This window comes from Chryseobacterium sp. JK1 (assembly GCF_050632815.1).
Taxonomy (GTDB): Bacteria; Bacteroidota; Bacteroidia; order Flavobacteriales; family Weeksellaceae; genus Chryseobacterium.
The window spans coordinates 1-57671 of the sequence record NZ_JBODRU010000008.1; the positions used below are offsets into that span (position 1 = coordinate 1).

At 35.6% G+C, this 57671-nt stretch carries 50 protein-coding genes (1 of these 50 running past the window's edge); 22 read left to right on the forward strand and 28 right to left on the reverse strand.

Annotation, left to right across the window (positions count from 1 at the left end; genetic code table 11):
• Nucleotides 1-443: 443 nt before the first annotated feature.
• The 5 genes from ACQ76T_RS24315 to ACQ76T_RS24335 all read left to right on the forward strand — a co-directional run bounded on the left by ACQ76T_RS24315 (nucleotide 444) and on the right by ACQ76T_RS24335 (nucleotide 6841).
• Nucleotides 444-1610, forward strand: coding sequence for a T9SS type A sorting domain-containing protein (locus tag ACQ76T_RS24315; protein ID WP_431345778.1), 1167 nt, complete (start codon nucleotides 444-446; stop codon nucleotides 1608-1610).
• A gap of 152 nt (nucleotides 1611-1762) precedes the next feature.
• Complete coding sequence (locus ACQ76T_RS24320) at nucleotides 1763-4414, forward strand: 4-alpha-glucanotransferase (protein WP_431345779.1); 2652 nt, start codon at nucleotides 1763-1765, stop codon at nucleotides 4412-4414.
• 139 nt (nucleotides 4415-4553) lie between these two features.
• Nucleotides 4554-5579: a hypothetical protein gene (locus tag ACQ76T_RS24325; protein ID WP_431345780.1), complete on the forward strand. Its 1026-nt coding sequence runs from the start codon at nucleotides 4554-4556 to the stop codon at nucleotides 5577-5579.
• 178 nt (nucleotides 5580-5757) lie between these two features.
• The gene (locus ACQ76T_RS24330; RefSeq protein ID WP_431345781.1) at nucleotides 5758-6204 is read left to right on the forward strand and encodes a hypothetical protein; all 447 of its coding nucleotides are present in this window, start codon (nucleotides 5758-5760) and stop codon (nucleotides 6202-6204) included.
• A gap of 127 nt (nucleotides 6205-6331) precedes the next feature.
• Complete coding sequence (locus ACQ76T_RS24335; protein WP_047098215.1) at nucleotides 6332-6841, forward strand: ferritin; 510 nt, start codon at nucleotides 6332-6334, stop codon at nucleotides 6839-6841.
• Nucleotides 6842-6996: 155 nt separating this feature from the next.
• Here the strand turns inward: ACQ76T_RS24335 and ACQ76T_RS24340 are convergent, their stop codons facing one another.
• Both ACQ76T_RS24340 and ACQ76T_RS24345 read right to left on the reverse strand, forming a co-directional pair.
• Entirely contained in the window at nucleotides 6997-7227 is a 231-nt protein-coding gene (locus ACQ76T_RS24340) for a hypothetical protein (RefSeq protein ID WP_431345782.1), read from the reverse strand.
• A 110-nt stretch (nucleotides 7228-7337) separates the two neighbouring features.
• A complete protein-coding gene (locus ACQ76T_RS24345; RefSeq protein WP_431345783.1) occupies nucleotides 7338-10520 on the reverse strand; it encodes a UvrD-helicase domain-containing protein in 3183 nt (1060 codons plus the stop codon).
• 158 nt (nucleotides 10521-10678) lie between these two features.
• Here ACQ76T_RS24345 and ACQ76T_RS24350 point away from each other — a divergent pair, with 158 nt between their 5' ends.
• From ACQ76T_RS24350 to ACQ76T_RS24365, 4 genes are all read left to right on the forward strand, one after another.
• Complete coding sequence (locus tag ACQ76T_RS24350; protein ID WP_431345784.1) at nucleotides 10679-11425, forward strand: hypothetical protein; 747 nt, start codon at nucleotides 10679-10681, stop codon at nucleotides 11423-11425.
• A gap of 6 nt (nucleotides 11426-11431) precedes the next feature.
• Nucleotides 11432-12256: a hypothetical protein gene (locus tag ACQ76T_RS24355; protein ID WP_431345785.1), complete on the forward strand. Its 825-nt coding sequence runs from the start codon at nucleotides 11432-11434 to the stop codon at nucleotides 12254-12256.
• An 8-nt stretch (nucleotides 12257-12264) separates the two neighbouring features.
• The gene (locus ACQ76T_RS24360) at nucleotides 12265-13077 is read left to right on the forward strand and encodes a carboxypeptidase-like regulatory domain-containing protein (RefSeq protein ID WP_431345786.1); all 813 of its coding nucleotides are present in this window, start codon (nucleotides 12265-12267) and stop codon (nucleotides 13075-13077) included.
• A 94-nt stretch (nucleotides 13078-13171) separates the two neighbouring features.
• Nucleotides 13172-13906, forward strand: coding sequence for an SIMPL domain-containing protein (locus tag ACQ76T_RS24365; protein ID WP_431345787.1), 735 nt, complete (start codon nucleotides 13172-13174; stop codon nucleotides 13904-13906).
• A gap of 100 nt (nucleotides 13907-14006) precedes the next feature.
• Here ACQ76T_RS24365 and ACQ76T_RS24370 read toward each other — a convergent pair whose 3' ends face one another.
• Genes ACQ76T_RS24370 through ACQ76T_RS24390 form a run of 5 tightly spaced genes read right to left on the reverse strand, consistent with a single transcriptional unit; the run spans nucleotide 14007 to nucleotide 18913 of the window.
• Nucleotides 14007-14519 carry a GNAT family N-acetyltransferase gene (locus ACQ76T_RS24370; protein WP_431345788.1) on the reverse strand — a complete coding sequence of 171 codons (513 nt, stop codon included), beginning with the start codon at nucleotides 14517-14519 and terminating at the stop codon, nucleotides 14007-14009.
• A gap of 4 nt (nucleotides 14520-14523) precedes the next feature.
• The gene (locus tag ACQ76T_RS24375) at nucleotides 14524-14745 is read right to left on the reverse strand and encodes a PspC family transcriptional regulator (RefSeq protein ID WP_422695725.1); all 222 of its coding nucleotides are present in this window, start codon (nucleotides 14743-14745) and stop codon (nucleotides 14524-14526) included.
• Nucleotide 14746: 1 nt separating this feature from the next.
• Nucleotides 14747-16009, reverse strand: a complete 1263-nt coding sequence (locus tag ACQ76T_RS24380) for a DUF2851 family protein (protein ID WP_431345789.1) — start codon at nucleotides 16007-16009, stop codon at nucleotides 14747-14749.
• A 27-nt stretch (nucleotides 16010-16036) separates the two neighbouring features.
• Nucleotides 16037-17185: an N-acetyl-alpha-D-glucosaminyl L-malate synthase BshA gene (bshA, locus tag ACQ76T_RS24385; RefSeq protein ID WP_431345790.1), complete on the reverse strand. Its 1149-nt coding sequence runs from the start codon at nucleotides 17183-17185 to the stop codon at nucleotides 16037-16039.
• Nucleotides 17186-17209: 24 nt separating this feature from the next.
• Nucleotides 17210-18913, reverse strand: a complete 1704-nt coding sequence (locus tag ACQ76T_RS24390; RefSeq protein WP_431345791.1) for a glycoside hydrolase family 3 protein — start codon at nucleotides 18911-18913, stop codon at nucleotides 17210-17212.
• A 116-nt stretch (nucleotides 18914-19029) separates the two neighbouring features.
• Between ACQ76T_RS24390 and ACQ76T_RS24395 the strand changes: the two genes are divergently transcribed.
• The gene (locus ACQ76T_RS24395; RefSeq protein ID WP_431345792.1) at nucleotides 19030-19584 is read left to right on the forward strand and encodes a hypothetical protein; all 555 of its coding nucleotides are present in this window, start codon (nucleotides 19030-19032) and stop codon (nucleotides 19582-19584) included.
• Between the two features lie 193 nt (nucleotides 19585-19777).
• Here the strand turns inward: ACQ76T_RS24395 and ribA are convergent, their stop codons facing one another.
• From ribA to ACQ76T_RS24435, 8 genes are all read right to left on the reverse strand, one after another.
• Nucleotides 19778-20374: a GTP cyclohydrolase II gene (gene ribA / locus ACQ76T_RS24400; RefSeq protein ID WP_422695720.1), complete on the reverse strand. Its 597-nt coding sequence runs from the start codon at nucleotides 20372-20374 to the stop codon at nucleotides 19778-19780.
• Nucleotides 20375-20395: 21 nt separating this feature from the next.
• Complete coding sequence (locus tag ACQ76T_RS24405; RefSeq protein WP_431345793.1) at nucleotides 20396-20854, reverse strand: hypothetical protein; 459 nt, start codon at nucleotides 20852-20854, stop codon at nucleotides 20396-20398.
• Nucleotides 20851-21465 carry a DUF4254 domain-containing protein gene (locus ACQ76T_RS24410; RefSeq protein WP_431345794.1) on the reverse strand — a complete coding sequence of 205 codons (615 nt, stop codon included), beginning with the start codon at nucleotides 21463-21465 and terminating at the stop codon, nucleotides 20851-20853. The genes ACQ76T_RS24405 and ACQ76T_RS24410 overlap by 4 nt, the downstream gene beginning before the upstream one ends.
• Before the next feature lie 15 nt (nucleotides 21466-21480).
• Nucleotides 21481-21699 (reverse strand): twin-arginine translocase TatA/TatE family subunit, encoded by a 219-nt coding sequence (locus ACQ76T_RS24415; RefSeq protein WP_422695717.1) that lies wholly within the window; start codon nucleotides 21697-21699, stop codon nucleotides 21481-21483.
• A 31-nt stretch (nucleotides 21700-21730) separates the two neighbouring features.
• Nucleotides 21731-23293, reverse strand: a complete 1563-nt coding sequence (locus ACQ76T_RS24420) for a peptidoglycan DD-metalloendopeptidase family protein (RefSeq protein ID WP_431345795.1) — start codon at nucleotides 23291-23293, stop codon at nucleotides 21731-21733.
• On the reverse strand, nucleotides 23290-24135 hold the full coding sequence (locus ACQ76T_RS24425; RefSeq protein WP_431345796.1) for a DUF4292 domain-containing protein: 846 nt from the start codon (nucleotides 24133-24135) through the stop codon (nucleotides 23290-23292). Before ACQ76T_RS24425 ends, ACQ76T_RS24420 begins: the two co-directional genes overlap by 4 nt.
• Nucleotides 24136-24244: 109 nt before the next feature.
• Complete coding sequence (locus ACQ76T_RS24430) at nucleotides 24245-25261, reverse strand: sugar phosphate nucleotidyltransferase (protein ID WP_431345797.1); 1017 nt, start codon at nucleotides 25259-25261, stop codon at nucleotides 24245-24247.
• Nucleotides 25262-25397: 136 nt separating this feature from the next.
• Nucleotides 25398-26825: an oligosaccharide flippase family protein gene (locus ACQ76T_RS24435; protein ID WP_431345798.1), complete on the reverse strand. Its 1428-nt coding sequence runs from the start codon at nucleotides 26823-26825 to the stop codon at nucleotides 25398-25400.
• Nucleotides 26826-26925: 100 nt separating this feature from the next.
• Between ACQ76T_RS24435 and ACQ76T_RS24440 the strand changes: the two genes are divergently transcribed.
• Both ACQ76T_RS24440 and ACQ76T_RS24445 read left to right on the forward strand, forming a co-directional pair.
• Entirely contained in the window at nucleotides 26926-28263 is a 1338-nt protein-coding gene (locus ACQ76T_RS24440; protein ID WP_431345799.1) for a dihydroorotase, read from the forward strand.
• Nucleotides 28264-28527: 264 nt separating this feature from the next.
• Nucleotides 28528-29487 carry a tetratricopeptide repeat protein gene (locus ACQ76T_RS24445; protein WP_431345800.1) on the forward strand — a complete coding sequence of 320 codons (960 nt, stop codon included), beginning with the start codon at nucleotides 28528-28530 and terminating at the stop codon, nucleotides 29485-29487.
• 79 nt (nucleotides 29488-29566) lie between these two features.
• Here the strand turns inward: ACQ76T_RS24445 and ACQ76T_RS24450 are convergent, their stop codons facing one another.
• From ACQ76T_RS24450 to ACQ76T_RS24460, 3 genes are all read right to left on the reverse strand, one after another.
• Nucleotides 29567-31864: a GH92 family glycosyl hydrolase gene (locus ACQ76T_RS24450; RefSeq protein WP_431345801.1), complete on the reverse strand. Its 2298-nt coding sequence runs from the start codon at nucleotides 31862-31864 to the stop codon at nucleotides 29567-29569.
• A gap of 71 nt (nucleotides 31865-31935) precedes the next feature.
• Nucleotides 31936-32625, reverse strand: coding sequence for a response regulator transcription factor (locus tag ACQ76T_RS24455; RefSeq protein WP_431345802.1), 690 nt, complete (start codon nucleotides 32623-32625; stop codon nucleotides 31936-31938).
• Nucleotides 32626-32640: 15 nt separating this feature from the next.
• On the reverse strand, nucleotides 32641-33888 hold the full coding sequence (locus ACQ76T_RS24460) for a sensor histidine kinase (RefSeq protein ID WP_431345803.1): 1248 nt from the start codon (nucleotides 33886-33888) through the stop codon (nucleotides 32641-32643).
• A 173-nt stretch (nucleotides 33889-34061) separates the two neighbouring features.
• On the opposite strand from ACQ76T_RS24460, the gene ACQ76T_RS24465 reads away from it, so the two are divergent.
• From ACQ76T_RS24465 to ACQ76T_RS24480, 4 genes are all read left to right on the forward strand, one after another.
• A complete protein-coding gene (locus ACQ76T_RS24465) occupies nucleotides 34062-34472 on the forward strand; it encodes a DUF1573 domain-containing protein (protein WP_431345804.1) in 411 nt (136 codons plus the stop codon).
• Nucleotides 34473-34675: 203 nt separating this feature from the next.
• Entirely contained in the window at nucleotides 34676-35557 is an 882-nt protein-coding gene (locus ACQ76T_RS24470) for an SDR family oxidoreductase (RefSeq protein WP_431345805.1), read from the forward strand.
• A gap of 80 nt (nucleotides 35558-35637) precedes the next feature.
• Complete coding sequence (locus ACQ76T_RS24475; protein ID WP_431345806.1) at nucleotides 35638-37587, forward strand: M1 family metallopeptidase; 1950 nt, start codon at nucleotides 35638-35640, stop codon at nucleotides 37585-37587.
• A 146-nt stretch (nucleotides 37588-37733) separates the two neighbouring features.
• Entirely contained in the window at nucleotides 37734-38561 is an 828-nt protein-coding gene (locus tag ACQ76T_RS24480; protein ID WP_431345807.1) for an endonuclease/exonuclease/phosphatase family protein, read from the forward strand.
• Between the two features lie 5 nt (nucleotides 38562-38566).
• Here the strand turns inward: ACQ76T_RS24480 and ACQ76T_RS24485 are convergent, their stop codons facing one another.
• Together ACQ76T_RS24485 and ACQ76T_RS24490 are read right to left on the reverse strand one after the other, a co-directional pair.
• Nucleotides 38567-39253, reverse strand: coding sequence for a response regulator transcription factor (locus tag ACQ76T_RS24485; RefSeq protein ID WP_431345808.1), 687 nt, complete (start codon nucleotides 39251-39253; stop codon nucleotides 38567-38569).
• Complete coding sequence (locus ACQ76T_RS24490) at nucleotides 39243-40562, reverse strand: sensor histidine kinase (protein WP_431345809.1); 1320 nt, start codon at nucleotides 40560-40562, stop codon at nucleotides 39243-39245. The genes ACQ76T_RS24485 and ACQ76T_RS24490 overlap by 11 nt, the downstream gene beginning before the upstream one ends.
• A gap of 161 nt (nucleotides 40563-40723) precedes the next feature.
• On the opposite strand from ACQ76T_RS24490, the gene ACQ76T_RS24495 reads away from it, so the two are divergent.
• Together ACQ76T_RS24495 and ACQ76T_RS24500 are read left to right on the forward strand one after the other, a co-directional pair.
• Nucleotides 40724-43093 carry an outer membrane beta-barrel protein gene (locus ACQ76T_RS24495; RefSeq protein ID WP_431345810.1) on the forward strand — a complete coding sequence of 790 codons (2370 nt, stop codon included), beginning with the start codon at nucleotides 40724-40726 and terminating at the stop codon, nucleotides 43091-43093.
• Between the two features lie 199 nt (nucleotides 43094-43292).
• Nucleotides 43293-45158 carry a M1 family metallopeptidase gene (locus ACQ76T_RS24500; protein WP_431345811.1) on the forward strand — a complete coding sequence of 622 codons (1866 nt, stop codon included), beginning with the start codon at nucleotides 43293-43295 and terminating at the stop codon, nucleotides 45156-45158.
• Between the two features lie 79 nt (nucleotides 45159-45237).
• Here ACQ76T_RS24500 and ACQ76T_RS24505 read toward each other — a convergent pair whose 3' ends face one another.
• The 8 genes from ACQ76T_RS24505 to clpB all read right to left on the reverse strand — a co-directional run bounded on the left by ACQ76T_RS24505 (nucleotide 45238) and on the right by clpB (nucleotide 53661).
• Nucleotides 45238-46623, reverse strand: coding sequence for a phosphatase PAP2 family protein (locus ACQ76T_RS24505; RefSeq protein WP_431345812.1), 1386 nt, complete (start codon nucleotides 46621-46623; stop codon nucleotides 45238-45240).
• 92 nt (nucleotides 46624-46715) lie between these two features.
• Nucleotides 46716-47720 (reverse strand): zinc metalloprotease, encoded by a 1005-nt coding sequence (locus tag ACQ76T_RS24510; RefSeq protein WP_431345813.1) that lies wholly within the window; start codon nucleotides 47718-47720, stop codon nucleotides 46716-46718.
• A 248-nt stretch (nucleotides 47721-47968) separates the two neighbouring features.
• Nucleotides 47969-48610: a response regulator transcription factor gene (locus ACQ76T_RS24515; RefSeq protein WP_431345814.1), complete on the reverse strand. Its 642-nt coding sequence runs from the start codon at nucleotides 48608-48610 to the stop codon at nucleotides 47969-47971.
• The gene (locus ACQ76T_RS24520; protein ID WP_431345815.1) at nucleotides 48607-49278 is read right to left on the reverse strand and encodes a sensor histidine kinase; all 672 of its coding nucleotides are present in this window, start codon (nucleotides 49276-49278) and stop codon (nucleotides 48607-48609) included. The genes ACQ76T_RS24515 and ACQ76T_RS24520 overlap by 4 nt, the downstream gene beginning before the upstream one ends.
• 92 nt (nucleotides 49279-49370) lie before the next feature.
• Nucleotides 49371-50018 carry a hypothetical protein gene (locus tag ACQ76T_RS24525; RefSeq protein ID WP_431345816.1) on the reverse strand — a complete coding sequence of 216 codons (648 nt, stop codon included), beginning with the start codon at nucleotides 50016-50018 and terminating at the stop codon, nucleotides 49371-49373.
• Nucleotides 50019-50044: 26 nt separating this feature from the next.
• On the reverse strand, nucleotides 50045-50602 hold the full coding sequence (locus tag ACQ76T_RS24530; protein WP_431345817.1) for a hypothetical protein: 558 nt from the start codon (nucleotides 50600-50602) through the stop codon (nucleotides 50045-50047).
• A 161-nt stretch (nucleotides 50603-50763) separates the two neighbouring features.
• Nucleotides 50764-50916, reverse strand: a complete 153-nt coding sequence (locus ACQ76T_RS24535) for a hypothetical protein (RefSeq protein WP_422695694.1) — start codon at nucleotides 50914-50916, stop codon at nucleotides 50764-50766.
• 150 nt (nucleotides 50917-51066) lie between these two features.
• Nucleotides 51067-53661, reverse strand: a complete 2595-nt coding sequence (gene clpB / locus ACQ76T_RS24540) for an ATP-dependent chaperone ClpB (RefSeq protein WP_431345818.1) — start codon at nucleotides 53659-53661, stop codon at nucleotides 51067-51069.
• Nucleotides 53662-54033: 372 nt separating this feature from the next.
• Between clpB and ACQ76T_RS24545 the strand changes: the two genes are divergently transcribed.
• The 4 genes from ACQ76T_RS24545 to paaA form a co-directional block, all read left to right on the forward strand.
• On the forward strand, nucleotides 54034-54612 hold the full coding sequence (locus tag ACQ76T_RS24545) for a TetR/AcrR family transcriptional regulator (protein ID WP_431345819.1): 579 nt from the start codon (nucleotides 54034-54036) through the stop codon (nucleotides 54610-54612).
• 172 nt (nucleotides 54613-54784) lie between these two features.
• Entirely contained in the window at nucleotides 54785-56101 is a 1317-nt protein-coding gene (locus ACQ76T_RS24550; RefSeq protein ID WP_431345820.1) for a phenylacetate--CoA ligase family protein, read from the forward strand.
• Complete coding sequence (locus tag ACQ76T_RS24555; RefSeq protein ID WP_431345821.1) at nucleotides 56101-57186, forward strand: 2Fe-2S iron-sulfur cluster-binding protein; 1086 nt, start codon at nucleotides 56101-56103, stop codon at nucleotides 57184-57186. Before ACQ76T_RS24550 ends, ACQ76T_RS24555 begins: the two co-directional genes overlap by 1 nt.
• Nucleotides 57187-57292: 106 nt before the next feature.
• Nucleotides 57293-57671 carry the 5' end (the start) of a 1,2-phenylacetyl-CoA epoxidase subunit PaaA gene (gene paaA, locus ACQ76T_RS24560; protein ID WP_315032664.1) on the forward strand. It continues 560 nt past the right edge of the window, so the window shows 379 of its 939 coding nt (coding positions 1-379); the start codon lies at nucleotides 57293-57295; the stop codon falls past the right edge of the window.

The following is a 57671-nucleotide window of genomic DNA, read 5'->3' on the forward strand; positions in this document are numbered from 1 at the left end:
ATATACATACAATCCCTTACCTTCCTCTCTTTCTTATACCTAAACACTTCTATACCCATATACTCACGTACTCTTACACTCTTATATACTTATAGCTTATAAAGATCTCAATACTAAGGAATGTGTCGTTTATGATCTAATCTGTTCTTTTTCTTCCCGCTTCTTCCTTGTCTTTACCCTTATTACTGATCGATCTTCCACCAAACTCTCACTCCGTAGGAGGCAAAACCAATACATTACTGATGCATTAAGGTTTCATTGAAAATTCGTCTATCATTATTGTAACCTAACCAACATTATTTCATATTGATTATCATTATTATATCGTTTGTTTTAATTTGTTATAAAATTAACTTGAATTGTATAGATTTGTTATTTTTTTTACGCGAAAATTATGTAACTTAGTAATACTAAAATGCTTACGAATCTAAAATATTCATATTATGAAAAAACATTTATTCCCTCTGTTTTTATTACTCTTAGGTGTTAACGCGCAAGCCCAACAGGATTTTTTTGCCATTGCCGGGAAAGACACTCAAAATATAAACTTTAATGATTTTCGTGTAATCAATGCTGCTAATGGAATCTCAGGAGATAAACTCTTTACAGCAGAATCTTCTGCTAAAGTCTTTTCTCAGGAGCGAAGAACCGTTTTGTCAGAAGATAAAACCTCTTACAATCATTCTCAGGCAATGACAATAGCGGCACTCGCATATGATCCATCTAATAACAATCTTGTATATATGCCGATGTTTTCTTCTAACATTTATGTATTCAATCCACAGACAAAAGAAATTACTTTGGTAGAGAATAACGTTGCAAGAGTATCTTCCTGTGATATCAATTCCCATATAACAAGAATGGCTACGGGATATAATGGAAATATTTACGCAATAAATAATGCGGGAACACAATTGTTAGAAATCAGCAAAAAAGGAAGCCAATATGTGGTGAATGATTTGGGAATTATTAAGGATGATATTTCCAATGGTAAAAATTCATTTACAGCTATTGAGACAGGGTTTGGAGGAGATATGGTTGTTGATGCCAATAATAATTTATACATTTTTTCTGCTTCCGGAAATGTTTTTAAAGTTTCTACCAAAGATTTAAAAGCAAAATTTGTAGGCAAAATTTCTGGTATTCCGGATAACTATTCTGTGAACGGTTCCGCTGTAAATGCACAGGGAAAAGTGGTAATTGGAAGCGCAAAAGGTGCCGCTCTGTATGAGGTGGATTTTGATATTCTCGATGCAAAGGAATTACCTGGTGAAAAAGATTTGCATATCTATGATTTTGCGAGTAAATATTTCATTAATGATAAAGCTACTTCAGGGAATATATTGACTAATCTTGATATTTATCCAACCCGAATTGATGAACATTTTATCAATGTCCATGTGAATAATAAAAATGTAAAAGGAAATATTAAAATCAATGTTTTCGATATGTCCGGGAAAAATGTGTTGAGCCAGAATTTATCTGTAAAAGAGGGTTCTCTTGATCAAAAAGTGTACTTAAAAGAACTTATTGGTGGTGCATATATTATAAGCATTACCGATGATTCTGGTAAAGTTATATTGAATAAAAAAGTTTTGGTTACGAGATAATCTGATTCTTTCAATTTTCAATAAATACAATATTTAATGATTGAATTAAGTAAAACCTTTTCAAGTGTGTTGGAAGGGTTTTTTAATGATTATTTGATATTTAATAAGTTTTATTTTTCGATATTAAAATGTACTTTTATAAAAAAATATAGATGAAGCTATACTTTAATGTAGGATATATTGTAAAAGCCGGAGAGAGTCTTGAGCTGGTAATTGGTGAAGAAGGCGCTGCGGTTCATATCCACACAATGTTTTATGCTGAGAATGGTTCATGGAAGGCGGAGGTAGATTATTTTTCAAAATCAATCTCTTATTTATACCGTGTTGTTAATGAAAAAGGAAATGTTTTAAGAGAAGAATTTGTCTCGCATCATCTTAGCTTTCCCCATAATTATAAGGAGTTTGTTATTTTCGATGAATGGAATAACAAGAATTTTCCGGAAAATTATCTGAATAATAAAATTCTTTACAATAAACTACATGATTTCGTTTCTGAAAAAGCACCCATCTTAAAAAAGCATACCCATTTATTTAAAATTGAAGCACCCATCTACAACGCGGATTGGAAGATCGTATTATTCGGAAATACAGAATCCCTTGGACAATGGGACTACGAAAAAGTGATTCATTTATCCCAAACAGATTTCGGTCTTTGGGAAGTATCAGTTGAAATTCCGGAAAATGAAGCAGTTCAGTTCAAATACTGTATTTATGATCTTAAAGAAAGGAGGGTAATTGATGTTGAGACTGGAGAAAATAGATGTACAGCAGCCAATCCGCTACCGGATGTTCTGCAGATTGTTTCCAATCATTATTTCAGATTTAAGGCTTATCAGATGTATCATGATGCAGGAGTAGCCGTCCCTGTATTTTCTTTAAGAAGTGAGGAAGGATTCGGAGTTGGAGAATTTTCAGATATTAAAAAACTGGCAGACTGGTCTAAAGAAACTAACCTTGGAATTATTCAAATCCTTCCGATTAATGACACGACTGCAAATTATTCCTGGACGGATTCTTACCCTTATGCAGCAGTATCAGTATATGCTCTGCATCCTCAGTATATTTCATTGGAAAAGCTGGATTTCTCTTTACCGAAAGAATTAGTCAGTGAGTATCTTGCTGAAAAAGAAGCTTTAAATGCTCTTGATCTGATAGATTATGAAAAAATGATCGCAGGAAAGTGGAAGTATTTAAATGCTGTTTTCAATACCCAGAAAGATAAAATCTATAAAGACAAAAACTTCAAAAAGTTTATCAAAGACAATGAGCACTGGCTTGTACCTTATACAGCATTTTGTGTATTAAGAGATAAATATAATACACCTAACTTTAACGCTTGGAAGACTCATAAAAAATATATTGCCGGAAAAATAGCCCAGTTTTTTGCAGTTAAAAGTAAAGACTACGATCTTTCAATGCTTCATGCATGGGTACAATATCAGCTCCACGTACAATTGAAAGATGCTGTTGATTATACCCACAAACTAGGAATTTCTTTGAAAGGAGATCTTCCGATTGGTATTTACAGACATTCTGTTGAAGCCTGGACAGAACCTGAATTATTTGGCATGAATTTTCAGGCAGGAGCACCGCCGGATCAGTTTACAGAACTTGGCCAAAATTGGGAATTCCCAACCTATAACTGGGAAGCTATGAAGGAAGATGATTATCGCTGGTGGAAAAACAGATTCAAAGCATTAGAGCAATATTTTGATGCCATGAGAATTGATCATATTCTTGGCTTTTTCAGAATCTGGAGAATGCCGATTTCTGCGACTCAGGGTATTTTAGGATATTTCTATCCCGCGGTTCCTATCGTTGCAGATGAGTTTAAAGCACTGCAGATCCCTTTTAATTTTAACAGATACTGTAAACCGTTTATCAACAAACAGATCTTATGGGAAAGCTTTGGTGAACAAAGCGGAAAAGCCCTTGAATTTATCGATAATAATCAGGATGGTACTTATTCATTTAAAGCAGAATTTGATACCCAGAGAAAATTGGTAGATTTCTTTAAGAAAAATCCACGGGGTCCTCTTGAAGAGAAACTGATTTCCCTTTGCGCAAATGTTTTGTTTTTAACAGAAGAGAGAGGCGGTAAAACCGTTTATCACCCAAGATTTAATGTCTATAATACAGAATCATATAAATACCTTACAGAATGGGAGCAAAAGAGTATTTACGACCTGTATCACGACTACTTCTTTAGAAGGCAGGATCACTTATGGTATGAAAAAGCCATGGAAAAACTTCCTGTTATCTTAAATGCTACCAAAATGCTCATCTGTGGAGAAGATTTAGGAATGGTTCCGGCATGTGTGCCAGTTGTAATGGACGAATTGGCTATCATAGCCCTTAAAGTTCAGCGTATGCCTTCCGAAAACATTCCGTTCTATGATCCGAGAAATGCTAATTATATGAATGTAGTGACAGCTTCTTCCCATGACAGCTCAACGTTGAGACAATGGTGGAAAGAAGATCCTGCTTTAACACAGAAATACTTCAATCAACAGTTGGTTCAGTATGGAAAAGCTCCCGAAAGCCTAAGTCCTCATTTAGCCGAAATTATTATGAAACAGCATTTATATAATGATGCTATGTTGGCTATCTTCCCTATTCAGGAATTTTTGGCAACGGATCAAGAACTTTCAAATAAGAAAATAGATAATGAAAGAATTAATAACCCAGCCGTTTTCCCACATTACTGGCGTTACAGAATGCATATAAAGCTTGAAGATCTGAAAGAACAGCAGCCATTCAATGAAAAAATTGCTGCGTGGATAAAAGATAGCGGAAGAATGTAAATTTAACATTTGATTATCAATTACTTAAATATATTTTAAAAGAAGTTTAATCTAAGGATTTAACTTCTTTTTTTTATTTGAATCAAAAAGATAGAATTGAGATATTCTACTATATATTAACCAATTAACAACTATAGAGATGAAAAAAATATTTTTAGGATTAGCTCTCGGCTTAGGCATAGTGATGTCTGCTCAGGGGTATCCGAACAATGGTTGGGGTGATGATGGGTATTCTCAGAATGGAGGATATTATTCAGATGAAGATGATAGAAATTATTTCCCTGATGATTATTATTACAATTATCCTCAGGATTATTACCCTAGCAACTATTACCAAAGCTATTATAACGACTATAGAAACAGTATTATCAATATCGACTGGAATGGCTTCTTTGTACAGAACAGATTAAGCCGATGGCAGGTAGATCAAATTATGAGACTTAATAATCTGTATGCAAGCTTCACCGCATGGGATAATTTTTACAAATATAATCCGGACAGATGGTATTATGATAGATTCTATGCCTTAGAAAGAATTTTAGGACCAAGAGTATTTGTTGTTTTTCAGAACAATTTCTACAGAGGTTCCAGTCCGATTGTCTATTTCCAGAACTACAGAAGAACCTATTATGTTCCGAGATATACTGTAATGCCAAGATATAGAAATATCAATATCAATATTTACAGAGTAGACAGATCGAGTTTCCGTAGAGTAGATAATCCTACTTTTAATATTATCAGAAGAGATAGTAGAGCCAACAACGGATTCCGAAATAATGATAATTCGAGCTTCCGTAATCAAAATAATAATACTGGAGGTTTCAGAAACGATAATAATGGAAACGTTAGGAACAACACCGGAGGTTTCAGAACGAACTCAGATAACAATGGCGGGTTCAGAAATAACAACAGCGGATTCCGTGGAAACAGTGATGTAAGACCCGAAAATACTCCCGCTCCGTCAAGAGATAACGGAGGATTCCGAGGTAATAATGGAGGTGGTTTCCGAAGCAATGCAGAAGTAAGAAGAGAAAGTGCTCCGGTAAGAGAAAACAATGGCAGCTTCAGAGGAAACAATGGAGGCGGATTCAGACAAAAATCCGAAAGTTCTGCTCCTAGCCAAAACAACCGTGGTGGATTTAGGACCAGTTTAGTTAAGAATTAATTTTCATATATTATATTTAAGTGGTGTGAAGGACAGGTTTTTATAATCTGTCCTTTTTTTTATTTATGATTGATATGTTTTTGTTAAAATTTAACATTATTTGTGATTATTTCAATTTAACTTCTGTTTTTTTTCATTATCAAAAAGATATAACAACAATTAATTAAAATTTTAAGAGATGAAAAAATTAGTTTTAGCAATAGCACTTATCGGAATGGGAAGCTTTGCAATGGCACAACAGACAACTCCACAGGACAGGCAAGCAAGAGCTGCTGAAATGAAACAGAGAATGGAACAAAAACAACAGGAACGTTTAGCAGAAATGCAGAAAGACCTTAATCTTAACCAATCTCAGGTGGCTCAGATAAAAGCTCTTCAAGATAAAAGAAAAGGAGAAATGAAAGCGCAGTTTGAACAAAACAGAGCCGACAGACAGGCGAAGATTGAAGAAATGAAGGCTAAAAAAGTACAAATGGATGCTGACATGAAAAAAATTCTTACTCCTCAACAATATGATAAATGGCAGGCCGACAGAGATGCAAAAATGGAGCAGAGAAAAGTAGCCATGAAAGAAAGAAGAATGATGAAAAAGCCGATGAATACTGCTGCACCTGATGTAAAATAATAGACAGTAATTTTGATTTTTTAATGTGAAAAGGATGGAAGTTTTTCCATCCTTTTTGTATTAATTTTCCGTAAAACTTTTGATTTCGGGCTTTTATTCCCTACTTTTGACTATAAATTTAATACTTATGGTTAGCGAAAAAATTGCAAAATTAATTAACGAACAGATTGCCCACGAACAATACGCTGCTCAATATTATCTATCAATGTCTGCATGGTTTTCAGGAAAAGATCTTGATGGAATTGCCAACTACTTCAGAGTACAGAGCAAAGAAGAATTGATGCATGCAGATAAAATGTTTGATTATTTAAATGATGTAGGCGGGGAAATCATTATCGGGGAAATTGCAAAACCTCCGCATGAGTTTGAGAGTGCAACAGATATTTTTGAGAAAGCATTGGCACATGAGAAGATAGTAACTAAAAGTATTTTCAATATTGTAAAAAATGCTAATGAAGAAGGTGACTTTGCAACAACATCATTCTTGCAGTGGTTTATCAATGAGCAGGTGGAAGAAGAAGCGAGCGCTTCTCAGTATGTGACCAAAATTAAAATGGTGTGTGATAACCCTTCAGCACTATATCTTTTCGATCAGGAATTATCTCAGAGAGTATTTACTCCGAATACAACTGCTTAAAAAAGGAAATCTTTCCAAAATATAAAACCGCTGTCCAAAATGGAATAGCGGTTTTTTAAATTAATAAACTATATTTTTAGTTTATCTGTATTGTTTGATAATGAGGAATGTAATTTGAATATGACAGGTGTTGATCTAAAATTTAAAAGCGGATATTAATGCTTTTTTTTCTGTTGATGACGTTGTATTTTAACTGCTGAAATAAAAACAACAGCTGCTACAGCAAGGCTCGAGAAAAAAGATTTTACTAAGTTTTCCGTGGGCATATAGACATGCCCCTCTTCTGTAACCGGAGGGTCTATACACTGAAGGATGTTAAATATGACAACTCCTGAAATTGCCATCATGAAGAAGCTTATAATAAATGAAATTAAGTATATTTTCATATTTAGCGAAAATCAATAGGTGTATTATTATTTGAACTTAATAAAAATAATAAATCATTTGAAATATTGGTTGATTTTACCACATTAAATATAATTAACTTTTTTATTATTTAAGAATTAAAATTATCAAGATAGATAATCTGTGTTTTCAGAACCTTTTTACCTAGCCTTTCCAGAATATTTTTATAACCTCCAATTTGAGCCTCATCTTTACTTTTCTGAGCTCCGGTTTTAAAATCAATGATTATATAACCTTCTTCACCTTTCAGGATTCTGTCAGGTCGGAAGATATGGCTTTCTCCTTTTTCAGAGATCATAATGTCTTTTTCATTGATCACTTCCCATTTTTCATCAAAGAATTCCTGATACGTTTTTACAATATTTTGTAAAGTGGTCTGTATCGTTGTTTGCTCTTCCAGGGTGATCTGGCCTTCGAGTGCATAACCTTCCAACACTCTGTTGATATCTTTTTCCGTATTGATCTTCGATAAAAGCTCATGAACAAAGAGCCCGATTCTTACTTTCTTATTTCTTACCTGATAATTTTTGGAAGGAGTGGCAATTTTGATCGAAGTATTCTTTTCGTTGACATTTTTCAGATTCTGAATATTTTGAGTCTTGAAAGAAGAACTTTTTGTTTTTGAATGTTTTTTCAGCATTGCCGGATCTACTTCATACACATCAAATTCATCCGCATTTTCTGTATTTTTTGTTTGAAGAAATTCCAGAAGTTCCAGATTATTTGAAGTCTTGTTCGCTTTTTGAAGATAGAAAAACAGCTGCTCAACAGGTCTTGTTGTGGCTACATATTGAAGACAAAGTCTGTCAACCAGATTTTTATAAGAATTTTTTTTATTGAACGACTGAATTTCTGTGTCATACACTTCAAGGTTTTTACTGAACTGATTGATGTTGACCGATTTTAAAGCATTACTTTCATTGGTTTCGAACCAGTTGGTAAATTCATTATCCCGGTTCTTATTCATCATAGGAATAAAAACTATAGGAAACTCCAGTCCTTTGGATTTGTGAATAGTCATGATCTGTATCGCATCAATATTTTCCGAAGCCTGAATAGTGTAGGAAGAAGCCTCTTCATCCCAATATTTCAGAAACTCTTTCGTACTTGCACCCGCATTTTGTGTAAAATTGAATAGCATTTCCAAAAAGTTCAGGAGGAAGTCCGTTTCCTTATTTTCCACAGAAAACTCATTGATATAATACTCAATAAAATTATAGAGATTGAATCTGGGAAAATTATCCTGTTTAAGCTGCAGCGAATATCTTTGTTGCAGGAACTGAAGAATATCTTCATGACTTTCAATATCCAGAATTTCTTTCATCTCCAAAGTGAAATCTGCCATATGAATTTTCCCCAAAGTATTCAGATGATACATCATCATGATCAGGCAGGGCTTGTTTTTAGGGTTGATTTCCCATCGCAAAAACTCAATGACAGCCTTGAGTGTGTTAGACAGCTCCAGCGTAAGGCCTTTATCGGAAATGGTTTTAATATTTGTCTCCTCACCGCTGTAGTTTACCTTTAAATTTCCAAGCTTTTGTGAATAACTGAAAATATCGAAGTTTCCACGACAAAGAATCGTAATATCCGAAAACTTGAAACCATTGTTCAGACATTCCTGAATATCTTTCTGCATCCTTTCCGAAGTATCTTCATAAAACTCATCATTGGTGAGATTATCAATCAGGTTTACTTTTACACGGCCATCTATTTTCGACTTAGGATTTTGTTCCGCATCCGAACCGAAAATATTTTTATGCTCCTCTTCAAGATTTTCAGAGTGATAACGGTAGAGCTCATTGTTGAACTGTACAATATTTCTGGCACTTCTCCAGTTGTCCTTTAAAACAAGAAGATCTGCCTGCTTTGGTGAAAATTCCTTTTTATTGATGATATCAAGCATCAGTTTACTTTCTCCACCACGGAATCTGTAGATACTCTGTTTAGGGTCCCCAACCAATGTAAATGAAGTATATTCCGTAGAAATACTATGATCTCTCAGCGGGACAAAATTTTGCCATTGAAGCTCAGAAGTATCCTGAAACTCATCAAAGAAATAATGTTGAAACTGTGCCCCTACTTTTTCATAAATAAAGGCCGAAGGTTCATTTTTGAGATTTTCATTGATCAGAATATTGAATTTTGAAAGCAGAACGAGATCGTTTTCCTCCTCAATTTTTTGGAGTTCGTCCTGGATATCCTTATTTACCTTTAAAGGAAGAAGTGCAGACAGAATTTTCTCTTTCTTTTGTGTTTCAATGTACAGCAGAATAAGCTGCATCCTGTTTTCGAGGAGCTGATCAAGGATTTCAAAAATCTCAGATTCCTTGTGCTTTGATTTTGAAGAAGCCCCTTTTCTGTAATTGTTGATAACAGATTCTTCCTGAGTGGTTGGAAAAGGAAAGCCAGCTCTTTTCTGCTGATAAAAATCGATCACTTTGGTAAAGAAACCTCCGATTCCATTTTTACCCTGAGCGAAATCTTCAATCTCAATATTTCTGGATTTAAACAGTTCAACAGACTGTGCAGAAAGTTCGGCAGACTTCTTTTTATTCTGAACAATCTCTTTACGGAGCGTATTCTTTATGCTTTCATAACTTTCATCATCAAAACTTTTATTGTTTTTCAGATGTTCGTAATGAATATCTTTTACAAACTCTTTCGCAGAGTCATAAAGGTTTTTATTAAGGTTGATTCTTTCGTTATTTTCAAGACTATAATCCACATAATCCATGAAAGAATTAGAAATGTTTTCATTTTCACCAATCTGATCCAACATTTTATCAACAGCCTCAATCAGGTAAGGTTCTGCTTCAATTTCCAGATTGAAATTTTTGGCAAGACCCAATTCATAGGAAAAACTTCTTACCAACCTGGAATTAAAGCGGTCAATAGTCCCAATATTCAATGTTGAATAATTGTGGAGAATATAATCAAGAAGCTTTTTGGAGCGGTGATGAAGCTCATCTATTGTAATTTTTAAACCTTGTTCTTCAAAAGCTTTCTGAATATTTTTAAGATCCATATTCTCCGCATACGCAGACGTGGAAAAATTTCCCAGCCAGGACAGAATTCTCTCCTTCATCTCGTTGGCTGCCTTGTTGGTAAAAGTAAGTGCGAGAATATTCCTGATCGACTGTTGCTGATTAGGATAACGGAGACAGATCATCAGAAGCCTCTGAACCAAGGCATATGTTTTCCCCGACCCAGCGGAAGCATTGATGACTGTATAAGAATTTTGCATTGCTAAAAAAGAGAATTGAGACTGCAAGTTAGCTAAAATTTACATGAAATTTTAACAATTTAGATTGTGTATTTAACAGTTAAAGGGATAAAAAAATAAAAAGAAATATTAAAACACGTTAACTGTGGTTAAACTTATGGTAAAATTTAAAAATAATTTTAGCTTTGCTTTATAAAAAATAACCTGTGAAACTTAAACTATTCTTTTTTTTATCGTTCATTTTTTTCATTCATACGCATGCCCAGACTTATATCTTTGGTAAGATTACTTCTGAAGATGGAGTAGAGATGCAGGATGTAAATGTGATCAATATCCGGACAGACGAAATGGTCATTTCAAACAGAGACGGACATTTTATGATTTCAGGAAAACAAGGCGATGAATTGCGCTTTGTAAAACCAGGCTACGAACGTCTCACAAAAAGAGTTTCTCTGGAAAATATACAGGCTCCTATGAATGTAAGCCTTGTTCGGATGGCCATTCAGATTCCTGAAGTGGAAGTGAAGCAAGGTCTTACCGGAAATTTGAAAATTGATAGCAAAGCCTATAATAAACCTAAAAAAGTTGAAAAGCTGAAAGCTGATATAGCAAGTTATCTTAAGCAGAAATCAGATCCGAGAATTCTGGCCGCAAGACCTGGTGAATTTGTACAACCTAAAGGGCAGGGCTTCAGTATTGGGAAAGCAAAAGATAAATGGGATGATGTCGACTTGATGAGTTATATCAGAAAAAGTCTTGGTGATGATTATTTTACAGATCTTAAAATAGAAAAACCACTAATCGATCATTTTATTTATTATGTTTTTGCCGGCGGTTTTGAAAGAAAAAAAATATTAAAATATGGATTTTGCAGTGATGCAGATCTGAACAGATTTCAACGTTTTGTTCTTACACGAATTTCTTCTTACCGTGCGCCGCAAACTCAAAGATAGGTTATCATGGAGAGATATGTAAAACAGAGTTTATGTGCTGTGCTTATACCTGTTGGCTCGCTGATATTTGCACAACAAAAAGTTTCGGGAACGATTGTAAAGAGTGTAGGGGCAGATGTCAATCCCGTGTTAGTTATAAATCTTTCCAATAATGAAAGAGTACAGAGTGATGATACGGGAAGATTTGAGATTGAAGCAGGAGAAAATGACGAGATCAGATTTGTGAAAGAAGGGTATTATCGTTTCAGTAAGAAAATTACAAAAGAGGACCTCAGTACTCCATTTCTTATTTCTCTTAAAAGAATGGAAATTGAAATTCCGGAAGTAAAAATAAAATATAATCCCACAGGGAATTTGGCAAAAGATAGCCAACACCTCAATGAATCCAGTAAGGTGCAGAATTTAAAATCTGATATGGCCGATTATATGTACACACCTCTTAATGAACCTTTGCCTAATAATACGATTTCAAAGACGTTTACTGGGCACGATTTCAAAGCTGGGCAGGTGGATTTGCTGGGTGTTTTGAAAGCATTTTCAGGTTTGATTAATAAGGCTACTCAACCCAAAATTACTAAAGCTAATTATTTTGAAACACAGGATTTTCTGGGTAGAGTAAAAAGAGATATGAATTTAGATTTCCTGAAAAAATACGGAATGGATGATGAACAGATTGATAAATTCCTTTTATATGCAAATAAAACCCGTCTGCTTGCCAAGAAATACCGTAAAAATTTCAAAGATGATGTGGTAGAATTTGAAATTAAAGTGGCGTTTGGAGAGTATAAAAAACTGAATAATCTGGAGGGTACCCTTAATAAGCAAGATTAAAATCAAAATTGAAAAATAAGATTAAACATATTACTGTCTGTTGGGAGAAGAAGGCTCTTATTCTCCTGGGACTTTTGTGTAATGTTTTTTTGTTTTCTCAACAGACCGTAAGTGGCAGAGTGGTGGATGACAATGGAGAAAATTTAAGTGCCGTTACTATTATTAATATAGCATCTGATAAAAAAGTATACTCAAACTCCGAAGGACTCTTTTCCATTGAAGCGAATCCCAATGATGAATTGAGGTTTGTAAAAGAAGATTTCAAAAGAGCATCAGTAAAAGTGCTTAGAAATGGGGGTAACTATCAACTGTTAATAACTTTGTTTCAGATTCCTAAAGATGTTGGAGAAGTAAAGATTGTAAAAAAACTGACAGGTGATCTTGAGAAAGATTCCCGGATTGTAGCAAAAGTAGATAAAGCAGATCAGGTAAAGAATGCAGTTGGACTTCCGGAACCTGTAGGAAAAATGAGGGAAAGGCCCGCAGAAGTAAAAAGCGTCCTTTTACCTATTCTTTTGGGAAATCTTAATGTGCAGGGAATGTATGACCTGATTAGTGGAAAAGCACGAAGGCAGAAAAGACAGTATAGATATGATGATCTGCAGGAGCATATTCTTTGGGTTCGGAATAGAGTAGACAACGAATATTTTACCAAAGCAGGAATTCCAGCCGAAAGAATTTCAGAGTTCATAGAATTTTCATTCCTCACAAAACCACAGGTGCGAACGTATGTAAAAGCCAAAAATCTCTCTGGAGTAATGCTGAGAATGGAAGAAACAATTCCCCTTTTTCTGGAAAGATTAAAGAATACAAAGTCATAAAAAATCATGATTCAATAATGTTAAAGAATTCTTAAAATTATGGAATAGAAATTGATATAATGTAAAATATAACCAACCTCTATTCACAAATTTTATGAACAAAAACATTATTGCGGTAGCAGTAGGAGCCCTGGGGTTTGTCCTTGGCCTCGGCTTTCTTGGAAATGCCATCAAAAACAGAAACAAATCTGAAAATACCATTTCCGTTACCGGTCTTGGGACTAAACAGTTTACCTCAGATCTTATTACATGGTCCGGTAGTTTTTCCAAAAATAATATGGATCTGAAATCAGCCTATGATGAGCTGGCACTGGACAGAAAAGTGATCAACGATTATCTGCTTTCAAAAGGAATAAAGCAAAATGAAATCGTATTTTCCTCTGTAGATATTCAGAAGCAGTTCCGAAGTTATAACGATGCGAACGGAAATTATGTACAGGGTGAGTTCTCCGGGTATAACCTCACTCAGAAAGTTTCTATTGAAAGTAAAGAGGTTGCTAAAATTGAAAATCTCTCCAGAAATATCACCGAAATTATCAACCGGGGTATTGAATTCACGTCTTCATCACCTGCTTATTTTTATACCAAACTGGCCACTGTAAAACAGGAAATGATTGCTGGAGCAACAAAAGATGCTAAAGAACGCGCCGAAAAGATTGCCGAAAATTCAGGAAGCAGCTTGGGAAATCTTAAAAAAGCAACCATGGGAGTCATTCAGATTACTGCACCGAATTCCAATGAAGATTATTCCTATGGCGGAACTTTTAATACTTCTTCAAAAGAAAAAGAAGCCAGTATTACCATAAAACTGGAATATGAAGTGAATTGATCAATATTAAGAGTGAGACAGGAAAATCATCTTAATATTGTTTGATCAAAATAAATAAAAAAAATAACGCCGGAATTATTAATTTCCGGCGTTGTATATTTTAAGGATAAACAGTATCACATATTTCTTTTTTCAGCTCTTCTATATTTTTAGGGGAGTAATTGGCCAAAAGCCATAAGTTGAGAGAACGTTTTCCTTCCCCATAACTTGGCTGAATATAAGTGCTGTCTACCAGACTGAAATTATTTCTCTGATAAAAAGAATAACGTCTTGTTGCGTCTTCGTTTAGATGGGCAGGTTCTATTTCAAGGATAATTTGAGGATAATTTTCCAGTAAATAACCCATGATCTGTGAGCCCAGTTTTTTACTTCTGAAAGATTCAAATACTTCAAAATGTTCTACAAAAATAAAAGAACTAAGTTCCCATAAGATGAGGTACCCGGCAGTTTCGGATTCGTGTACAACAGACATAAATTTTACATGAGGATTAGAGAACAATCCTGCAAATTGTTCCTTATCTCTTTGTTCATCGATAGGAAAAGTAGTGGTATAAGAAGTATAGATTTCCTGAACTCTGTGGTCTTCCGCAGAAGTAATTGGTAAAAATTCCATAATATTATAAGTCGAAAACGCTTGGTCTTCTTGTAATGAAAATATCTTTGATCCAGATGGTAAATCCGAGACCTAAATAGATCAGAAAGAAAAATCCTGCTGTGGCAAAAGTAGAGTAGATAAAGAAAATCCTCAGTTTAGACACAGGAATTCCCAGTTTGGCACCCGTTCTCGTGAGTACTCCAAACCATTCTCTTTCCATTTTATGACGGATATTGCTTAGCATTTCAAGATTCTTTTAAAAGTTTAAATCCAATACTGCAAGTTAAGCAATTTTTTTCTTCACATGAATGTTTATGGTGATAAATCAGGCTTTGGCTTTCTACAGCATGGGTTACTTTTACTCCCAGTTTCTTCCAATTCTGAATGACAGAGTTTTTTTCCGCAGTAATATTTTGATAGAAATAGATCATCTCGTCTGCAATCTCTTCATGATGATATCGGTGATAAGTATACTTGAGAGGAAGAATTGTGTTCAGAATGATAAGGTCTATAAAATCTTTGCTTAACATTTTCGGTTGTACTTTTGAAACTTTTCCGAAATTGAAATGAGAGTCCCAATACTCAGAAGCTTTGATAGAGGTGAAGATCTCATAAAGCTGTTCACTACTCTGCGCGGAAATAATTTTTGAAAATAAATTCTGATGCTGAAAATACAGATTTGCGAGTTGAGATAGGCGAAGCGTAGGAAAGTTAGGAGGTCTTAGTCTTAAAAACTTCGGATGTATTGTTAAATCGGGAATAGCAAACTTTGCCTTAACAAATTCAAACTCTCTTTTCCATATTTTCGTCTGATCATCTTTGGCCTGCACCAGCCATCCTGAGAGTCCAAATAAAAGGGCCTCAAGCTGATGCGGATTTTGTCTGATTTTATTAACAACAGTATAGTCGATGCTTTCTGCTATTTGCCGGAAAATTTGGGCATTTATTTTTAGTCCGAAAGAATAGGCAAAACTATGAAAGAGTACAGCTTCGAAATTATTTTTATGAAGAGCTAAGCGCTGTTCAAGTTCTTGAGATTTTTCTTCCAGCTTTTTCAGAATATTTTCTTCATGAAAATGGATGGGTATTTTATGTGTATTGAAAATGCTTTCACAGGCAATGAACTGACTTTCATTGATAAGCTTTTCGTATTTCCAGAGGATTTCATGATCAATATAATCATTAAGTTCCAGTGTGGGAATATTATTTTGGCTAAATTCTTGGATTTCTATATCATCTTGAAATACAACATGAAGGATGATATTTTGATAATCGGGATTCTCAGAGTGATGATGGAAAATCCAGTCTGAAGAGCGTACGTGTAATTCTATATTTCCTGCCAGCACCAGTCCGTTGATTTTAACTTTAGCATCCAGAAAATCGGGTCCGGCATTTTTATTCCATTTTCCAAAATGGATAATTTCAACGGAATTACCTTCAATATCCTTGAAGTCGAAATGTTTGAAAACTTTGTAGTTCCAAAGATATTGAAGTAATTTTTCCGTCATAGTATGACGATAAATATAATAGAAATATTATACTTTCGTCAACTCGTTTTTAAAATTTTCTATCGTTGTTCTATACATTTTTTCATATATAGGAAGAATGTTTTTCAAATCAAATTTTATCGCCTGTTCTTTCGCGTTTTGTTTCATTTTGGTTAAAAGTTCTTCATTGCTCAATAGTTTTATCGTATAGTTGCTCATCGCTTCTACATTTCCTATTTCAGCAAGGTAACCTGTTTCTCCCTGGATATTTACTTCAGGTATTCCTCCCGCATTGGAACTGATGACAGGTGTGTAAGCCGCCATTGCTTCCAAAGCTGCCAGACCAAAACTTTCCTGCTCGGACGGAAGTAGAAATACATCCGAAAGTTGTAGGATTTTATAAAGATCATTTACTTTTCCTAATAAACGGATCTTTGAAATAAGTTCAGGGTTTTCCTCCAGAAACTGGTTCACTTTTTCCATATCGGGACCTTCACCAATGATGATCAGTTTAGATTTTACCTTTCTTTCTACATTCTTAAAGATCTGAAGTACTTCATCCACACGCTTCACCGGGCGAAGATTGGAGACGTGAATGAGGATTTTCTCGTCAGGATTGGCAAATTGTGTTCTCTGACATTCGGAGCAGTCATCAAACTCAGAGTTGTCAATAAAGTTGGTAATCACCTGGATCTCCTTTTTAATATTGAAAAACTGTAGCGTATCTTTTTTCAGGCTTTCAGAAACTGAAGTAATCGCATCAGATTGGTTGATAGAAAACTCTACCGCATGTTTATAACTTGGGTGCTGCCCTACAAGCGTAATATCTGTTCCGTGGAGTGTTGTTACCAAAGGAATATCATTATTGTCTTCCTGAAGCATCTGTTTAGCTGTAAAAGCAGCATATGCATAAGGGATGGCATAATGAGCATGAAGCAGATCCAGTTTATAAAGATTTACAACCCTGTAGATCATAGAACTTAAAGCGATATCATAAGGCTGATATTGGAACAGGGGATAGGTCTGAACATTTACCCTGTGAAAGAAAATATTAGGATTGGTAATATCTAGCCTTGCAGGAAGTGCAGAACTGATGAAGTGTACCTCATATCCTTTGTTGGCAAGGGACATTCCTAATTCTGTTGCTACAATTCCGCTTCCTCCATAGGTTGGATAGCAAAGTATGCCTATTTTCATTGGATTATTGTTGTTTTGATGTTGTTATTTTGTATTTATTGAGACGGTAGGGTTAAGGTTTAATCCCATTCCCGGCTTCAACTGATCGTTAACAAGTACAGGAAGTTTTCCCCAGATTCTTGTTTTTCCGTTTAAAGCGTCCGCAGTGGCATTCATAGAGTCGTCATTGTTTTCATAAGAAACAAGTACTGTTGATATTGTAGAGATATCGATATCTTTTAAAGCATAGGCACTTCCGAATACATTCAGAATGACATTTTGATTTTTGCTAAGATCAGCAAGAACTTTCTTAGATTCAGTAGAGATTTTATAAGGTTTATAAGCTGTAGAATTATCCTTATGGAATCCTACAATTACTGTTGAACCGGCTGGAATGGTATTGATTTCTCCTGCTTTTTTAAGAATGACATTAGTTCCCAGTCTGTTGGCAAAAGTTTGATAAGGTGCTTCCTCAAGAGGAACGTAATACATCTGTTTTCCGGAAAGAGGAAGTAATTTTTTCTCGTCTTTTAGTAAAGTCAATGCATTCGAATAAAGATTCTGAACCAATGTTTTATGAGAATCGTTATTGAGATCAGCATTAATGTTTTCTGGATTTTTGGGTGTATATTGTGTAAGTCCAAGGAAATATTTTGTCAATAAAATCTTTTTGACACTTTCTTCGACTCTGTTTTGAGAAATTTCTCCTTTGTCAATTGCCTTTTGAATCAGTTTTTTCCCTTCAGAAACACCTTGTGAGAAAAGCATAATATCGTTTCCTGCTTTGAAAGCCATTGCATCCAATTCCCCAGGTTTGTATTTATTGGCTACAGCACCCATATTCAAAGCATCGGTAATGATTAGCCCTTTGTATCCAAGTTTGTCTTTCAATAAGCCTGTGATAATATTCTTAGAAACGGAAGCAGGAATTCCTTTGCCTGATTCTAAACTCGGAACATATAAATGAGCTACCATTACGCCTCCGATTCCTTTATTCATCAAAGCTTTAAAAGGTGCCAATTCAATAGCATTAAGTCGATCCATGTTGTGAGAAACTACCGGAAGATCAAGGTGAGAATCTGTATTGGTATCTCCGTGGCCTGGGAAATGCTTAATTGCTGCTAATATATTATTATCCTGTAATCCATTAGAGTAGGATAGGGCAGAGCTGATCACATTCTCTACTTCGGAGCCGAAACTTCTGTTTCCGATAATAGGATTGCTGGGATTCGTATTTACATCCACAACGGGTGCGAAATCCCAATTGATGCCCATTCTATGACAGTCTTCGGCTATTTTTGCAGACATCTGATACACCAGGTTTTTATCCTGAATTGCTCCTAACGTCATTGCCCAAGGAAATTTATGCGCGGTAGCTATTCTCTGAAACAATCCCCATTCTGCATCCATACCGATCATCAAAGGAATTTTAGATTTCTGCTGAAATTCATTAACCAGATTGATTTCTCTTGCAGCATCATCCTGCATTAAGATCAAACCACCAATCTTATCATTGGTGACAATATTTCTTACCTGGTTGATATACTCTTCTCCTTTGTTGGTGTAAAGTGCAACAATAAAAAGTTGTCCTAATTTTTCATCCTGAGAAAGATTTTTATACGTTTTATCCACCCACTGATGAGCCTTCTTTACCTCTTCTTTAGAGGCATTTTTAGGCTGATACTGGGCTTTCACCTGAGTGCTTATTAAAGCTGTAATAAAGAGTGAAGTATATAGTAATTTCCTCATGACTTTTTTGAATAAGAACAAAAATACGATTAAAAAAATGACGAAAACAATGTTTTTGAAATTTTTGGTATATGATTTGAATACGCAATATAAATAATAACTTAACATTTGTAGAAATGAAAAAAATTCTTCCCCTTATATTGCTTTCAGGTATTGGTTTATTATCATATAGCTGTGATAATCGTAATGATGATCCTGTTGTGGTAAATCCTAATCCCAACCCGGGAGACAGTGATACACTTCCTGTTATGAAAGATGTAAATGTTAGTTTGAGCAGCTCAAATAATTATTCACATATCGAATTGCTTAATCTCCAGAATACTGATGTAGTATTGGTGTACAGAAAAGACCCTGCATCGAGTAATGCCTGGCAGCTTATCCCTAAAACATATTATTTAGCGGGTAGTAGAGAGTTAGAATATAATTTCCTGTTTAATAGCCAAAAAGTGGAAATTTTCACAGAGGGTGTAAGCCCGGCTACATTGTCTTCTGCTGAGGCAGGTACTTATCTGAATAACCAGACTTTTAGAATTGTATTAGTGTATGCTAATGCTGGTAAGTCTGCGGCCGCTAAAAGTGCTAAACCTGCTGTAGATTATAGTGACTACAATGCTGTAGTAAAATACTATAATCTTGACGAAAGCAAAGTGCAGACAATCAATGCCAAATAAGTCAGAAATATCTTTTCAGTTTTTTATAATTAAAGAAAGCTTCAGGAGAAATCCTGGAGCTTTTGATTTATCTACACAATATGAGCATCAGATTACAAAACTCAATATAAAAATTTAAGACGTACGTATATAGTTTAGTATTTGCTGATCAATAAAAAAAGCTTCAGAAAATTCTGAAGCTTCTATTTATATTTTAGTTATCATTATCATCCAAAAGATGTCCAAAGAAATCTTTTTTCGTCTGAAGATAGCCTTTGCTTATTTCGTTGGCTGGGATCTGTAATGGAACTCTTGAGTTAAGATGTACATTACTTTCAACTACATATTTTACCTTTTCCGGATTGTTGGTTAGAAGATTGATATCTTTTACATCCAATACGTTAAGAATATCTATGGCCACTCCAAAATTTCTGTCATCTGCTGGTAATCCTAATTCAAGATTGGCCTGCACAGTGTCTAGACCTTTTTCCTGTAAAGAATAAGCTTTAAGCTTATTGATGATTCCGATATTTCTTCCTTCCTGTCGAAGGTAGATGATAATTCCACCATTTTCGTGGATATATTTCATAGCCGCATCAAGCTGCTGGCCGCATTCACATTTTTTTGAATGGAAGACTTCTCCGGTAATACACTCTGAATGGAAACGAACATTTACAGGTTTAGAAAAATCTGTATTTTCTGCGACAATAGCCATGTGAGGCATCCAGTCGTTTTCGTTTTCAGAGAAAGCGATCATTCGGAAAGTACCGTGCTCTGTGGGAACATTGGCTTCCGCCTGAATTTTAATCATTGATAATCGTTCAATTAGTTTTTAACTTCCTGGTAAAGCATCTTCAATTACAGAAATATTGGTTTTCAATCTAACCAGGTATCTGTTGAGAACTTCGTCGTCATCTTTGCCGAGACCTTGTCTTTGCTTTTGAATTTTTTTGTATGATTTTTCGAAGCTTTTCAGTGCTCTTTTCTTTCCTGCAGAGTTGTTGGCATCAATGGCATATAAATAATTCTGAAGGCTGTACTTCAAGTTGGTTACCTCATCATTCATTCCATTGTTTTTGAACTTAGGAAATGTAGAGATAATGTTTGAAATTTCAGAAGCATTTACATTTTCTTTGATATTGATATTAAAACTCTTTTTTGAACCTCGTTCAGAATCAGAACCTTTAGTATCACTATAAAAGCTGCTAGACAGCGGAGAAAGGTTAAGCTTTTCCGTTGCACAGGAAGATGTTAGTATAATAAGTACTCCAAAAAAAACTAGTCTTTTCATTTTTGTTGCCCTTTTTGATAAAGGATTGGGTTAAGACTTTCATCGTTATACATTTTCATTTGTTTGTATACTTTCATCTTAACATTACCGTTTTCAATATCAGCAAGCAACTGGTCTATAGAAGTTGAAAGGTCCTCTTTCTGAGTAAGCAGAACATCCAGTTTGGCCTGGCAGTTATTTCTGTGTTCTTCAGAAGCGGATTCCCTGTTAGCTTCCATTGACATATGATAGACCTTTAACGCAAGAATTGATAATCTGTCTACTGCCCAAGCGGGAGTTTCTGTGTTTATCTTTGCTTCAGGTTGAGGAGTTATATTTTCAAACTTATTAAGGAACCAGCTATCAATATATTCTACCAGATCAGTTCTTTTCTGATTGGAGGCGTCTATTGTTCTCTTGAGTTGAAGAGCTTCAGCCGGATCAATATTTTCATCTCTAATAATATCTTCCAGATGCCATTGAACGGTATCAATCCAGTTCTTTGCATACAAAATCCGTTCCAAACTATCTTTTTCGAACGGGTTATTAATTAGAGCGTTAACGTCATCAGACACGTGATAGTCTTCAATAGATTGATTGAAGACTTTCCATGCAGTCTCAGTAAATTTCATTAATTCTAAGGAATTTTAGTTGCTTGAAGAATTATTGTTGGTAGTGTTGGAAGACGATTTGTTTTCAGAACCTGGTTTGTCTTCTTCTTTTACCGCATCTTTAAATTCCTTGATTCCTGAACCTACACCTCTCATAAGTTCCGGAATTTTCTTTCCTCCAAAAAGTAATACTAGAAGTATTGCTACGATAAGGATGTGTTGCCAAGATAAGGCAAGTATTGTGAGTGTATTCATCTCTTAAAATTTTTACAAAGTTACACTTTTTTTAATAGGAAATCCAACCTAATGGATCAACTGGTGTACTTCCGTTCCATACTTGGAAATCAAGGGTGTATGCTCCATCAAAATCCTGAGCTACAGTACCTACAGGAGTTCCTGAAGAAACCTGCTGTCCTTTGGAAACGCTTACATTTCCTAAGTTGGAATAAATGGTGAAATAGCTTCCATGTTTAATGATAACAGTTTTTGTTCCGTCATTATTAGCCAGTATGGATGATACTGATCCTGGGAATACGGATTTGGCTCTTGTGCCTGAAGGAACAGAAATTTTAATACCGTTATTTTCTTCTGTAATATTCTTGAAAACAGGGTGTGGCTGTCTTCCAAATCGGTGTGTAATTTGCCCAGCACGGTCTGCAGGATAACCGAGTCTGCCTCTGTTGTCTGCAAAATTATTTCCAGCAGCTGTAGAAACACCATAGCTTGTCATTGCTTTGCTTTCGGCAGCTTTTTTCTCTTCTTCTTTTTTCTTGGAAAGTGCTAATTCGGCGGCTCTTGCGGCATTAAGTTTATCTGCAGCTTCTTTTGCCTTTGCATTGGCTTCGTCTGATGCTTTTTTAGCAGCAATTCTTCGGCTTTCATCTCTTGCGCTGGCTTCGGCTTTGGCAGCTTCTTCGTTACGTTTTCTTTCTTCTTCAGCTCTTTTTGCAGCCAGATCAGCAGCTCTTTTTGCTTCTGCTTCAGCGAGTTTTCTTTCTCTTTCAAGGGCTTCTGCTCGTGCCTTGGCTTCTGCTTCGATTCTTGCTTTTTCTCTTTCTGCAGCAATCTTGGCTAGACGTATTTTTTCTGCTTCAGCCTTTCTTCTGGCTTCTTCTTCTGCTTTGGCAATTCTTATTTCCTCAGCAATGATGGCTCTGATTTGCCCTTCAAGAGCTTTAGACTGAACCTGTTTTTGTTTCAGCTCAGCAGTCAGCTTAGATTCGTTCTTTTTAAATTCTGTTACCAGCTGTTCTTTCTGGGCTCTTTCTACATTAATGGTTGCCAAATCCTTCTGTTGGTTTACAAGAAGTGTTTCTTTCGCTTTTACAGAATTTTGTTTTTGAGCAATGGTTTTTTTGATCTGATTGGCCGCGTCAGTAATTTCGGCCGCTTTTTTATCCTGGTAATCTGAATATTGTTTTAAATACTGAACTCTTCGTATCGCTTCGCCCAGGTTTTTGGCTGAAAGGATAAACGTTACTTTGTTCTGTACTCCTTTGTTTTTATAAGCGTTCACCAAAACCTCAGAATAATTCTTTCTCAAAACGGCCAGTTCTTTGTTCTGACGGTTGATTTCCAGCTGACGTAGGTAGATATCATCCTCAATGAATCTTTTTTCTTTCTGCGTGTTGTTGTAAACCTTTTCTCTTAAAACCAGTTTCTGATTGACACTGGAGAGATAAGCAACAGAAAGTTTAGATTCGCTTCTTGTTTTGGCTAAATCGGTATTTATTTGTGCAATTTGTTTTTTAAGTTCGGCATTCTGCTTCTGCAGCTGTTCTTTGTTCTGCTGTCCCTGGTGCAGTCCAAACATCAAAACACCTATTAAAAAGCTAAATTTTTTAATCATTTAATCTCAATTTTCTTATAACTGGATGGTACAGAATAAGGTGTTTCCATCCTCGAAAAGTCAAATTTCGTATTTTCCAGTAAAATCTGACTAGATTTTGAACCTTTTATAATTATTTTAACATTTTTTGGAAGACGTATTCCATTATACTCATCCCAGTCGCTATAAGAAATATCCAATTCGTCTGATGATAAAATATCCTTTAGATTAACGCTCAGTAAATCGTAATTGGTATCGTACTGGAGTTCTATTTTATACTCTCTGTTTTTCTCATCTGTTACAATTTTCTGATTGGTGTTGGAGGTCATTTTGAACCCCTGTGCATTTTGTGTCAGATTAAACTGTCGGTCGTTGATTTTTACAAAGGTGCGGCCTAATAAGATTTTTTCCAACGATTTATAATCAATGAAATTAACGTTCAAAAGATTATTAAGATAATCGAAGTCGGAATCAATATAGGTCTTGTTTATTTTATCCTGGCCTTTTATTCCTTCCGGAGTTGCAATACCTCTTGCTGCGTTAATGAACAACGCTCTCAGGTTCATCCAAACTTTCTGGTCGTTTTCTATATAGATGGTTGCATCCAGAGTGGGAACATAGCTTCCGGTTTCCACACGTACTTTACTGTCTATTTTGATCTGCTCAAATTTTGGCGGAACCAATACATGTTCGTAAAATGAGAATTTATCTTTTACCGGTTCGTTTACATCTTTTGGATCTCCATTATCTTTTGTAGTGGCAATACTGTCCTTCCCATTGGCATTGTCGTTTTGAATGGCAGTACGGGTTTTACAGGACGTTAAAGCAAGGAGTAGTAAAAAGAGTGGGATCCAATTTTTCATTTATTTATCTTTTTTGATTAAAAACCGAGCAATATTAACGCCAAACCACACAAAACATTTTGTGTGGCCTGACAATATCTTATTTATATTAAAAAAAATCTGATCTTAATTACTTCGAAAGGAAATCTAAAACAGAATAATCTCCCAAAGAAATTTCTCTGGCAACTCCGAAATACTGTGCAGAGTTACCGATCATAGAGTTGGAAAGATTTCCGTGGTTGATTCTTGTGTTTTCCTGGATCAGAGAGTTCTCAATATTGGAATTCACAACAGTGGTGTTATTACCTAATGAAACTCCGGGACCAATTTTTGAATTGGAAATTTTTACATTCTCACCAATAAAGCAAGGCTGAATGATCAGAGAATTTTCAATAACGGCAGAAGCTGGGTAATGCGTCATTTCTTCTCTTTCATATTCAAGAATTTTGCTGTTGGTTTCTACGGTGGCATTTTTATTTCCACAGTCCATCCAGTCGTTTACTTTGCCTAAAGTAAATTTGGCACCTTTTGATCTAAGATTTTCTAATGCCGTTGTAAGCTGATATTCTCCTCCGTTTTTGATGTTGTTCTCCATGATATAGTTGATCTCCTCCATCAGTTTTTCAGCACTGTTGAAATAATAGATACCAATAATAGCAAGATCGGAAACGAAAGTCTTAGGTTTTTCTACAAAATCTGTTATAAAACCATAGTTGTCTAGTTTTACCACCCCAAATGCGGAAGGATCTTCTACACTTTTCACCCAGATCACTCCGTCTGAATTTTTATCTAAAACAAAGTCTGCACGGAAAAGAGTATCTGCAAAAGCAATGACTACATCTCCCTGCATAGACTGTTCTGCACATTTGATTGCGTGTGCTGTCCCAAGCGGATCATTCTGGTAGTAGATGCTTCCTTTTGCTCCCAGCTTTTCCGCAATCTGAATAAGGGATCTTTCGATCTCAGGTCCAAAATCTCCGATGATAAAAGCTACTTCTTCAATATTTTCTCCTGCAACTTTAGCAATATCTTCCACTAATCTCTGTACGATGGGTTTACCGGCAATAGGGATAAGCGGTTTTGGAACTGTCAGTGTGTGGGGACGTAATCTGGAGCCACGTCCAGCCATAGGAACAATAATTTTCATAAATTATATAAAAGATGTTTTATTAGTTAGTTAAATATTAAGGTTAAAGATAGCAATTAAAACCTTTGTCATGGTATAATTTATATCTTTTTAAATGAATGATAGTTTTGTTGGGTATCAAAATAAAGACCAAAGTTTAATTCTTTCTGATTCTTGATAAAATCATGTTTTTTTCAGAATAAACCAGAATTCCGACGAAGATCAAAAATAATAGATTACTTGTGATAATATTATAATGAAGATACTTTACAATGATGAAACTGAAAACTCCAAGCAGAATCAAAAAGAAAGACATTTTCTTCATTCTGTAAGGAATAGGATAGTATTTCTGTCCCAACAGATAAGATACAATCATCATGATAATATAAGCTCCGAATGTAGCCCAAGCAGAACCAATCATACTGTGATAATAGTTGAGGGCTAAAAGGTTTAGAGCAATATTGATTCCGGCGCCGAGCCAGGAAATTATCGTACCTACACTGGTTCTGTCTGTTACTTTATACCATGTGGAAAAATTGTAATAAATTCCAAAACAAAGATTGGCAACAACGATGATTGGGATAATATCTATAGCAATCCAATAGGATTTGTTTGGAATAAAAACGGCTTTCAGCCATGAAATGTTAGCAATAATTCCTAAAGCAACCGCACAGGCAAAGAATGCAAAATATTCCGCCACTTTAGCATAAGTTTTCTTAGCATCACCTTTATCCATTTGTTTAAAAAAGAAAGGTTCAATCCCCATTCTGTAAGCGGTAACAAATAAGGTCATCAGAACTGCCAGTTTATAACATCCTCCATATGCACCGGCTTCTTCATCCGAAATATAGTTTCTTTGAAAAGATTTATCAAAATTTTCATTCACCATAAATGCCAACCCGGCTAACATGAGAGGGAATGAATACTTGATCATACGACCAAACAAAGAGGTAACAAACTGAAATCTTACCTTTAGTATAACAGGAAATAAGAGCAGAACACCTAATGCACTTCCTGCCATATTACTGAAGAACGGATAATCTACATTTTGGTCTAATCCAAAACTTTTTGAAATATTTTCCGGAATCCAGAAAAATAATGCTGCGGTGAAAACAGCCTGAAATATAGCCTGAACAACTCTTACAGCTGAATATTTAATGGGTTTATTATGAAAACGCAGCCATGCAAAAGGAATGACCAATAAGTTGTCGAAAAAGGCAATCATTGCAAACCATTTGATGTACTCGGGATTGTCATGGTAGCCTGTATAATCTGCAATGGACTGGTTGAACAAATAACATAATGCCAGAAAAACCGTGGACGTTGAAAATAAAAACCAGAAAGAAGTATTGAACGTTTTTTTCTCATTGTCTTCTTCTGCTGAAAATCGGAAATAGGCTGTTTCAAAACCAAAAGAAAGAATAATATTGACAAATGAGATCCAGGCATACAGCTGGGTAAAAATAGCAAAACCTTCATTCGGGATTTTATAGATCAAAAGTGGATTGAGGATAAATAGAATGATTCTTGGCGCTATAGCCCCCGCTCCGTAGATGATTGTCTGTCCTAATAGTTTTTTATACAAAGTCGAAATTTTTTACAAATGTAAAACTTTCAGCATTCGTTTGGAGATTTTAAGGTTAATTAAAACTTAAAATCTTAATTTTACCGGGAAATAAATTGAAATGAAAGTTCTTATCAAAAACGTAAAAATCGTCAATGAAGGAGAAATCTTTGAAGGCGATATCCTTATAGAAAATGATTTAATCTCTACAATAGGTTCTGATATTACTGAAAATGCAGATCAGATCATTGATGGTTCCGGGAAATACCTTCTTCCGGGAGTGATTGATGACCAGGTGCATTTCCGTGATCCGGGCCTTACGCATAAAGGAGACATCGAAACTGAATCAAGAGCTGCAATTGCTGGAGGAATTACCAGTTTTATTGATCAGCCGAATACCGTTCCTAATGCCGTTACTCAGGAACTGCTTGCAGATAAATATGTAATTGGATCTCAGAAAGCATATGCCAATTATGGTTTCATGATGGGAGGTACCAATGACAATCTTGAAGAGGTCTTAAAAACAAATCCAAGAAATGTTCCCGGAATCAAATTATTCTTAGGATCATCCACAGGAAATATGCTGGTAGACAATCCTGAAACGCTGGAAAATATTTTTAGCAATACAAAAATGCTGATTGCCGTTCATTGTGAAGATGAAGCAACCATCAGAGCCAATACTCAAAAATATATGGAGGAATATGGAGATGATATTCCGGTGAAGTTCCATCATTTGATCAGAAGCGACGAAGCGTGTTACAAATCATCTTCCAAAGCGATAGAGCTTGCTGAGAAAACAGGAGCCAGACTTCATGTATTCCACCTTTCAACAGCCAAGGAAATGGAACTTTTCAGAAATGATATTCCGTTAAAAGATAAAAAGATTACTGCTGAGGTATGTGTGCATCACCTTACTTTTACCAATAAAGATTACGAAACAAAAGGATCGCTTATCAAATGGAACCCGGCAGTAAAAACTCAGGCCGATAAAGATGCTCTTTGGGAAGCTCTTCTGGATGACAGAATTGATGTGATTGCTACAGATCATGCTCCTCACACTGCAGAAGAAAAAGATAATGTATATACAAAATGCCCATCAGGAGCACCATTGGTACAGCATTCTTTACTTGTAATGCTTGAGAATTATAAAAATGGAAAAATCTCCCTGGAAAAAATCGTTGAGAAGATGTCTCATAACCCAGCCATCCTTTTCAGAGTAGAAAAGAGAGGGTTTGTAAGAGAAGGGTATAAAGCGGATTTGGTTTTGGTAGATCTTAATGAAGACTGGACGGTTTCTAAAGATAATTTATTATACAAATGCGGATGGAGCCCATTGGAAGGAATGAATTTTCATTCTAAAGTTACTCATACCTTCGTAAACGGACATCTTGTGTATGAGAATGGGAAAATTGCCGATGAGAAGTTTGGAGAGCGTTTACTTTTTGAAGTAAAAGAATAATTACTGAAAATTAAAATAGTAGCGGGCTTTAGCCCGCTTTTTTATTTTGAAATAGTGAAAAATTTTTTATAAACATGATGTTTATCGTTCTTTTATGATCTCTTAGATAGTCCGAATTTATGTAGTTTTGTACCGAAAAAATAACAGCTAATTTCTATGTATAAATTTTTATTAATTCTATTTCTATCCATTTCATTACAATTCAATTCACAAGTTAATACGCAGTTACTCCCTAATTCATCATGGGTAAGGGTGAAATTTAGTATGCTTGACGGAAGTAGAGATTTAGCAGAAAATGATTCCAATATTTTACTATGGAAAATTAATGGAAATACCCTTTGTGAATATACTCATCCAATTTTCTTTGACTGGAAAAGTTGTGTAGATTTTAAATTGGACAAAAGGCTAATGAAAACATCGGGAGAAACAGGTTACCAAATCGAAAAGTTAACTCAGGATTCTTTGATTGTAACACAAAGAGTGAAAGGAGAAGATACACCCGATAAAATAAGAAAGATTTGGTTCGTCAATAGATCTATTTTTATAAACGATTTTTTAAATAAGAATAGGAGTGATTCACTTATAGCAACTAAAGACTTTACACCATCATTAAAGATAAATATAACTTCTGGTCTTACTGATACCTATGTAAGGACAGAATATTCTCATGATTTGAATTTTAAAGGAAATGTTGTAATCTTTCCAAAGAAGCACCTCGTTAAAATAGAAATTGATAAGGAAGAAGAATTTGAAAAAGACCAAAAAAGTATTGATCTATTTAAAAGTACATTTGAAAAAAGCTATAGTTTATGGGAGCTTACTGGATTTGAAAAGTATGAAAAAATTATTATTCCATATAGTTATTCAAGTACATTAAAAAAAGGTGCCGGAGATCTTAATTCTAAGGGAATTTCTTTTTTTAATAATAACTATGTTAATTTTGTACAAAAATTTATTGTGTATGTAAAAGATAAAAAGCGATCAATACAAAGCTTTGGTAAAGCAGTACAAGCTATTAATAATAATAAATTTGATAAGGCAATTGAGTTTTTTAATGAAGCTCATGAGTATGATAATACAAATACAGATGCTTTGTATAATGTTGTAGGGCTTTCTTTAGCACAGAATAATACAAAAGCTGCCTGTGTTGCACTGAAAAGGTTAACGGATTTAGAACAAGCGGAAGGAATTAAACTTTTCAAAGAAAAATGTTCAAATCAATAAATAAGAAAAGCGGACTAAATAAAGTCCGCTTTTGTATTTTATAAGAATGTCACTTCATTCTTTTCATTCGTTCACCATTTTACTTTTTTGCTTTACTGCCCATATAAAAAGTAAGTTTTCCGCCATTCATAATTTCAGAATGCTTTAACGTAAAATTCTTAATCTCTTTACCATTTAAAAGAACTTTCTGAACATATACATTCTTTGGACTTTGGTTGATTGCCTCAATTTCAAAAACTTTTCCATTTTCCAGATTCAATATAGCATGGTCAACGGCAGGGCTTCCTATAGAATAATCTTCCGATCCCGGGGCAACAGGATAAAAGCCTAACGAACTTAAAATATACCAGGCACTCATTTGTCCCGTGTCGTCATTTCCTCCTAATCCATCAGGAGTAGATTTATATTGCATTTCTAAGATACGACGAATTTGAGCTTGGGTTTTCCATGGCTGGCCCGCCCAGTTATAAAGATAGGCAACATGATGTGCCGGTTCATTTCCGTGAACATATCCACCGATGATTCCTTCTCTTGTAATGTCTTCTGTGTCTGCAAAGAACTCATCAGGAAGATGCATAGTAAATAACTCATCCAGTTTTGAGGAGAATTTCTTTTTTCCTCCCATCATTTTGATAAGGTCATCTGGATTTTGAGGAACAAAGAAACTGTAATTCCAGGAATTACCTTCAATGAAACCTTGTCCGTGAGTGCTTAAAACATCAAAATCTTTTTTGAAACTTCCATCAGCCAGACGAGGACGCATAAAACCAATAGCAGGATCAAAATTATTTTTCCAGTTTTGAGAACGTTTGATAAATTGATTATAAATTTCGGTTTCCCCAAGATATTTGGCCAGTTGAGCTATAGCCCAATCATCATAAGCATATTCCAGCGTGTTTGAAACTGAAGTTCCATTTTTTTCGGCCGGAATATATCCTAAGTCGATGTATTGCCCAATTCCTTCATAATCTCTTTTGTTAGCCGTTTCTACGCAAGCTTTCAGGGCTTCTTTAGGATCACCGTTATAATTCCCTTTGATAATGGCATCCGCCACCACACTCACACTGTGATAACCGCTCATACACCAGTTATCATTGGCATAATGTGACCAGATAGGTAGCATTTTCATAGAAAACTGATCATAATGAGCCATCATAGATCTTACCATATCATTATTCCTTTTAGGCTGAATAAGATTAAAGAATGGATGTAATGCTCTATACGTATCCCATAGAGAAAATGTTGTATAGTTGGTAAAACCGTCTGCTTTATGAATATTTTGATCCAGACCTTTATACTCTCCATTCACGTCCATATAGGTTGTAGGGTTGATAAAAGTATGATACATTGCAGTGTAGAAATTGATCTTTTCTGTATCAGAACCTTTGATGATAATCTTATTCAGTTCCTTGTTCCAGGTGTCCTGTGTTTGAGCTTTTACCTGGTCGAAAGACAGATTTCCGGTTTCTTTTTCAAGATTTTCCATTGCATTGGCCTGGCTTACCGGGGAAATGGCAAGTTTGATTTCAATAGCTTCATTGTCGTGAGTGTCAAAATCGAAATACATTTTCAGATTCTTTCCTGCAATTTCCGGGAAGTTTTTAGTTTGATCAAATTTTCTCCAAAATCCATTATAAACCTGTTTTCCATCATAGTTTTGCTGGCCATAATTTTTAAAAGGTTTTGAAAATTTCATAGCAAAATAAACAGTCCTTGTTCGTGCCCAGCCATTGGTCTGGCGGTATCCTGTAACGGTATTTCCGTTTTCTACACGAGCGTACGTCCAAACATTCTTTCCGTTATAATTATAAATTCCGGCCATCAGATCCAGAATGATATGAGCCTGATCAGACTTTGGAAAGGTATAACGGTGAACCCCTACTCTTGATGTTGCTGTGAGTTCTGCTAAAATATTATGATCATCCAGTTTTACTTTGTAATATCCAGCTTCTGATGTTTCATTCTGATGAGAGAAGCTGCTTCTGTAGCCATTTTCCGGATGGGAAGCAGTACCAGGATTAAGCTGTAGCTTTCCTACAGTAGGCATGATGAGAAAATCTCCTAAATCGGAATGGCCCGTACCACTGAAGTGGGTAGAACTGAAGCCTACAATCGTTTTATCTTCATACCGATAGCCTGCGCAGTATTTGTAAACCTCTCCGTTATATTTTCCATTGAGTTCATAGGAGATAGTATCTGTTTCCGGGCTCAGTTGCACAGCTCCAAAAGGTGCAGTTGCTCCGGGATAAGTGTGTCCCATTTTTTCAGTCCCGATGAGGGGATGAACATATTGTATCAGTTTTTCAAATTTTTGAGCATTACAGTATACGCTGAAAAATAAAAGAAACAGAAAAACAGTGGTTTTGTGATATTTCATTAATGACAAATTTTCAAAGGTTAAAATTAATTAAAATCATCATTTACTGTTTTATTTTACATGAAATTCGTTTAATATTGATGCTTTTCAGAGAAACGGAAGCCTATTCCATGAATGTTTTCGATCAAAATATTCTCTTCGTCTGCCAATACTTTTCGTAATCTTGAAATAAAGACATCCAGACTGCGTCCCATAAAGTAATCATCATCTCCCCAAATGGCTTTCAATATCTCCTGTCTTTTTAGGATTGTATTTTTATTGCGGATGAAATAGGAAAGCAGTTCAGATTCTCTTTGGGTAAGACTGATGGTGTTGAGGTTGTCCTGTAATGTGTAATTTTTAGGATCAAAATCGTATTTACCGACTTTATAATGTAGGGGATAGGTATTGGTTTTCTTTGATCGTTTCAGAAAGACTTCAATTTTCAGAATCAGTTCTTCTATGCTGAATGGTTTTACCAGATAATCATCGGCTCCTATTTTCAAACCTTTGATGCGGTCTTCTTTTAAAGCCTTTGCAGAAATAAATATGATAGGAATATCTGAATTTTTGCTGCGTATGTGTTGTGCTACTTCAAAACCATTCATTTCAGGCATCATAATATCCAGAAGGCAGATGTCGAAAGTATTACTGTTAAAGGCTTCAACGGCAGATCTGCCATCCGAATAGCAGCTTATATCATAGTAGGTTTCCAGGCTGTCCTGTATAAGAAAAGCGATAGTTTCATCATCTTCTGCATATAAAATTTTAGATTTCTCCATACTTGCTTAATCAATTTAAAAAGGGAAAAAGAGGGTTGTTGTAATGCCGGTGTCAGGATTATTTTCAACCGAAATTTTCCAGTTATGTTGTTGCACTACCTTTTTTACGTAAAATAGCCCTAATCCGAACCCATTCACCTCTTCACTTCTTTTGGTACTTACTCTGTAAAATTTTTCAAAAATATGAGGAATATTTTTAACGGGAATCCCCATTCCGTTGTCTTTAAACTTTAAATATACCCCTTTTGAATCTTTATGTGAAGAAATAAGAATAGAAGGTTGTGTTTCACAATATTTAATGGAATTATCTAAAATATTGTAAATGATGTTGGTAAAGTGAAATTCATCAGCCATGACCGAAGTGCTGTTGTCAATTTCTATCTGTATACTGAGCTCTTGGTCTTTTTGCAGTATATCATCTGCAATTTCCTGAATGAAAGGAAGTAATATGATTTTCTGAGATTTTAAAGATAAGCCGTAATCGTCATTTTTGGCAAGATTCAGTATTTTTTCAATATGACTGTTGAGTTTGTAGCTCTGATCAATAATAATGGAAGTATAGGTTTGTAGCTTCGTGTTTTCTTTTACCAGATCCTGTTTACTGAGCGCTTCTGATGCCAAAAGGATAGAGGATAAGGGTGTTTTAAACTCATGCGTCATATTATTGATGAAATCACGTTGCAATTCTGAGAATTTTTTCTGTTGAATGATGGTATAAATAGAATACACGTACACCAAAAGAATAATGATAAGCGCAAAAGTAAGAAGATACCAAAATCTTAATGAGCTGATCAGGTAAGTGGTTTTATCAGGAAAACGGATAGAAAAATAATAGATGAGGTTCTTATGTTTCGGGAAATTAATGACTTTATTGCTAGGATTTTCCTGGTGTGTAGACATATATTTCCCATAAATCATTTTGTCGCTGTGACAGTTGTATAAGGCATATACATAATCTGTATTGATTTGAAAACGGGTGAATTCGGTTTTCAGGTAATATTCCAGAACGACGGGATGAAATTCATTATTAATATTAACTACGTAATAATCATTGGCAATATTCTGTACAGGGTTTTCAGTAAAAGAACTTTTTCCTCCTGATAATTTTTCTGCTACCTCAAGTAACGCAATATTTACTTTTTGGTTGAACTTTTTATCTTCCAGGTTATAAGCCTGTATGGTCCACATAAGCTGAGCTATTAAAATTCCAATAATAGCTACAAACCCCAGCGTAATAATAATATTGAGTTTTTTGATTTTCATTTTCCAGAACAATATTATCCAAAAATATCTATTAATCTTTTATCATTAACAACTTGTTAACAAATGTTTGACAGCGGTTAACAAGTCGCAGCTATTTTCTGTTTTATATTTGTTATATCAATAAAAAGGATGTAGGCTTAGTTCATTATCCTTAACCATTAAAATTTATACTCATGAAAAAATTAAAAATTACAGCAGTTTTAGCAGTTTTAGCTTTCTCTCCATTTTATGCAAATGTATTCTCTGCAGAAGCTCCTTCCATCGTAAAAGTGGTTGCTGATGCTATCAAATGGAAGTCAGAATCTATAGACGTGGGAAGCATTCCTCAGGGAAAACCAAAAATCATCAGATTTGAATTTACCAATACAGGTTCAAAACCGATCATTATCCAGAATGTAGCGCCTTCATGCGGATGTACAACAGCCGATTATACAAAAACACCTATTCAACCAGGGAAAAAAGGTTTTGTAGAAGCAAGTTATAATGCCGCTGCTGCAGGTCCGTTTATGAAAACGGTAAACGTTACAACCAGCGAAAGCAAAACTCCGAAGACTCTTTCTTTTAAAGGAACAGTCGCTTCATAATAAATCATATTTCAATATTAACAAGAAGCCGTCCCACTCTCTGTGGAACGGCTTTTTTTATGATTACTATCTCCTGCATAATTTTTAAAAATGACAGGAAGAATAATTATATTAAATTTACATACACAGTATTATTAATTTTCTACGGAATCTTTTCTCAGTCTGTAGAATTTATATTATATATTTATTAAAACAACTAAATTATGAGCTTATATACACAACCAATGCTGCGCGAAGGGGCACTAAAAGATAAAGTAGCAATTGTAACAGGAGGCGGAAGTGGCCTTGGTAAGGCAATGACCAAATATTTTCTGGAGTTGGGAGCCAGTGTGGTAATTACTTCCAGAAATCTGGAAAAACTCCAAACCACGGCAAAAGAACTGGAAGACGAAACAGGCGGGAAAGTTCTTTGTGTAGCTTGTGATGTTAGAAATTGGGAAGAAGTAGAAGCAATGAAAGAAGCCGCTTTAAAAGAGTTTGGTAAAATTGATATCCTTTTAAACAATGCTGCCGGAAACTTTATTTCTCCTACAGAAAAATTAACGCATTCCGCTTTTGATTCTATTTTGGATATTGTATTAAAAGGTACAAAAAACTGTACACTTTCCATCGGAAAACACTGGATCGATTCTAAATCTCCGGGAACAGTACTGAATATTGTAACAACATATGCCTGGACGGGTTCTGCGTATGTCGTTCCTTCAGCTTGTGCGAAAGCGGGTGTATTGGCTATGACAAGATCATTGGCGGTAGAATGGGCCAAGTATGGAATTCGTTTCAATGCGATCGCTCCGGGTCCATTCCCTACAAAAGGAGCCTGGGACAGACTTCTTCCGGGGGATCTTCAGGAAAAATTCGATATGAAGAAAAAAGTTCCGTTAAGAAGAGTAGGAGAACACCAGGAGCTGGCTAACCTTGCGGCCTATCTTGTTTCAGATTATTCAGCTTATATGAATGGGGAAGTGGTGACCATAGATGGTGGTGAATGGCTTCAGGGAGCAGGAGAATTTAATATGCTGGAAGCTATCCCAAGTGAAATGTGGGATGCTTTGGAAGCGATGATCAAAGCAAAAAAATCAAACTAAATACAAAAACAGTAATAAAAAAGCTCCCGGATTTGTAACAATCTTGGGAGTTTTTTTTATCTATGTATAAAATTTCTCTTATGAATAGTAAACTTCCGATACTTATTTCTGCAATGAGTGTTTTTCTTTTTTCAGGATCTGTTTTTGCACAGCAGGCTCCAAAATATGATTATGTAGAAGCATTCAAACCTTTCTTTTATCCCCAGACCGGTACAGAAACCCGTTCTGCCAGTGGTCAGCCAGGTCATGCATACTGGCAAAATTCTGCAGACTATCATTTGAATGTAAGTTTAAATGAGGATAAAAAAGAGCTTACAGGATCTGCTGAAATTACTTATACGAATAACAGTCCGGACAAGCTAAATTTTCTATGGTTGCAGCTGGATCAGAACTTATTTGCGAAAGATTCCCGTGGGAATGCTGTAATTCCCTTAAATGGAAGTAGAAATGGCGCCCATGGTGAAAATTTTGATGGAGGATATGGTATTAAATCAGTAAAAGTTGATGGAAAAGAGGTGAAATATACCATTACCGATACCAGGATGCAGATTGATTTATCAAAAGAGTTAAGAGCAAAAGGAGGAGTCTCCAAAATAGTGATCGAATACTCTTTCGTTTCTCCCGATTATGGTTCAGACAGAATGGGGGTAGAGGAAACAAAAAATGGCAGGATTTTTACCATAGCACAATGGTATCCGAGAATGTGTGTATATGATGATGTAATGGGCTGGAACACCTTGCCGTATGTTGGGGCTTCAGAATTTTATCTGGAATACGGTAATATCACTGCGAATATTACAGTTCCGGCAAGTCATTATGTAGTCGCATCGGGAGAACTTCTCAATGAAAAAGAAGTGTACAGTAAAGAAGAAATCAATCGATGGAATCAGGCCAGAAACAGTGATAAAACTGTCATGATACGACCTGAATCTGAAGTTGGAAAAAATAAACCTTCTGGAACAAAAACGTGGAAATTTAAAATTATACAGGCCAGAGATTTCGCATGGGCATCTTCAGCAGGATTTATACTGGACGCCGCAAAAATTAATCTTCCAAGTGGTAAAAAATCTCTCGCCATCTCAGCGTATCCCGTGGAAAGTGCCGGCGATAAAGCATGGGGAAGATCTACAGAATATACCAAGGCTGCTATAGAACATTATTCAGAAAAATGGTATGAATATACTTATCCCGCAGCCACCAATGTAGCAGGAAATGAAGGCGGAATGGAATATCCCGGAATTGTTTTCTGTCACATGAATTCAAAAGGATCAGAGTTATGGGGAGTAACAGATCATGAGTTTGGACACAATTGGTTTCCTATGATCGTAGGATCCAACGAAAGAATGTTTGCCTGGATGGATGAGGGGTTTAATACATTTATCAACAGTCTTTCAACAGAGGCATTTAACAAAGGGGAATACTTCAGAAAATTGAAAATGACTCAGTCTTCCAATTTTCTGATGAGTGACAATCTGGAGCCTATTATGGTAGGCCCTGATAATATGGCCGAAAATAATATTGGTGCTTTGGCATATTATAAACCTGCTGCAGGATTATCTATATTAAGGGAAGCTATTCTCGGACCTGAAAAATTTGATAAGGCATTCAGAACCTATATCAACCGTTGGGCTTTTAAGCATCCTACTCCCTGGGACTTTTTCCATAGTATGGAGAACGTTTCCGGAGAAGAACTGAGCTGGTTTTGGAGAGGATGGTTTTTCAATAAATGGAAAATAGATCAGGCGGTGAAAAATGTAAAATATGTGGGAAACGATTTTATAAATGGCGCTCAGATTACTATTGAAAATATTGGACAACTTCCAATGCCTACCACCGTTCAGGTTACATTTAAAGACGCAACGGTAAAAACCGTGAAAATACCGATTGAGGTTTGGAAAAGAAATAAGGAATGGACCATTCAGCTAGATTCAAATAAAGAAATTAAAGAGGTGAAACTGGATCCGGATTCTCTACTTCCTGATGCTAATCTGGATAATAATATCTGGGTATCTTCCGGTACAAAACCATAAGTTAGATGTAAAATGCAATGTAAATTCATAGAGTGAACTTCACAAAAAGCATGATTAAAGCATGTAATTTAACAATATAATCATACCAATACGGCTTCTCTGTCAAAGAGAAGCCGTATTTTTGTCTCTTATTGATAACATAACATATGAATTTCAGACTTTCAATGATGTTCCTTGTATTTTTTGCATGGGGATTTTCACAGGATTTTACCGTAATGAGTTTCAATATCAGACTGAATGTAGATTCTGATAAGGAGAATGCGTGGCCACAGAGAAAACAGGATGTTGCCGATTTATTAATGTATTATCATCCCGATTATTTCGGTGTTCAGGAAGCGCTTCCTGAACAGATGAAAGATATCAAAAACGGATTGAAAAACTATGATTACATCGGAGTGGGAAGAGATGATGGAAAAGAGAAGGGTGAATTCTCTGCTATTTTTTATGATGTCAACAGGCTTGATATTGTAAAGTCAGGAACGTTCTGGTTGTCTGAAACTCCCGAAAAACCTTCAAAAGGTTGGGATGCTGCCTTAAACAGAATTTGTACTTATGCTGTTTTTAAGGATAAAAAATCAAAAAAAGAATTCCTGGCAATGAACCTTCATTTTGATCATATAGGAAATGTGGCACGGGTAAAATCTTCTGAACTGATTCTGAAAAAGATCAAAGAGCTTAATCCTAAAAACCTTCCGGTAACCCTGAGTGGAGATTTTAACCTTACAGACGATTCTGAACCTATAAAAATTCTTTCTCAGAATATGAAAGACAGTTTTTACCATTCGGAAACCAAGCATTATGGTCCTGTGGGAACTTTTACTGGGTTCAATGTAAATGAAGTTCCAAAAGAAAGAATCGACTATATTTTTACTCAAGGATTCAAAATAAAGACTCACAGACACATCAACGACAGAAGAGAGAACCTTCTCTATCCTTCGGATCACTTTCCGGTTATTGTGAATCTTTCTCTATAAAAAAATCAAACGGTTGGAAAATCAATCTCAAATCCAATTCCTCTCAGGGATTGGATTTTTACTTCCTCATCATTACTGAAATATTTTCTGAGCCTGCTGATGAATACATCCAGACTTCTTCCTGTAAAATAATCGTTGGTCTCCCAGATATGATCCAGAATATTATCCCTTGTGATCATTGTATGATTATGTTTTAGAAGATACAGTAAAAGTTCCTGCTCACGGGCAGTCAATCGTACATTGCCATTTGGATGGGAAAGCTGAAGTTTCTGGGTATCTAGTTGATACTGTCCGATTTTTATATGAAGATCGGTGGTTGCAGGAGCCGTTCTTTTTAATATGTTTTTGATTCTTAATACCAGTTCCTCGGGATCGCAGGGCTTGGGAATATAATCGTCTGCTCCTATCTTCAATCCTGTTAATCGGTCAATTTTCTGATTTTTTGCTGTTAAAAATAATAAAGGGAAACTGTTTCTCTCTTCCAAAATCATTTTAGCCAGAGAAAAACCATCAATATTGGGCATCATAACATCCAGAATACCAATATGGAAAGGGAAATCTGTAGAGACGAGGCTGGCAATATCCTGAGGATTCTGAAACCAGCTGACTTCAAAATCTTCCAGTTCCAAATACTGCTTTAGAATCATTCCGAAGTCCGGGTCGTCTTCTGCCAGAAGAATTTTAGTTTTCATAAGGAATTGATATTTTAAAGGTACTTCCCACGCCGCGCTGGCTGGAAACATCTATTTTACCGTGATAATTTGAAATGATTTTCTGAACAAAATAAAGTCCAAGCCCAAGCCCTTTGCTGTTGTGGATATTATTGGACTGTATTCTGTAGAACTTTTCAAAAATGTTTTTTAGTTCGCTGTTTTCCATCCCTTGCCCATTGTCGGAGACTTCAATTTCCAGTTGCTGAGAATCAGTAGTGAAGGTTACTGTAATATCGGACGCACCATATTTTACACTGTTTTCACATAGATTTTTGATGACTGTTTCCATGAGATTTTTATCAAAAGGAAGCTCCTGGGATATTTTATTTTCAAACTTAAAATTGGTTTGAGAATATGTAAAAGCAAGATCCTGAATAAAGAAACTCCATTCTTCAGGTTTTACAGGACTCATTTCATCGGGCATTTCGTCCTTATGAAGCTGATGCATCAGGCTTTCCAGTCTTGAAATCTGCCGGTCAATAAGAGGAAGAGTTTCAGGATTCATTTCTTTTTTTAAAGTTTTTGAAGCAATTTTTAACGTGGCAATAGGCGTTTTGAACTCATGTGAAATGTTATCCACAACGGTGTGGAGAACTTCTACCTGTTTCTTTTGTTTGATTAAATTTTGAATGGTGAAAATATACAGCAAAAGTACACTACCCAGCAAAAGTATACAGCAGACTATTAATAATGCCAACTCTTTAAAAACGATACTTTTGATATTCCGGATCTCGAAATCACTCTGGCTGGTGATGAAAAAGATATCTCTTTTTTCAGGCGTTTCAATGCCTTTGGTTTCTCTTGTTGATGAGGTTCTCCATGTTCCGGTACTGGATACTTTAGGCTTCTTTACCGGATCTTTTGTTTCAAAAATGGTAATAGGACTGTTGATCACCTTAACGCTATCCGGAAGATGAATGATTGAGGTGTACCTGATCCTTGCGGAAATTTGATATCCATCTTTTTTAAGACGATAATTGATGTAATTGTTCAACCTTTTACTTACCTCTTTTCTATCCTCAGAAAAATGTCTTATAAATTCTTTTTTGCTGATCTCTTTATTATAGTATCTGATGATAATGCGTTGAAGTGTATCACTTTTTACCTCCTTTGCGTCATGAATATTCTCCAGCTTATCAGAATAATTCGTGAGCTGGTTATTTACAGAACGGTAAATGTCTCTTTCTTTCACCTGATAGGTTTTATACATAAAATAAGCCTGAATTCCCAGAAGAAGCAGGAATAATGTAGAAAAAAGGAGGATAAGATGTTTGCTTTTGGATACCATTGAAACAAAGATAATGCTTTAAGGATTTTCTGAAAACAGTATTTGGACATTAACCGTGCGTTAACCTTCTATTAACCGAATTTCTCGCTTTCAATATAGAATTTTGCAAAGTAAAACAAAACGGAACTCTGTTTTGCTTTATTAAAAAAACATTAATCATCATGAAAAAAATTATTCTTTTTCTGTGTTTTCCGATACTGCTATTTGCTCAGAAACAAAAGCTGACAGGGACTATTGAGAATGCAGAAAATGAAAAACTTTCAGAAGTAAAGGTTCTGTTATACAATTCAAAAAATGAATTGATCGGAGAATTAAAAACTGATCATAACGGAAACTTTACCCTGGAAGGTATTTCAGACACAACGGTAAAACTGATGGTAAAGAATAAAGGATATTCTTTATATGAAAAAACGCTTGATTTTGAAAAGCCTGATCTTTTGCAGATTGTTCTGAAGAAAGAATCTCAGCAAATAGAAGAAGTTGTAATGACCAAGCGAAAACCATTGGTAAAAAGAAAGGTAGACCGTCTCGAGTTTAATGTAGAAAACAGTAATATCTCTTCACTAAGCGCTTGGGAGATTTTAAAAAATACTCCTAGTGTAACAGTAAATAATAATGTACTTACGGTGAAAGGAAGTACCGGAATTTTGGTCACCATTAATGATAAGAAAGTAATGCTGACAGGAGATGAGCTTAAAAACCTTTTAGAAAATACACAAGGCGATGAAGTTAAATCTGTAGAGGTAATTACCAATCCGCCGGCAAAATATGAGGCCTCAGGAAGCGCTGTTCTTAATATCGTAATGAAAAAGAACAAAATTGAAGGTTACCGCGGTATTATATCTTCCAAATATGTGCAGACACAATATGCGAAAGGGGTCTTTGGCCTTTCGCAGTACTATAAAAAGGATAAACTTTCCATTATGGGAAGCTATTATAAAGGCTTGGGAACATACTACCGGGAAGGGACAGACTATGTCAATTATCCGGAAAGCCAAACCCGATGGGTAAGTATCATGAACAGGAAGGATAAAAACACTAACCAGAATACCCTGAACTTTAATGTAGAATATGAATTGGACAGTTTAACCAATTTGAGTCTCAACTATTCAGGGTATTTTTCTCCGAAATCTTACGGAACGTATGATGTTCCTACCCATATTTTTAACAGTCAGGATATTATTGAATCTGAATATAGAACGATTAATGATCATCGCTCAAGGTCTATCAATAATTCTTTAAGCTTTCAGGTAGATAGAAAACTGAATAAAAAAAGCAGCCTGTCGTGGATCAATTATTTTACGGGGAATAATGCCGACAAATATCAGAATGTAATCACCCATCTGAACTTTGCCGGAGAACAACCTCGTGAAGATAATTTTGTCACTCAAAATAAAGCAGATGTTCAGCTGTATTCTACTCAGTTGGATTACCAGTGGAAAAATGATAAACTGGAATTTGAATCCGGATCCAAGTACAGCTTTGTAAAAACCAAAAGCCAGCTTGATTTTTTGGATAATGAAAATGGACAGTTCCAATACAGACCAGAAAAGAGCAGCATTTTTGATTATAAAGAACATAATTTTGCTTTGTATTCTTCGCTTTCCTACCATATTGGAAAGTGGAGTTTTAAAGGAGGGCTTCGAGCAGAGAAAACAGCTCTTGAAGGTATTGTTTCTGAACCTTATGAACTTAATAAAAACAATTACTGGAAGTTTTTTCCTACTTTTTTTGCACAATATACCACTGAAAACAAACAGGAATTCGGCTTCTCCTATGGAAAGAGAATCAGTAGACCATCGTATTCATGGTTGAATCCTGCAAAATCTTATTACAATTTGTTTTCTTATTATCAGGGAGATCCAAAATTAAAAGCAACCATTGCTCATAATCTTAATCTGACCTATTCATGGAAGAATTGGAATCTGGATTTATATTACCGAAAAGAAATATACCCATCAATGGAAATCTCATATCAGGAACCAAGTACCAATAGCCTTATTTATCATTTTACCAATATTGAAAAAGGAGAAGCATTTGGACTGAATCTGTATAAGAACTTTCAGGTAAAACCGTGGTGGAATATCATCATATCCGAAAATCTGGAACACAACGAAAATTACTTTACCGGGATAGACGGGATGCTATATAAAAATAAAGTCTGGAATTGGAACTCTAATATTTCTACAAGCTTTACATTAGACAAAGACAGTGACTGGAAAATGGAAATGGGACACCGTTATTACTCTCCGGGAATACAGGGAACTTTCAGGATTTCTTCAAACTGGTCAGCCTATTTTGTGATGAACAGGAAGTTTTTCAATAAAAGATTGGAAGGAAGTCTCATCGTAAATGATATTTTCCGAAGTACAAGACAGAAAGTAAGTACAAAATATGCCAATCAGGATAATTACTTCCTGGATTATATGGATACACAGGGATTTACGCTTTCGTTAAAATTTAACTTTGGAAATCAATCCGTAAAAAATGTGAAAACAATTAAAAAAGCTGCAGAGCAGGAACGCTTATAGTTTAATTCGGCATAAAATTATTTTTCGGGCAATTTTAAAAATTTCTTGAGAGGTTGGAATTATTTTAATTTGGATCGAGAATGGGGAATAATTGAAAAATGTAATCAATATGATCTTCCATAAAACATTATTATAAAAGAATGTAAATTCTAATGTCACATTTTCGCTATTTTTGATACCTATCTTAAAAAAGAGCGTTATGAAGAAAATTCTTTCCGGAATGCTGATGGTTGTCTCATTGTTGCAGCTATCTGCGCAGGAACTTTATATGCCAAGAAATATTAAGAAAGCCTTTGATAAAGGAACACGTGATATTTCTGGTGCACCAGGCAAAAACTATTGGCAGAATAAGGGAATTTACAATGTAGAAGTGAAAGTGGATGCAGGTACAAAAGTGGTTTCCGGAAAGGAAATCATTACCTATACCAACAACAGCCCTGATAATCTTAATGAACTGGCGATAAGATTTGTGAACAACCTTCACAAGCCACAGTCTCCGAGATCAGGATTTGTTTCCAAAGATTTTTTATCCTCAGGACTGAAAATTAAATCTTTCATCGTAAATGGTGAGAAATATGATATCAATAGCGACGATTGGGGAACGGTTGAGAAAGTAAAGCTGAAATCTGCTTTAAAGTCAAAATCCAAAGCCGAAGTCAAAATAGAATGGGAGTATCCTCTTTCCGTACAAAGTGGAAGGGAAGGACAGATCGACCCTGAAACTTTTTACGTAGCCTATTCTTTCCCAAGGATATCGGTGTACGATGACTATAATGGTTGGGATATGCTTCCTCACTCGGACAGGCAGGAATTTTACAACGATTTTAATGATTATAATTTTACTATCTCAGCTCCTAAAAACTATGTGGTTTGGGCGACAGGTGACTTTCTGAACCCCGAAGCTGTATTGCAACCGGAATATCTGAAAAGATATAAAGCCTCTTTAAAAAGTGACCAGGTAATGCACATCGCCTCCGAACAGGAAATGAAGTCAGGGAAAGTAACAAAACAGAATAAATGGAATGTGTGGAAATTTAAAGCCAGTCATATCACAGACTTCTGTTTTGCAATGAGTAATCATTATGTTTGGGACGCATCAAGTGTTCAGCTGAAAACCAAAAGAGCCAGCGTTCAGGCAGGATATAAAAACGGAGCAAAAGATTTTGAACATTATGTGGAGTGGATGCGCTATAATCTGGATTGGTTTTCAAAAAACTGGCCTGGAGTAGAATATCCTTATAATGTAATGACTGCCATTCAGGGGTATGCCGATATGGAATATCCAATGATGATTAACGATACCAGTATTCCTGACGATCTGCGGGATGCAAGATTGACCGCTGATCATGAAATTGCTCATACCTATTTCCCTTTCTACATGGGAATCAATGAGACTAGATACGCTTTTATGGATGAAGGTTGGGCTACAACATTAGAATATCTGATTGGTATTGATGAAAATGGAGAAGAAGCGGCTAAAGAATTTTACAAAGGTTTCCGTGTAAAAAAATGGATCACTGATCCTTCTGCAGAACAGGACCAGCCCATTATTACAATGAGTACACAGGTAAGTGGTGCAGGATACGGTAATAATTCTTATGTAAAGGCTTCCTTATCTTACCTTGCTTTGAAAGATTACCTGGGTGATGCATTATTCAAGAAAGCATTACATCATTATATGGATAATTGGAACGGAAAGCATCCTGTTCCGTGGGATTATTTCAATTCGATGAATGCCGGATCGGGTAAGAATCTGAACTGGTTTTTCCACAACTGGTTTTATACCAATAATTATATCGACCTGAAAGTGGCAAAAGTCTCTCAAATGAATGATCTACTAACCGTGAATGTTGCAAATGTAGGCGGATTTGCCATTCCGTTTGATGCCATACTTTCTTATGAAGATGGAACTACGGAAAAACTTCACTTTTCTCCTTCAGTTTGGGAAAAAGATCAGAAAATGACAGATTTGGCTATTCCTATCAAGAAAAAAGTAAAATCTGTGAAATTGGATGGAGATCTCTTTATGGATTATACTCCGGAAGACAACAGTAAAACCTTATAAAATATAAAAGCTCTATCCTCAGTGATAGAGCTTTTTTTGTCTCAGTGAGAATATCTGGCTGAAACTATTTTGAAGGAGCTTAGAAATAAGCCGTCAATCGTAACCCTAAAGTCACATAATTGATCCTTTCTTTTGCAATTAAGTTATTGAGTTCATTATCCAATTGTTCATTTTCTTCTACAGCATCACTGAAATGATAACGAATAGATGAGTTGATGTGGTTATACTCAGAATATAGAGTGATTCCCAGCTCGGGATTGAACTTGTATGTAAGTGCAGCTCCAGTATTCCAACGGAAAGCCGGTGTAGGTTTATATCTCGCTATTGGTAGCTCATGACTTGGAGAATCTACATGATCGCTTTTGATAAAAACTTTACCACTTGCTGTGGCAGAGTATCCTCCTGTAGCTTTTAGCATCAGTTGCCATTTATCTGAAAAATCATGAGAAAAGTAAGGCCCGATTCCTGCTCCCAAAAATCCTAAAGACTGTGTAATAATGCTGTAATCTCCAAAACTTTCTCCATTTTCCAAAGGAACATGTACAGGTTTGACAGGGAAACTGCTGAAGCTTAAATCTGCACCTACACCCCATTTTTTTGAAAAGAAATAAGCCCCTTCCAAACCTCCTTCAAAACCAGTTTGTTTTTTATCATCCAGTTCAGATTCTTTAAGGAAATTAGTTGTTCCGAAGGCTGCTCCCATTTTTAAAGCTAAAAAAGAGGGGTTGTCATTTCCGTGAATTCTGGAGAGAATACCCAGATTATCTCCTTTGTTTTTATAAATTTTATCAATAAAGAAATATCCTAATTCTGTAGATATGATCCCAATACCTGCTCCGGCAAGTACATCAGGAATCCAGTGTCTGTTATTTAAATTTCTTCCAAGTCCTGTAAGAGCAGCACTTCCATAACCGGCGATACTGTATGCTGGATTTACCATTCCATATTCTTTATGAAGGAAACTGGCGTTGGTAAAAGCCATCGCACTATGCCCTGAAGGGAATGAATTGTTTTTGGATCCATCCGGGCGTTCCACTTTTGCGGTATATTTTATAGAATTTACCAATATAGCCATAATAACTAAACTGGTTCCGTAAGATAAAGTAGCCCGGCCGAGATTGTTTCTGCCCTTTACCCCTGCCAGTTTTAGTCCGTAAACCGTAGCAGCCGGAGCATATTGAAGATAATCATCATATTTTGCTTTAAAGGTAGGAAGATATCGGTTACGGACTTCCCGGATGTTTTCCTTTTCACCCCATGTAGCTGCTGCTGCCGTAAAAAGTATCGCTGGAGCTATTGATTTTTTTACCCATTCTTTTTTCAGAAAAGGAGTTTTATTCTGAACAATATTGTCGGAACTGATTGCTGCCAGATCTTCTTGTAAATTTCTGGACTGAATAGTGTCCTGAGCTTTATAACAGTATAAATGCAATAGTATTCCTGATGCTAATGCTAGTTTTTTCATTCGTAGTGACCCTCAAGTTTAAGTGGCGTAAAAATATAAAAAAAACCTATCCCAACTTGGGATAGGTTTTAAATATTTAAAAAATTTTACTTTTAAAGAACTCTTAATCCGGATCTTGCACCCGAAGAAGCCACAACAGATTGCATTCTAGATTTTTGTCCTGCAGAGAACATAAACATAGCACCGTCATCTACATAGTCCATATAATTCATAAACATAATAGATCTTGACACCCCACTGCATGTATTGTACTGAGGGTAGGTAGGTTTTCCATAGTTCGCTGTAGTTTGTGTAGGAGTATCACTTACAAGATCGTTTCCACAATTTGCATCTCCCCAAATGTGTCTTAGGTTAAGATAATGACCTACTTCGTGAGTAGCTGTTCTTCCTAAGTTGAAAGGAGAGGAAGCACCTGTTTTACCGAAATAAGGAGCCCCAATTACAACACCGTCGTTCCATAATCCCGCAGATTCTGGGAAAGTGGCATAACCAAGGATAGTTTGTCCTGAGCTGGTCATGTTTCCTACAATCCAGATGTTCAGGTAATTGGTAGGATTGGTAGCATCAATACCTCCCGTAGATACTTTTTTCATTGCATCATTAGTAGCCCAGCTTGTTTTGGTAGTCGATTTTCTTACGGTGTTAACCAGTCTGAACTTTACTTTTGTATCTCCTGAACTTACAGGTTTGAATTCTGAAGGAATTTTAGTAACATCACTGTTTGTCCCCGAATAATCGGCATTCAGTACTGCAATTTGTTCAGCAATTCTGGCATCAGAAACATTTTCTGCAGAAGTTCTGTAAAGAACGTTAACAATTACAGGAATTTCTACAGTTCCGTCAGCAAGTACTTTTCCAAGTTTCAAATCATTAGTGAATTTTTCAGTGCTGTTTTCCAACGTTGCAAATCTTTGTCTAAGTTCCGGACTGTTTTTTAATGCTTCCTGTCTTATGGCTTCGGAAGCACATCCTCTTTGAACAAGGCTGGAAGAAATTGATGGCTCATTGGCAGGAGCTTCATTTTGATTCGTAATATTGTCGCTGTTACAAGCTGACATTACACCGAGCATACAAGCTCCAAACAATAGTTTTTTCATATCGTTAATATTTTAGGTTGGGGATGTGAAATTATATTATTTGAAATTGATATGCAAGTAATTTTATTATTTATTTATCAAATCGTTATTTAATAAGTATTTTAGTTGCGTTTTTGATACGGTATTTTAATTTATGTTGGGTTTTAATTAAAATCAATAGTTTATTTTATATTTCACATTTTAGTGTGTTTTTTAGTGTAAAAAATTTCGTGTTTGATTGATTTTATAGAAAATTTTTACGCATAATTTTAATTTGCAAAACCGTTTTTAATAGCAAAAACAGCAAGACCAACCCGGGTTTTCAAATCAAGTTTTTCACAAAGTTGATCGCGATAGCTTTCTACAGTTCTCGGACTGCAGCACATTCTGTCTGCAATTTCTTTATAACTCAGTTCTGTAACCGTATATTTAAGAAATTCTTTTTCTCTTTCTGAAATTTTTATAACGACCTCAGCCTCCTGATCTTTGGTTAGATTGGAGAAGATGATTTTAGAAGCCCATTCCGGATAAAAAAAGCCATCTGTATTTAATCTGGAAAGAGCTGTCTCCAAATCTTTTGGGTGCGTGTTTTTCAGAAGATAACCCTTGGCTCCACATTTAATCATTTTAATCACACTCGTATCATCTCCCTGCATACTGAGTGCCATAATTTTAATACTGGGATGGTTTTTTGTAAGCCATGCCGCTGTTTCAAACCCGTCCATAATAGGCATGCTGATATCCAACAGAATAATATCAGGAATGGTATTGCCTTCTTCAAATTTCTGAATAAGATCCTTTCCGTTTTCAGCAACATAGATCACCTCAAATTCGCTGAAATTACTGATGATTCCCTCTAGTGCTTTGGCAATAAGTATATGGTCGTCAACAATGACTATAGATTTTTTCATGACTGTTTCTTTAAAATGATGTTAAGTGTAGTCCCTTTGTTTTTTTCGCTTTCAAGGCTGAACTGGGCACCAATAATTTCAGCTCTGTTTTTCATATTGGTAAGACCAATGCCATTGGAGGTGATGTGGGAGGTATCGAAACCACTTCCGTCATCATGAATAGTCAGTTCCCAAAGTGTTTCCTCAGAAGTGCTCAGCGTAATATAAATATTCTTGCAGTTGGAATGTTTTATACTGTTCTGAATGAATTCCTGCGTTATTCTGAGTAACATGTTTTTATGAACAAAACCTAAGTCAACCTGTTTAAAATTGTGTTTAAAACTTATGTAGCATTTTTTTAAAGAGTTGGTATTGTCAACTTCTTCTTGTATTAAGGTTACTATTTCTTTCTGGTTGATATTATCATCCGTTAATGTTTTTGATAAACTTCGGAGATCCTGAAGAGATTGATTGATGATTTGTGATACCTGATCAATTCTTTCACTGGCTTCGGATACTTTGTTCTCATACAGCATCTGTTGTACATAGAGGCTTACAAGGGTTAGTTTTTGGCCAATATTGTCATGAAGTTCACGCCCAATCTGCTGCATGGTGGCCTGCTGTATTTCCAGTTGGGTAGCAAGAAGTTCCCTCTGGTGAATTTCATTTTTCCTTTCAATTTCATTCAAATACTCTCTTTTTCGTTGTCTGTAATTTCGAATATAGATAAATATGGCTATTACAAACATCAAAAAAAAGATGTTGAACGAAATAAAGGTTATTAAGAGTTCTGTTTTCCCCATATGAATGAACTTGCGAATAAAATATACATAACTGCTCCCGAGACCTGAAAATATATAAAATAGATATCCCAGATTTCTATGTATTTCCATAGAAGAGAGTTAAAAGCCATGAATGGCTGATTAGCTATATAAAAAAGTGTTACTCCCAGATTAATATAAAACATTCTATTTTTACTGAAATTTAGAATTTCAGATGAGTTAACCTGTTTATAATATTCCATGATTACCAAAGCCATTAAGAGTAGACAGCCTATATTATAATTGAAAGAAAAAATTACTTTCTTTTCGGGGAAAAAAAGAGCCCTGAGAACATATGTCAAAAGATATGCACCCGTCATAATATAGAACAGATTTACTTTCTTTAGAGATTCTTTTGCATACAGCCAATAAAAAAATATAAACTGCAATGGAATCACAAAGTAATTATAAAAAATGATTCTGTCTATTTTAAGCGGTTTTTCACCCCATTTTACAGCCGATTCACATAAGAAGATGATAATAAGATAAATAGCCAGATATTTCCATGGCTGTTTTTTTACACGGTTATAATAAATCAATGAGATTAAAGCAGCTATAGCTTCACCCCAATACATGAATGACGAAAAAATTTTTTGAATCTCAGTCATACTGTTTTTAAGAATATAAATAGCAATTAGTAAGATTCGCCAAATGGAGGAGATGGAGGAATAAGTGTACCACTATTTTCTCCAATCGTTCCGTCATCATCAGAAGGTCCTGTAGGCCCTGTTGGAATTATAGGTCCTCCTCTTTTGGCAGCACTTAGTCCAAGTACTTTATCATTCCCATCTGCTTGAAGAGAATTAAAGTCATAATGATTCGATATACCTTCTTCATTTATTTTTTTAAGCGTAGGTATTAAAACAAGTGTATGCTTTTCTGCATATTCTTGAGGTACAGGATGAGAATCCATAATGCTCCAGTTTTCAACTTTCGGATATGAAGCATAATAGAATCTGATACCAAGATCTTCTTCTTTCGTCTCAGGATTGGTTTTTAACGCTTCTTCTTCGATCATAGAAATAAACTTTTTCAGTTTAGGAAGATCAAACCATATTGAATGGGCATCTTCTATTCCTAAATTGTTATTGATCGTACTCAAATGATTTTGGCGGTAATTATCAATCAGGTTCTTAATAAGGCTGGTTGACATTACCCCTGGTTGTTGCGGATTGTTTGATTCTGCATTCATAGCTTAGTTGTTTATAATATACATCTCAGTTAATATGCAAATTTCGTAAAAAAAAATAGGATTAGACGGGGAATTTCCCTGATTGTTTTACCGTGTTTTTACGGATTGTAAGGAAAAGATAAGCTATAAAAGAAAAACCGGAGAAAACCTCCGGTTTAGTGTTAGATACATGGATATCTTTTAGGATCCCTGCAAACCATTCCAGTTGAGCAGCAGAGTCCATTACGGCAGTTCATATTCTCATCACACATAGCCAGAGCAGGAATTAATCCACCTTCGATTTTCTTTAAATCTTTTCTTTTTAACTTTTTCATACTGATTTTGTTTTAGTTAGTATTTGATTTGAATAGTAAATATACTAATATTTCACTAGTTGTGGATAAAATGTATTGAATAAAAATAAGTGCTGCAAATTTCTTTACAGCACTTATCCACAAAAATAATGTATATGAAAAAAAACTATTTTATTGTTCAGTAGGTCGGAAAACCAAACCTGTTTCTACGAAATAATCTAATGTGATTCTGTCTCCATCATTTACATTTCCGGCAAGAATTTCTTTAGACAGTTTGTTTAATACTTCCTGCTGGATTACTCTTTTCAATGGTCTGGCTCCGAAAGCAGGATCATATCCTTTATCCATCAGATAATCTACCGCATCCTGAGTGAAAGTCATAATGATGTTTCGTTTGGCTAACATATCATTGAATCCTCTCAACTGATACTGAACGATTTTTCCGATTTCTTTTTTTCTTAAAGGCTGGAAAAGTACAATTTCATCAATTCTGTTCAGGAATTCCGGACGAAGCGTTTGTTTTAAAAGATCAAAAACTTCATCTTTTGTTTTGTCCACAATTTCATCCTGGTTTTCCTCCGTAAGATTTTCAAAATTCTCCTGAATCAAATGTGAACCTAAATTCGAAGTCATAATAATGATTGAATTTTTGAAATTCACCACTCGTCCCTTATTATCCGTTAAACGTCCATCATCCAAAACCTGAAGTAAGGTGTTGAACACATCTGGGTGGGCTTTTTCAATTTCATCTAAAAGCACTACGGAATAAGGTCTTCTTCTTACGGCCTCAGTCAATTGTCCACCTTCATCATATCCTACATATCCCGGAGGCGCTCCTACCAATCTTGAAACACTGTGACGTTCCTGATATTCACTCATATCAATTCTGGTCATATTGTTTTCATCATCAAATAAGAATTCTGCCAATGCTTTTGCTAGCTCAGTTTTACCAACCCCGGTTGTTCCTAAAAATAAGAATGAACCGATAGGTTTTTTATCATCACTTAATCCCGCTCTGTTTCTTCTGATAGCATCCGCTACTGCCTGAATCGCTTCATCCTGTCCCACAACTCTGTGGTGAAGCTCAGATTCAAGATTCAATAATTTTTCTCTTTCGGACTGTAATAATTTGGTTACAGGAATACCTGTCCATTTACCAATCACTTCCGAAATATTTTCGGCAGTAACTTCTTCTTTAATAAGCTCGTTCTGATGATTCTGCATTTCAAGTTCAACCTTGGCAAGTTCATCTTCCTTTTCACGGAGCTTCCCGTATTGGATTTCCGCTACTTTGGCATAATCTCCTGCTCTGGAAGCTCTTTCTGCTTCGTGTTTCAGAGATTCTATATCTTTTTTGATCTGGGTAAGATCTTCACTTTTCTGTTTTTCTTTCAGCCATTTGGCATTGATCTCATTTCTCTGCTCGGAAATTTTTGCAATATCCTCTTTCAGATGATCAATTTTTGTCTGGTTGCCCTCTCTTGAGATGGCAGCCAATTCAATTTCCAACTGCATCAGTCTTCGGTCCAGAACATCTAGCTCTTCCGGCTTGGAATTGATTTCCATTCTCAGTTTTGCAGAAGCTTCATCAATAAGGTCAATCGCTTTGTCCGGTAAAAAACGGTCTGAAATATATCTTTGAGACATTTCCACCGCAGCAATAATTGCCTCATCTTTGATTCTTACTTTGTGATGAGCCTCATATTTATCTTTGATTCCACGAAGGATAGAGATTGCAGATTCGGTATCCGGTTCTTCCACCATTACTTTCTGGAAACGTCTTTCCAACGCTTTATCTTTTTCGAAATATTTCTGATATTCGTTCAAAGTAGTGGCGCCAATAGCTCTTAATTCCCCTCTTGCTAAAGCTGGTTTTAAGATATTGGCAGCATCCATTGCTCCTTCACCACCTCCGGCTCCTACCAAAGTGTGGATCTCGTCAATGAAAAGAATAATCTGCCCATCAGATTTTGTTACTTCATTCACAACAGATTTCAAACGTTCTTCAAATTCACCTTTATATTTGGCTCCGGCAATCAAAGCTCCCATATCCAATGAGAATAAGGTTTTGTCCATCAGGTTTTCAGGAACATCTCCACTGATAATTCTATGGGCAATTCCTTCAGCAATCGCTGTTTTACCAACACCCGGTTCTCCAATAAGGATAGGGTTGTTTTTGGTTCTTCTGGAAAGGATCTGTAAAACTCTTCTGATTTCTTCATCACGCCCGATTACGGGATCCAGCTTGCCTTCTGCTGCCAACTCGTTGAAGTTTTTAGCATATTTATTTAAAGACTGATACGTTTCTTCCGAACTTGCAGAAGTGGCCTTGCTTCCTTTCCTTAATTCTTTTATCGCGCCTTCCAATAGGTTTTTGGTTACGCCCATATCTTTCAGCATTTTGGATACTTCAGAATTGGTTTCAAGAAGTGATAACCATAAATGCTCAATCGTTACATATTCGTCACCCATCTTTTTGGCAATATTGGGTGCATCCAGCAATACTTTGTTGCCAGATTGCGAAAGGTAAATATTTCCTCCCTGTACCTTTGGAAGTTTTTCTAAATTTTCACGATTGCGCTCTCTTACTAAATTGGCATCTGCTTCAGATTTCTTCAGTAGGAAAGGCGATATATTTTCATCCACCTGGAAGATACCTTCAAGGAGATGTTGAGGTTCGATACTTTGGTTGCCCAGTTCCATAGCAACCTGTTGTGCTGCCTGGATGGCTTCCTGTGATTTTACAGTATATTGGTTTAAGTTCATATTTTTATATATTTTTGGTAATGGTTTGTTTAAAGTTTAGTTTTTAAAAAACATCAAGAAACCAAATTTTGAGGCTCAGTTTCTTAATGCCATCAATTATTTAATCATTTATTCGATGACTGTATCGCAAAAACTGTTCAATTATTAAATTTACAAAAAAATAGGACAAAATTTCCGGATATTGTATTTTTAACGGAAATTTAACTTGACAAAATTTCCGATTTCGTAATTATTTCTTTGAAATCCATGAACAAAAAGTCATATCAGAAAAACAGCGAGAGTTTAAAACCTGATCGTAAAGAAGTGTTGATTTGTTTTTATCATAAAAAACGGGCAGTTTAATTCAGAATAATTACTTTTGCATTTTACCAAATGGAACTTAAAGAAAAACAAAGAAAAATATTAGACGTTGCAGTAGAACTTTTCAAAGAGAAAGGCTATATGGGGAGCTCTGTGAGAGACCTGGCTACGAAGCTTAATATAAAGGCAGCATCGCTGTATGCACACATCCGTTCAAAGGAAGAAATTCTGGAATGGATTTGTTTCGGCATTGCTCAGGAGTTTTTCGATGAGCTTCAGGAAGTAAAGAATACAGATATTGCTCCAAGAGAAAAACTGAATCTCTTACTGGATAAACACTTATCTGTGGTTTTAAAAAACCGCGATGTTACCCATATTTATTCTAATGAATGGAAGCATCTTGAAGAAAGGCTTCCCGAATTTGTAGAATTAAGAAAAAACTATCAACAAGAAGTTGAAGAACTGATTTCTGAGATTTACAGAGCTGAAAACTGGGAACTGAAATCGCCTTCATTTACCACAAGATTTATCCTTCATACTTTAAATAATTCCTATTTCTGGTTCAAAAGAAGCAGTGATTCTACTGACGAGATTACCGATGAAATTAGAGATAAAATTCTTTTTGGCCTGCTAGGAAACCAGCATTCCTAGGCTTTTGGTAAAGAAGATCATTAATCAATTTTACATTATACGTTTTACAAAAAAAAGCATTTAGCTTTTATTTTGTTATTTAGAATCATTCAAAATATGACAAAAGTCATAAAAATTTTGCCAGCTTCCAAAATCTTTTTAAATTTACACCTAACAAATGTTAGTTAGTTTTATGGATTTTTCAGTTGAATATCTGGAGCTGGGTCAGTTGAGACAGCTTCAATCCGACCGGTTGATCAACCTGATCAGCTATTTAGGAGAGAAGTCGGAATTTTATAAAAAGAAATTTGATGAATTGCAAATATCTCCACAGGATATAAGGTCGATTGAGGATATCGCTAAACTTCCTATTACTTACAAACAGGATTTAAGAGATAACTATCCGTTCGGATTATTTACCGTTCCTAAAAGTGAGCTTCAACGTATTCACTGCTCAAGTGGAACCACGGGAAAACCAACTGTTGTAGGATATACCAAAGAAGATGTAGATCTTTTCAGTGAAGTGGTCGCAAGATCTTTACATGCGGCCGGAGCAAGACCGGGAATGCAATTGCACAATGCTTACGGTTACGGAATTTTCACAGGAGGTTTAGGACTTCATTACGGAGCTGAAATGTTGGGTATGAGTGTTCTTCCTATTTCGGGAGGAATGACAGCGAGACAGGTAGATCTGATTGTAGATTTTAAACCGGAAGTGATTTGCTGTTCACCATCATATGCTTTAACAATTGCAGATGAGTTTGCAAAAAGAGGAATTACTGCGGACGAAATCAGTCTTAAATATGCGGTACTGGGTTCAGAACCATGGACGGAAATTATCAGAGGTCACATTGAAGAAAGATTAGGCGTTCATGCAACCAATATCTATGGATTGAGCGAAATTATCGGACCTGGAGTTTCCATGGAAGATTTTGAAGAGAAAGGAGGAGCTTATATCTGGGAAGATCATTTCTATCCCGAGATTTTAGATCCGGTTACCAAACAGCCGGTTCCTTTCGGTGAAGAAGGCGTATTGGTGATTACTACTTTAACGAAAAAAGCAATGCCGCTTTTACGTTATTGGACCAATGATATTACAAGCCTTTACTACGATGAAAATGCTAAGAGAACAATGGTGAAAATGAAGCCGATCGTTGGAAGAGCAGATGATATGCTGATCGTACGAGGAGTAAATGTATATCCAAGTCAGATTGAAGATGCTTTCTCTTATGTAAAAGGAGTGGTTCCCAACTATTATTTGACACCGGTAGAGAAAGAACATATGTGTATTGCTTTGGATATTGATGTTGAAATAGATGATGAATTGGTAAAAACTCAGAAAATAGAAGCCAATACCGATGATTATTTTAATTTTGTCGGCAACTTTGGAAAAAATATAGAAAACGAAATAAAAAAGAGAGTAGGAATTACAACGAAAGTAAAAGTTCATGCTCAGGACAGCCTACCGAAGTGCGAAGGTGGAAAAATTAATAGAATACTAAAAAAATAATGAATTCATTTTATAAACTTAAAACAGTTAAGGTTCAGAAAGATACTTCCGAAGCAGTGAATGTAGCGGTAGAAATCCCTGAAGAACTGAAAGATAAGTTCAGGTTCAAACAAGGACAGTATCTTAATTTCCGAATGATGATCAACGGAAACGAAGAAAGACGTTCTTACTCTATCTGCAACGCTCCAAGTGAAAAAAGCAATACGCTGGAAGTATTGGTGAAATTGCTTGAAGGCGGAAAAGTATCAGGTTACTTCAATGAACATCTTCACATGGATGAAGTGCTGGAAGTAATGCCTCCAATGGGTGGATTCAACACGTCTTATCACCCTACCAACGTGAAAACTTACGTAGGTCTGGCTGCAGGAAGCGGAATTTCCCCTGTTTTATCCAATATCAAAGAAAGTCTTTATCAGGAGCCGAATTCAAATGCTTACTTGTTCTACAGCAACAGAAGCATGAATCACGTGATGAAGAAAGCCGAAATTGATAAATTGGTGGAGACTTTTAAAGGCAGATTGAAAGTTGTTTATTTAGTAAGCCGTGAAAAACACGAAGATCCAATTTTTGAAGGAAGAATTTCTCCTGAAAAATTAGATTTACTGTTTGAAAGATATACAGATATCGATGTAAAAGAATCTACTTATTTCATTTGCGGACCTTCGGAAATGATTAAGGGAATTGCAGACTATCTGAAGAAAGATAAAAAAGTACCTGCTATTCAGGTATTATTTGAATATTTCACCGCTCCGGATGAAGAAAATACGGAGGAAATGAGTGATGAATTCAAGGCTATTGCCAATATTGAAAGTATGGTAACGGTAATCATTGATGATGATGAATATTCGTTCCACCTTAATTCCAAAAAAGAGAGTATCTTAGATAAAGCATTGAAAGATCAGCTTCCGGTTCCTTTCGCATGTAAAGGAGGCGTTTGCTGTACGTGTAAGGCGCAGGTTCTGGAAGGAGAAGTTTTCATGGAGAAAAACTATGCACTTACCGAAGAAGAAGTAGCCAGAGGCTTCGTTCTTACCTGCCAATGTCACCCGACAACCAATGTGGTGATGCTTAATTATGATGTTTAATTCAATTTGAAAATGTACTAATTTGGAAATTTGAAAATTGGTAATAGCAGTTTCTCTAAATAATTTTCAAATTAACTCATTCTCAAATTCTCAAATTGAAAAAATTATGGACTTAGAAAAATTTGTTCAATACGTTCACGAAGAAAATAAAGTAGAACCAAAAGATGTAATGCCAGACGATTACAGAAAACTATTGGTTCGTCAGATTTCACAGCACGCCCATTCCGAGATTGTAGGAATGCTGCCGGAAGCTAACTGGATTTCCAGAGCCCCTTCATTGAGAAGAAAAATGGCTCTTTTGGCGAAAGTTCAGGATGAGGCTGGTCACGGTTTATACCTTTACTCAGCTACTGAAACTTTAGGAGACGGAAGCATCAGAGCTGATAGAGACGCTACTTATGACGATATGCTTGAAGGAAAAGCAAAATATTCAAGTATTTTCAACTACCCTACCTTAAGTTGGGCTGATATCGGTGCTATTGGCT

Bases quoted from the DNA above. Each gene is read 5' to 3' on its own strand.
- ACQ76T_RS24455 (WP_431345802.1), bottom strand. From the start codon at position 32,625: ATGGAGAAATCTAAAATTTTATATGCAGAAGATGATGAAACTATCGCT.
- ACQ76T_RS24545 (WP_431345819.1), top strand. From the start codon at position 54,034: ATGGAACTTAAAGAAAAACAAAGAAAAATATTAGACGTTGCAGTAGAA.
- ACQ76T_RS24335 (WP_047098215.1), top strand. From the start codon at position 6,332: ATGGTTAGCGAAAAAATTGCAAAATTAATTAACGAACAGATTGCCCAC.
- ACQ76T_RS24465 (WP_431345804.1), top strand. From the start codon at position 34,062: ATGAAAAAATTAAAAATTACAGCAGTTTTAGCAGTTTTAGCTTTCTCT.
- ACQ76T_RS24355 (WP_431345785.1), top strand. From the start codon at position 11,432: ATGGAGAGATATGTAAAACAGAGTTTATGTGCTGTGCTTATACCTGTT.
- ACQ76T_RS24370 (WP_431345788.1), bottom strand. From the start codon at position 14,519: ATGGAATTTTTACCAATTACTTCTGCGGAAGACCACAGAGTTCAGGAA.
- ACQ76T_RS24380 (WP_431345789.1), bottom strand. From the start codon at position 16,009: ATGACGGAAAAATTACTTCAATATCTTTGGAACTACAAAGTTTTCAAA.
- ACQ76T_RS24390 (WP_431345791.1), bottom strand. From the start codon at position 18,913: ATGAGGAAATTACTATATACTTCACTCTTTATTACAGCTTTAATAAGC.
- ACQ76T_RS24410 (WP_431345794.1), bottom strand. From the start codon at position 21,465: ATGAAATTTACTGAGACTGCATGGAAAGTCTTCAATCAATCTATTGAA.
- ACQ76T_RS24375 (WP_422695725.1), bottom strand. From the start codon at position 14,745: ATGCTAAGCAATATCCGTCATAAAATGGAAAGAGAATGGTTTGGAGTA.
- bshA (WP_431345790.1), bottom strand. From the start codon at position 17,185: ATGAAAATAGGCATACTTTGCTATCCAACCTATGGAGGAAGCGGAATT.
- ACQ76T_RS24475 (WP_431345806.1), top strand. From the start codon at position 35,638: ATGAATAGTAAACTTCCGATACTTATTTCTGCAATGAGTGTTTTTCTT.
- ACQ76T_RS24405 (WP_431345793.1), bottom strand. From the start codon at position 20,854: ATGAAAAGACTAGTTTTTTTTGGAGTACTTATTATACTAACATCTTCC.
- ACQ76T_RS24445 (WP_431345800.1), top strand. From the start codon at position 28,528: ATGCTTGACGGAAGTAGAGATTTAGCAGAAAATGATTCCAATATTTTA.
- ACQ76T_RS24510 (WP_431345813.1), bottom strand. From the start codon at position 47,720: ATGAAAAAACTATTGTTTGGAGCTTGTATGCTCGGTGTAATGTCAGCT.
- ACQ76T_RS24550 (WP_431345820.1), top strand. From the start codon at position 54,785: ATGGATTTTTCAGTTGAATATCTGGAGCTGGGTCAGTTGAGACAGCTT.
- ACQ76T_RS24530 (WP_431345817.1), bottom strand. From the start codon at position 50,602: ATGAATGCAGAATCAAACAATCCGCAACAACCAGGGGTAATGTCAACC.
- ACQ76T_RS24525 (WP_431345816.1), bottom strand. From the start codon at position 50,018: ATGACTGAGATTCAAAAAATTTTTTCGTCATTCATGTATTGGGGTGAA.
- ACQ76T_RS24425 (WP_431345796.1), bottom strand. From the start codon at position 24,135: ATGAAAAATTGGATCCCACTCTTTTTACTACTCCTTGCTTTAACGTCC.
- ACQ76T_RS24415 (WP_422695717.1), bottom strand. From the start codon at position 21,699: ATGAATACACTCACAATACTTGCCTTATCTTGGCAACACATCCTTATC.
- ACQ76T_RS24480 (WP_431345807.1), top strand. From the start codon at position 37,734: ATGAATTTCAGACTTTCAATGATGTTCCTTGTATTTTTTGCATGGGGA.
- ACQ76T_RS24315 (WP_431345778.1), top strand. From the start codon at position 444: ATGAAAAAACATTTATTCCCTCTGTTTTTATTACTCTTAGGTGTTAAC.
- ACQ76T_RS24535 (WP_422695694.1), bottom strand. From the start codon at position 50,916: ATGAAAAAGTTAAAAAGAAAAGATTTAAAGAAAATCGAAGGTGGATTA.
- ACQ76T_RS24440 (WP_431345799.1), top strand. From the start codon at position 26,926: ATGAAAGTTCTTATCAAAAACGTAAAAATCGTCAATGAAGGAGAAATC.
- ACQ76T_RS24555 (WP_431345821.1), top strand. From the start codon at position 56,101: ATGAATTCATTTTATAAACTTAAAACAGTTAAGGTTCAGAAAGATACT.
- ACQ76T_RS24485 (WP_431345808.1), bottom strand. From the start codon at position 39,253: ATGAAAACTAAAATTCTTCTGGCAGAAGACGACCCGGACTTCGGAATG.
- ACQ76T_RS24320 (WP_431345779.1), top strand. From the start codon at position 1,763: ATGAAGCTATACTTTAATGTAGGATATATTGTAAAAGCCGGAGAGAGT.
- ACQ76T_RS24495 (WP_431345810.1), top strand. From the start codon at position 40,724: ATGAAAAAAATTATTCTTTTTCTGTGTTTTCCGATACTGCTATTTGCT.
- ACQ76T_RS24420 (WP_431345795.1), bottom strand. From the start codon at position 23,293: ATGATTAAAAAATTTAGCTTTTTAATAGGTGTTTTGATGTTTGGACTG.
- ACQ76T_RS24450 (WP_431345801.1), bottom strand. From the start codon at position 31,864: ATGAAATATCACAAAACCACTGTTTTTCTGTTTCTTTTATTTTTCAGC.
- ACQ76T_RS24330 (WP_431345781.1), top strand. From the start codon at position 5,758: ATGAAAAAATTAGTTTTAGCAATAGCACTTATCGGAATGGGAAGCTTT.
- ACQ76T_RS24325 (WP_431345780.1), top strand. From the start codon at position 4,554: ATGAAAAAAATATTTTTAGGATTAGCTCTCGGCTTAGGCATAGTGATG.
- ACQ76T_RS24515 (WP_431345814.1), bottom strand. From the start codon at position 48,610: ATGAAAAAATCTATAGTCATTGTTGACGACCATATACTTATTGCCAAA.
- ACQ76T_RS24430 (WP_431345797.1), bottom strand. From the start codon at position 25,261: ATGAAAATTATTGTTCCTATGGCTGGACGTGGCTCCAGATTACGTCCC.
- ACQ76T_RS24505 (WP_431345812.1), bottom strand. From the start codon at position 46,623: ATGAAAAAACTAGCATTAGCATCAGGAATACTATTGCATTTATACTGT.
- clpB (WP_431345818.1), bottom strand. From the start codon at position 53,661: ATGAACTTAAACCAATATACTGTAAAATCACAGGAAGCCATCCAGGCA.
- ACQ76T_RS24490 (WP_431345809.1), bottom strand. From the start codon at position 40,562: ATGGTATCCAAAAGCAAACATCTTATCCTCCTTTTTTCTACATTATTC.
- ACQ76T_RS24395 (WP_431345792.1), top strand. From the start codon at position 19,030: ATGAAAAAAATTCTTCCCCTTATATTGCTTTCAGGTATTGGTTTATTA.
- ACQ76T_RS24340 (WP_431345782.1), bottom strand. From the start codon at position 7,227: ATGAAAATATACTTAATTTCATTTATTATAAGCTTCTTCATGATGGCA.
- ACQ76T_RS24470 (WP_431345805.1), top strand. From the start codon at position 34,676: ATGAGCTTATATACACAACCAATGCTGCGCGAAGGGGCACTAAAAGAT.
- ACQ76T_RS24365 (WP_431345787.1), top strand. From the start codon at position 13,172: ATGAACAAAAACATTATTGCGGTAGCAGTAGGAGCCCTGGGGTTTGTC.
- ribA (WP_422695720.1), bottom strand. From the start codon at position 20,374: ATGATTAAAATTCAGGCGGAAGCCAATGTTCCCACAGAGCACGGTACT.
- ACQ76T_RS24460 (WP_431345803.1), bottom strand. From the start codon at position 33,888: ATGAAAATCAAAAAACTCAATATTATTATTACGCTGGGGTTTGTAGCT.
- ACQ76T_RS24500 (WP_431345811.1), top strand. From the start codon at position 43,293: ATGAAGAAAATTCTTTCCGGAATGCTGATGGTTGTCTCATTGTTGCAG.